This window comes from Saccharopolyspora sp. ASAGF58 (genome assembly GCF_012277335.1).
GTDB classification, from domain to species: Bacteria; Actinomycetota; Actinomycetes; order Mycobacteriales; family Pseudonocardiaceae; genus Saccharopolyspora; species Saccharopolyspora hattusasensis.
The window spans coordinates 7,970,023-8,027,693 of sequence record NZ_CP040605.1 but is presented as its reverse complement, the minus strand read 5'-3'; the positions used below and the strand labels follow the sequence as shown (position 1 = coordinate 8,027,693).

Sequence of the window (57,671 nt, the reverse complement as noted above, 5' to 3'; positions counted from 1 at the left end):
AAGAAACGGAAACAGAAGGAACAGAACGCGAAGCAGTACCAGGCGAGAAAGGCTGCTGCCGCCCGTGTTGCGGAGTTGGAGGCGTTGGCGAGGCCGCTGACTAAGGGGCAGGCGGCGGAGCTGGCGAAGCTCCAGCCGAAGGCGCAGCAGTGGCAGAAAAATAAGGAATCTGCCGCGAAGTATAAGCGGGTGGGAAAGGTAGCTGCCGATCGGGTTGCGGAGTTGGAGGGGTTGGCGAGGCCGCTGACTGAGGGCAGGCGGAGGAGCTGGCGGCGCTCCAGCAGAAGGCGCAGCGGTGGCAGAAACTGAAGGAATCTTCCGCGAAGTATCAGCGGGTGGTAAAGGCTGCTGCCGATCGGGTTGCGGAGTTGGAGGAGCGGGAGCAGCTGACTGACGAGCAGGAGAAGGAGCTGGCGGCGCTTCGGCCGAAGGCGCAGCAGTGGCAGAAACATAAGGAAAGGGACGCGAATCGGTACCGGGTGGGAAAGGCTGCTGCCGATCGTGTTGCGGAGTTGGAGGAGTTGGAGGAGTTGGAGGAGCGGGAGCAGCTGACTGAGGGGCAGGCGGCGGAGTTGACGGTGCTTCGGCCGAAGGCGCAGCAGTGGCAGAACATAAGGAATATACCGCGAAGTATAAGCGGGTGGGAAAGGTTGCTGCCGATCGTGTTGCGGAGTTGGAGGAGTTGGAGGAGCGGGAGCAGCTGACTGACGAGCAGGCGGCGGAGTTGGCGGTGCTTCGGCCGAAGGCGCAGCAGTGGCAGAAACATAAGGAATATACCGCGAAGTATAAGCGGGTGGGAAAGGTTGCTGCCGATCGTGTTGCGGAGTTGGAGGAGTTGGAGGAGCGGGAGCAGCTGACTGACGAGCAGGCGGCGGAGTTGGCGGTGCTTCGGCCGAAGGCGCAGCAGTGGCAGAAACGGAAGGAAGGGGACGCGGAACGGTACCGGGTGGTAAAGGCTGCTGCCGATCGTGTTGCGGAGTTGGAGGAGTTGGAGGAGCGGGAGCAGCTGACTGACGAGCAGGCGGCGGAGTTGGCGGTGCTTCGGCCGAAGGCGCAGCGGTGGCAGAAACGGAAGGAATGGTTCGCGAATCGGTACCGGGTGGTAAAGGCTGCTGCCGATCGTGTTGCGGAGTTGGAGGAGTTGGAGGAGCGGGAGCAGCTGACTGACGAGCAGGCGGGGGAGCTGGCGGAGCTTCGGTCGAAGGTGGCGGGGCGGGGCCGGAAGAAGGTCGGGGAGGTGACGGGGACCGGGGTGGGTAGTGGGGCCCCGGTGGTGGGGCAGGGTGTGGGGCCCGTGGGGGTATCGGGGTGGACTGGGGCTGAGCAGGACGGCCGGGACGGGTGGTCGGCTGAGGTTGATCTGGATGCGTGGCTTGCTGGGGCGGTGGCGGATGTGGATGGGGTGTGGCTGCCCCAGGGTGCGGTGGATGCTGGGGTGATGCTGGGTGAGGATGCGTATGAGGAGTTTGTCGCGACGGAGTTGCTTGCGTTCCTGAACCAGGATGCCGGGGACGATGCTGCGGCTGCCAGGATGCTGGGCCGGTTGCCGGCGACGATGATTTCGCTGCGTTCCTGGATGAGTACGGGGAGGATCCGCTCGGGTTGTTCGGGGTCGAGGGGGAGGAGGCGCTGGTTTTTGGTGGGCCGGTGGTGGAAGGGGAGGGGGAGGTGTTGCCGGGGCGTGTGGAGGGTGGGGGGTTGGTGGCGGGTGCTGGGGTGCGGGGGTGTGGGGTGGTGTGGTGGGGGGTGAGCGGGTGGGCTCTTGGTCCCGGTTCTTGCGGGGGGTGAACCAGGCCAATTATTTCTCCGGGGATAAGCGTTTCCGGGTGAATTGCTTGGAGGCTTGTGTGGCGTTCCACCAGTCTCGTGAGTTGGGTCGGCAGTTCGTGGCGGGCCGGCTGGTGATCGGGATCCGGCGTGGTTGGTGGAGGCGCTGGGTGGGAAGGCCCGGTGGGTGGCCGGTGTGGCCGGGGCTGCGCGGTACGTGCGGAGCGTGCGGGTGGGTGGGGATGTGCCGGTGATCTTCCAGCGGCGGGACGGTAGCGCGCATGCGGTCAATGCTGTGCATGTCAGGCAGGGCGTGGTCGCGGTGGCGGATGCACAGAAGGGGGAGGAAGACGCGTCGGCTGATGTGGTGGCAGCGACCGGGGTGTGGGTGGTGGAGCTGCCGGAGGCGGGACCGGCCGCTGGTTCCGGGCTACGGCGGGAGGGCCGGGGGTCCGGGCTGCCCACGGAGGTGACCGGTCCGAAGCGTCAGCCTCGCGGTGGGCCGGTGGCGGGAGAAGCCGGCACCAAGGGCACGAAGAGGACACGAGAGGAGGAGGCTGGCGAGAGTTCTTCTGCTGGGGCGGTCAAGCGGCGGAAGGTGCCAGAACCCGTTGCTGGGGCTGGTTCCGGGAGTCGAGGTGGCGAGGGCGATGGGTCCGCGCCAACGGGTCAGGCGGCACAGCAGGAGGACCCGCGGACTGCGGCGCAGAAAGCCGGCACGAAACACACGAAGCGCACGAAGAGCACGAAGAGTGCGACGGGCGCGAAGCGCACGAAGAGTGCGAAGGGCACGAAGAGGGCGCGGGGGGAGGCTGACCAGGGTTCGAGGGGGGAGGCTGGTGAGGGTTCCCGGGCACCCAAGCGGCGGAAGGTGGACGCAGCCGCTGCTGTTGGGGCTGTTTCCGGGAGTCTGGGGGATGGTGGGAGTGAGGTGCTCACGCCGACGGATCAGGCAGCACCGCAGGACGAGGACCCGAGTGCGGAGAAGAAACGGAAAAAGAAGGAACAGGACGCGAAGCAGTACCAGGCGAAAAAGGCTGCTGCCGCCCGTGTTGCGGAGTTGGAGGCGTTGGCGAGGCCGCTGACTGAGGGGCAGGCGGCGGAGCTGGAGAAGCTCCAGCCGAAGGTGGCGCAGCGGCAGAAACAGAAGGAACGGGACGCGAATCGGTACCAGGCGAGAAAGGCTGCTGCCGCCCGTGTTGCGGAGTTGGAGGCGTTGGCGAGGCCGCTGACTGAGGGGCAGGCGGCGGAGCTGGAGAAGCTCCAGCCGAAGGCGCAGCAGTGGCAGAAACAGAAGGAATATACCGCGAAGTATCACCGGGTGGTAAAGGCTGCTGCCGATCGGGTTGCGGAGTTGGAGGGGTTGGAGGGGCGGGAGCAGCTGACTGACGAGCAGGAGAAGGAGCTGGCGGAGCTCCAACAGAAGGCGCAGCGGTGGCAGAAAAAGAAGGAATCTTCCGCGAAGTATCGCAGGGTGGGAAAGGCTGCTGCCGATCGGGTTGCGGAGTTGGAGAAGTCGCCGAGGCCGCTGACTGCGGGGCAGGCGGAGGAGCTGGCGGCGCTCCAGCAGAAGGCGCAGTGGTGGCAGAAACATAAGGAATCTTCCGCGAAGTATCGCAGGGTGGTAAAGGCTGCTGCCGATCGGGTCGCGGAGTTGGAGGAGTTGGAGGAGCGGGAGCAGCTGACTGACGAGCAGGCGGCGGAGCTGGCGGCGCTGCGGTCGAAGGTGGCGGGGCGGGGCCGCAAGAAGGTCGGGGAGGTGACGGGGACCGGGGTGGGTAGTGGGGCCCCGGTGGTGGGGCAGGGTGTGGGGCCCGTGGGGGTATCGGGGTGGACTGGGGCTGAGCGGGACGGCCGGGACGGGTGGTCGGCTGAGGTCGATTTGGATGCGTGGCTTGCTGGGGCGGTGGCGGATGTGGATGGGGTGTGGGTGCCGCAGGGTGCGGTGGATGCTGGGGTGATGCTGGGTGAGGATGCGTATGAGGAGTTTGTCGCGACCGAGTTGCTTGCGTTCCTGAACCAGGATGCCGGGGACGAGGCTGCGGCTGCCCAGGATGCTGGGTCGGTTGCCGGGGACGATGATTTCGCTGCGTTCCTGGATGAGTACGGGGAGGATCCGCTCGGGTTGTTCGGGGTTGCCGGCGAGGAGGGGCTGGTTTTTGGTGGGCCGGTGGTGGAAGGGGAGGAGGAGGTGTTGCCGGGGCGTGTGGAGGGTGGGGGGTTGGTGGCGGGTGCTGGAGTGCGGGGGTGTGGGGTCGTGTGGTGGGGGGTGAGCGGGTGGGGTCTTGGTCCCGGTTCTTGCGGGGGGTGAACCAGGCCAATTATTTCTCCGGGGATAAGCGTTTCCGGGTGAATTGCCTGGAGGCCTGTGTGGCGTTCCACCAGTCTCGTGAGTTGGGTCGGCAGTTCGTGGCGGGGCCGGCTGGTGATCGGGATCCGGTTTGGTTGGTGGAGGCGTTGGGTGGGAAGGCCCGGTGGGTGGCCGGTGTGGCCGGGGCTGCGCGGTACGTGCGGAGCGTGCGGGTGGGTGGGGATGTGCCGGTGATCTTCCAGCGGCGGGATGGTAGCGCGCATGCGGTCAATGCTGTGCATGTCAGGCAGGGCGTGGTCGCGGTGGTGGATGCACAGAAGGGGGAGGAAGACGCGTCGGCTGATGTTGTGGCAGCGACCGGGGTGTGGGTGGTGGAGCTGCCGGAGGCGGGACCGGCCGCTGGTTCCGGGCTACGGCGCGAGGACCGGGGGGCCGGGCTGCCCACGGAGGTGACCGGTCCCCAGCGTCAGCCCCGCGGTGGGCCGGTGGCGGGGGGAGCCGCAGCGAAGGGCACGAAGAGGACACGAGAGGAGGCTGACCAGGGTTCCCGGGGGGAGGCTGGCGAGAGTTCTTCTGCTGGGGGGTTCAAGCGGCGGAAGGTGCCAGAACCCGTTGCTGGGGCTGTTTCCGGGAGTCTGGGGGATGGTGGGAGTGAGGTGCTCACGCCGAGGGATCAGGCAGCACCGCAGGACCAGGACCCGAGTGCGGAGAAGAAACGGAAAAAGAAGGAAAAGAACGCGAAGCAGTACCAAGCGAGAAAAGCTGCTGCCGCCCGTGTTGTGGAGTTGGAGGCGTTGAAGACGCAGAGGCCGCTGACGCCGGATGAGGAGAAGGAGCTGGCGAAGCTCCAGCCGAAGGTGGCGCAACAGAAGCAGAAACAGAAGGAAGTGGAGGCGAATCGGTACCGGGCGGTAAAGGCTGCTGCCGCCCGGGTTGCGGAGTTGGAGGCGTTGGAGGAGCGGGAGCAGCTGACTGACGAGCAGGAGAAGGAGCTGGCGGCGCTCCAACCGAAGGCGCAGCGGAAGCAGAAAAAGAAGGAATCTGCCGCGAAGTATCGCAGGGTGGTAAAGGCTGCTGCCGATCGGGTTGCGGTGTTGGAGGAGTTGGAGGAGCGGGAGCAGCTGACTGAGGAGCAGGCGGCGGAGCTGGCGGCGCTCCAGCCGAAGGCGCAGCGGAAGGCGCAGCGGAAGCAGAAAAAGAAGGAATATGACGCGAAGTATCGCAGGTTGGGAAAGGTTGCTGCCGATCGGGTTGCGGAGTTGGAGGCGTTGGCGAGGCCGCTGACTGAGGGGCAGGCGGCGGAGCTGGAGAAGCTCCAGCCGAAGGCGCAGCAGTGGCAGAAACATAAGGAATCTGCCGCGAAGTATCAGCGGGTGGGAAAGGCTGCTGCCGATCGGGTTGCGGTGTTGGAGGAGTTGGAGGAGCGGGAGCAGCTGACTGAGGAGCAGGCGGCGGAGCTGGAGAAGCTCCAGCCGAAGGCGCAGCAGTGGCAGAAACATAAGGAATCTGCCGCGAAGTATCAGCGGGCGGTAAAGGCTGCTGCCGATCGGGTTGCGGTGTTGGAGGAGTTGGAGGAGCGGGAGCAGCTGACTGAGGAGCAGGCGGCGGAGCTGGAGAAGCTCCAGCCGAAGGCGCAGCAGTGGCAGAAACATAAGGAATGGTTTGCGAATCGGTACCGGGTGGGAAAGGCTGCTGCCGATCGGGTTGCGGTGTTGCAGGAGCGGGAGCAGCTGACTGAGGAGCAGGCGGCGGAGCTGGCGGTGCTTCGGCCGAAGGCGCAGCAGTGGCAGAAACAGAAGGAATGGGTCGCGGTTTGGTACCGGGTGGGAAAGGCTGCTGCCGATCGTGTTGCGGTGTTGGAGGAGTTGGAGGAGCGGGATCAGCTGACTGACGAGCAGGAGAAGGAGCTGGCGGCGCTCCGGCCGAAGGTGGCGCAGCGGAAGCAGAAAAAGAAGGAATCTTCCGCGAAGTATCGCAGGTTGGTAAAGGCTGCTGCCGATCGGGTTGCGGAGTTGGAGGAGTTGGAGGAGCGGGAGCAGCTGACTGACGAGCAGGCGGGGGAGCTGGCGGTGCTTCGGTCGAAGGTGGCGGGGCGGGGCCGGAAGAAGGTCGGGGAGGTGACGGGGACCGGGGTGGGTAGTGGGGCCCCGGTGGTGGGGCAGGGTGTGGGGTCTGAGGGGGTAGCGGGGTGGACTGGGACTGAGCGGGACGGCCGGGACGGGTGGTCGGCTGAGGTTGATCTGGATGCGTGGCTTGCTGGGGCGGTGGCGGATGGGGAGGGGGTGTGGGTGCCGCAGGGTGCGGTGGATGCTGGGGTGATGCTGGGTGAGGATGCGTATGAGGAGTTTGTCGCGACGGAGTTGCTTGCGTTCCTGAACCAGGATGCCGGGGACGATGCTGCGGGTGCCCAGGATGCTGGGCCGGTTGCCGGCGACGATGATTTCGCTGCGTTTCTGGATGAGTACGGGGAGGATCCGCTCGGGTTGTTCGGGGTTGCCGGGGAGGAGGGGCTGGTTTTTGGTGGGCCGGTGGTGGAGGGGGAGGGGGAGGTGTTGCCGGGGCGTGTGGAGGGTGGGGGGTTGGTGGCGGGTGCTGGGGTGCGGGGGGTGTGGGGTGGTGTGGTGGGGGGTGAGCGGGTGGGGTTTTGGTCCCGGTTCTTGCGGGGGGTGAACCAGGCCAATTATTTCTCCGGGGATAAGCGTTTCCGGGTGAATTGCTTGGAGGCTTGTGTGGCGTTCCACCGGTCTCGCGAGTTGGGTCGGCAGTTCGTGGCGGGGCCGGCTGGTGATCGGGATCCGGCGTGGTTGGTGGAGGCGTTGGGTGGGAAGGCCCGGTGGGTGGCCGGTGTGGCCGGGGCTGCGCGGTACGTGCGGAGCGTGCGGGTGGGTGGGGATGTGCCGGTGATCTTCCAGCGGCGGGATGGTAGCGCGCATGCGGTCAATGCTGTGCATGTCGGGCAGGGCGTGGTCGCGGTGGTGGATGCACAGAAGGGGGAGGAAGACGCGTCGGCTGATGTGGTGGCAGCGACCGGGGTGTGGGTGGTGGAGCTGCCGGAGGCGGGACCGGCCGCTGGTTCCGGGCTACGGCGGGAGGGCCGGGGGTCCGGGCTGCCCACGGAGGTGACCGGTCCGAAGCGTCAGCCTCGCGGTGGGCCGGTGGCGGGGAGAGCCGGCACCAAGGGCACGAAGAGGACACGAGAGGAGGGGGCTGGTGAGCGGTCTTCTGCTGGGGCGTTCAAGCGGCGGAAGGTGCCAGAACCCGTGGCTGGGGCTGGTTCCGGGAGTCGAGGTGGCGAGGGCGATGGGTCCGCGCCAACGGGTCAGGCGGTACCGCAGGAGGTCCCGCGGATTGCGGCGCAGAAAGCCGGCACTAAGAGCACGAAGAGCACGAGGGGCGCGAAGGGAACGAAGCGGGAGCGGGGGGAGGCTTCCCAGGGTTCGCGGGGGGAGGCTGGTGAGGGTTCCCGGGCACCCAAGCGGCGGAAGGCGGACGCAGCCGCTGTTGTTGGGGCTGTTTCCGGGAGTCTGGGGGATGGTGGGAGTGAGGTGCTCACGCCGACGGATCAGGCAGCACCGCAGGACGAGGACCCGAGTGCGGAGAAGAAACGGAAAAGAAGGAACAGGACGCGAAGCAGTACCAGGCGAAAAAGGCTGCTGCCGCCCGTGTTGCGGAGTTGGAGGCGTTGAAGGAGAAGGGGCCGCTGACGCCGGATGAGGAGAAGGAGCTGGCGGCGCTTCGGCCGAAGGCGCAGCAGTGGCAGAAACATAAGGAAGGTAACGCGAATCGGTACCGGGCGGTAAAGGCTGCTGCCGCCCGTGTTGTGGAGTTGGAGGCGTTGAAGGAGAAGGGGCCGCTGACGCCGGATGAGGAGAAGGAGCTGGCGGCGCTTCGGCCGAAGGCGCAGCACTGGCAGAAACAGAAGGAAGGTAACGCGAATCGGTACCGGGCGGTAAAGGCTGCTGCCGCCCGGGTTACGGAGTTGGAGGAGCGGGAGCAGCTGACTGACGAGCAGGAGAAGGAGCTGGCGGAGCTCCAACAGAAGGCGCAGCAGTGGCAGAAACATAAGGAATCTTCCGCGAAGTATCGTAGGGTGGGAAAGGCTGCTGCCGCCCGGGTTGCGGAGTTGGAGGCGTTGGCGAGGCCGCTGACTGAGGGGCAGGCGGCGGAGCTGGCGGCGCTCCAGTCGAAGGCGCAGCGGAAGCAGAAAAAGAAGGAATCTTCCGCGAAGTATCAGCGGGCGGGAAAGGCTGCTGCCGATCGTGTTGCGGAGTTGGAGGAGTTGGAGGAGCGGGATCAGCTGACTGAGGAGCAGGCGGCGGAGCTGGCGGCGCTTTGGCCGAAGGCGCAGCGGTGGCAGAAACATAAGGAAAGGGTCGCGGTTTGGTACCGGGCGGTAAAGGCTGCTGCCGATCGGGTTGCGGAGTTGGAGGAGTTGGAGGAGCGGGATCAGCTGACTGAAGGGCAGGCGGCGGAGCTGGCGGTGCTTCGGCCGAAGGCGCAGCGGTGGCAGAAACATAAGGAAAGGGTCGCGGTTTGGTACCGGGCGGTAAAGGCTGCTGCCGATCGGGTTGCGGAGTTGGAGGAGCGGGAGCAGCTGACTGACGAGCAGGAGAAGGAGCTGGCGGTGCTTCGGCCGAAGGCGCAGCAGTGGCAGAAACATAAGGAAAGGGACGCGAATCGGTACCGGGTGGGAAAGGCTGCTGCCGATCGGGTTGCGGTGTTGGAGGCGTTGGAGGAGCGGGAGCAGCTGACTGAGGAGCAGGCGGCGGAGCTGGCGGCGCTCCGGCCGAAGGTGGCGCAGCGGAAGCAGAAAAAGAAGGAATCTTCCGCGAAGTATCGCAGGTTGGTAAAGGCTGCTGCTGATCGGGTTGCGGTGTTGGAGGAGTTGGAGGAGCGGGATCAGCTGACTGAGGGGCAGGCGGCGGAGTTGGCGGTGCTGCGGTTGAAGGTGGCGGGGCGGGGGCGGAAGAAGAAGGTCGGGGAGGTGTCGGGGACCGGGGTGGGTAGTGGGGTCCCGGTGGTGGGGCGGGGTGTGGGGCCTGAGGGGGTATGGGGGTGGACTGGGACTGAGCGGGACGGCCGGGAGGTGTGGTTGGCTGAGGTGGATTTGGATGCGTGGCTTGCTGGGGCGGTGGCGGATGTGGATGGGGTGTGGGTACCGCAGGGTGCGGTGGATGCTGGGGTGATGCTGGGTGAGGATGCGTATGAGGAGTTTGTCGCGACCGAGTTGCTCGCGTTCCTGAACCAGGATGCCGGGGACGATGCTGCGGGTGCTCAGGATGCTGGGCCGGTTGCCGGGGTCGATGATTTCGCTGCGTTTCTTGATGAGTACGGGGAGGATTCCGACGGGTTGTTCGGGGTTGAGGGGGAGGGGCTGGGTTTGGTGGGCTGGTTGTGGAGGAGTGAGCCACCGGCGGTTTCGTGGAGGTCGTCGACCCACGGCACTTCCGCTTCCACGGCAGGCGTACCCGGCTCCGCAAGATCAATGGCGTGCGGGTGGACTTCGACGAGGTCGGGCACAGGCTTCGCGACACTGTGCCGAGCAAGGACGTCGCCTGCGTCCTGGTCGACGACCCAGTACGCGGCGAGAACTTTACCGTCCTCGTCGTACCGGGCGGGCCAGGCGGCCCCGATGTCGTCAAGGCCGTCCGGATCGCCCTCAAGTCATGGAACCTCGTGTCGCACGAAGTTCTTGTCGTGCCGGCCATCGAACGCAGCGAGACAGGGAAACTACGCCGGTGATGCCAGCCATCGCCATTACCCGAATCATGCTCGACACCGGATTCGGGCGCGACCTCGAGCAGACCTGGAGTCGTGTGCAGGCAGGAGAAAGCGCCGTGCGCACGACTGGTGAATTCGACGGTGCCTACGTATCGAGAACAGGCAGCGCGGTTGATCTGGCCTCGCTCGCGGCGGCCATTTCGGAAGACGGTCTGCTAGCCGATACCGGCGTGGTCATGGGCGGGTCATGGGCACCAACGGTGCCCCCGAAGTGGCGTGGCGGACTGGCTAGCCCTATTCGGTGCTCGACGATGTCGCCGAGGTGATCGGGGCCACTGGCCCTCGCGCGGTGTTCGGGACCGGCGGCATCGCGGGCACGAACGCCATCTGCTGCGCGATCGATGTTCTGCGTGCCGGTCGGGCGCGGGCCATGCTCGTCATCGGGAGACGCTGACGGTGACGAGGATGGCGGCCTTCCGGAGCTGGAAGCCGCACCGTCTCGGCGGTACCAGGGCAGCAGCGGGATCAACCTGGGGGAAGGCATCGCGGTCCTGCTCCTCGAGGCCGATCCGCAAGACGGAGTGATCGCGTATGTGAACGTATGGCCTGAGTTCAGACGCATTCCACGTAACCTCGCCGCCGCCGAACGGAGAAGGCCTGGCACGGGCGATGACCATGGCGCTGGAGGACGCGGGGGTGTGTCCTGAGGACGTGGATTACGTCAACGGCCACGGTACGGGCACCCCCGCGAACGACACCGCCGAACTGGCCGTGATGGGCGCAGTGTTCGGAGCTTCCGCGCCGCCCTTTTCCAGTTCGAAGCCGCAATTGGGACATACGCTCGGCGCGGCGGGTGTGGTCGAGACGGCGATCATCGCGCTGACCGTCCGAGACCAGGTGGTGGGCAGGGGCACATCGTGCAGGCACTTTCCGGTCGGGGCCAGGCCCGCGGCATGGGGCTCGCCCGTGTCGACGTCCAGGTCGAGGAACACGCCATATGTGCTGGTCATACACCAGCTATTTCGCGTTGTGCGGAGTTGGTCACCGGTCGGGCATCGGAGGCTTTACGGACAGGCGTCTCTCACGTACACCATCGGAAAGACAGTAGTCCGGACGGGCAGGTTGTGCCTGACGTTCGGGTAAGGGGTTTGGAGGCTGGGTGTGGTGGACTCATACTGCGCTGGAGATAGTTTTGCGAGTGAGGGGTGGAGCGGCATGAACGAGGTCGCGGAGCGGGCGCGCACCTGGTTGCACGACACCTATGGGCAGCGTGTGGTGTTGAGGGATGAGGAGGCGATCCTCTCGACGGAGCGGGTGGCGTTCTTCGGTTGCCGCTATGTGGAGTCTGATGAGCCGATGTTGGCGGCGACGATCTGCGTTCCTCTGGATGGGGCGGATCCGTTTCCCGCGTCTAATGCCGGTCCGCTGGATGAGGCTCTCAATGTGTCACGGCGTGAGCCGGGGGCGTGGCGTTGGCGGGTCAACGCGCGTAACTGTGTGATCGCGACCGATGCTGCGGTGAATTGCTGGCCTGCCTCGGCGCTGCCGTGGGATCCGGCCGGTGAGACGCCGGGCTGGTGGGATCGGATGCTGGCGGCGTATTTCCCCGATGCCGAGGTGTTGATCTGCTCGACGTGGGCGGATGCGAGCAGGGCCATTGTGGACGGGGGTGTGGGGACTCGGGCCGTGGTGTGGTTGCGTCGTCAGCTCGGTGGGCGTGAACTGGCCGGTCACCTGCTGTATGCGGACTACGCGGATGACGCTGTGGTCTTTCTCGACGGTCTACGTGGGGCTGTCGCTGAGCAGAATGACGCCGAGGTGGCTGAGCTTGTGGTGGCGCGTTTCCGCCGTCGGCAAGATGAGTCGGTCGGCGGGCTGCTGCCGTGGGAAGTCGCGGCGGACGAATTCGCCGGGGCTGTTGAGAAGGCGGAGGCGTGGCTGGGATACCGCTATGACGGGGAGGTGGAGCTAGTCGGTCCTGATCCGGCCGATGAGACCGAGCGTGGCTGGTTGTTCGCCTGTACCACCCGGAGTTTCCAGGACAGTGGCGACTGGCGTGACCAGATGCTGGATGCGGCTGTGGTGGTCCCGAAATCGGCCGGTGAAGAGCCGTTCGGTTTGCCCAACCGTGATCCGTGGACGTGGCTGGATGACTGGAATGCCGGAAAGCCGGGGTTGATGCCGCCGCCGGAGCCCGCGCAGGCTGCGTGGTTTGGTCCTATGGTGGCTCAGCTTGGACCTGTGGTCGGTGTTAGCGTTCATGAGCATTGGTTCGGGGTTTTGGAGGAGATCGCTTCTTTACCCGCGCAGACCCAGGTGCTGGTGTGGTTGCGGAGGAGGGATACCCGGGGCCGGGAGAGCGTCGGGCACCTGTTGGTGGCTGTGAACGATACCGATGGTGTTCGGCTGTTTGACCCGATGGATGGGCGTGCGCAGCCGCTCATCGAAACCGCACCGTTCGAGTTCCGTGTCATGCGCTTTGACTCGTGAGTACGAATACGTGCTGCAGTTCCCCTTTCACTCGCGAGTATATCCGTCGAAAGCGACGCCTTCATGGATTCGAGTGGCGTCGTGAACCTTGCTGCTTGAAGGAGCCGTTGTTCTCGTTGTGAGAGGCGTGTTGTGGTTCGGGAGCCGGGCGGCTGAGGTCGCCCGGTTATCGGGTTTTTGCGCGTCACCGCGTCGGTGGATCCAAGGGCTGATTCCCGCATACATCGTTGCTGCCATGTGCTGTGGCGGCGTTGGGGTGGGGTGGGTGTGATGTTTTCTTCGATCATGGTGCCGGAGGGGGGAGGCGGCTTTTTCAGGTGGCGGGGTCAAACGTGACCGACGGGCCGAAGACGTTTATCGAGATCGCCGAGTATGCCCGAGTATGCCCGAGTATGCCGCGGACCTGCCGGCCTGGTTTCTCCGCCGGGCTCGGAGTGCGCTCGTGGTCGGGTACCCCGTCGGGCTGGGCCTTCGCGCGGGTGTTGGCCCTGCGGTGCGTGGCCCTGGTCGGCCATGGTGAGTTTGACCAGGCCTTATCCGGCTCGACGGAGAGAATCCGCAAGTTCCATTGAAATCGAATCTTCGATTTCAATGGAACTTGCGGAACGTCGGCGTGTCGCACCCCGACACGCCGACGCCTGTGGACAACCTCCGCAATTTCAATGGAAATCGTGGGCGCCCGCGGCCGCGGGCACGGGCGTGCCGAGACCCGCAGCCCGAAAGGTCCTTGCTCTGGACGAAAACCCGCGAACCGACCTGCTCGGGGCCTGGCAGGCCGTCCGGATACGGCGCTGGCGCCGCCCGAACGGTCCAGCTGTCCATCAGCCCGGAGAACTTCACCAGCCCGGAGAACTTCACCGCCGGTATCGAAACGGTCCACTACCTGACCAACTTGCCACCCACCTTCGCCAGCCCCGCCGGGCCGGCAGAACTGGTTCAAGGCCATTGGGGCACAACAAATCGCCTTCACCTGATGCGCGACGTCGCCTTCGACGAAGACCGCCACCGGGCCCGCACCGGCTACGCACCCCCGAACCTCGCGGTACTACGCAACACCGCGATCACTCTGCACCGCCAGGCCGGAGCCACCGGCATCCAAACCCCGCTCCGCGCCGGCAACCGCAGGCCCGAACGACTCCCCGGACCTACTGCCCGAAACGACCTAAACCGGACAGGTCGACCTTGCGCTCGCCACGAGCTCGCGGCGGCCGTGGATGTCGACACTTCGAAGCAGGGTGCGGGCGGGCAGCAAGAGATGGCCAAGCGGGCAACTATGCGGCGCTCGGTGTCGGCTTGACTCCAAAAATGGAGACCATCGGCACATACCACCGCAGAGCGTTTGCCAAATACGGCTGGGAAGACGCTACGGCCGACACATCAGTGATTGCTGACGGTGTCCGGCCTGGAAACCAATGTCATTCCACAGCGCAAGAACCTCAACGACGGGGAACGGAACTCTCCCCTGGCGACGAAGCACAACAACGAGACCATTTCACAGGTTCGATCGGCCGTCGAGCGATGCATCGCGCACGTGAAGAACTGGAGATGCTCGCTGCCGGATATCGAGGACGCCAGGCAGAGCCCCTCCAAGATCGCCATACACACCCACGACACGGTGCTGAGCGGCGCAAAGGGCTGGGCCGACTCGCGGCCTGGCCTCCCTGCGAGAGGTCGTCACAGGCGGGGCGAAAGCCGCGGCGTCGCTCGTCACGGACGTCGCGGCCGTGTTCGGCGCGGCTGCTGACGCCGTCTCAGCCTGCGTCATCCCCCGAACCGTCGCGACCACTCTGCGCCGCAGGTCCTCCTGCGCCTGATGCGACAACCTCGCGGTGCCGCACACCGGCGATCACGCCACACCAACGAGAACCACTCCTTGAGTTCTCGGTCAATAACATCCCAAAAGGCTCATGGCCCGATGGTTAAGCCGAAGGCAAGAACTCCGAAAAGCTACCTAGCGGCAGCGCAGCGGATTCGGAAGCGAAAGGCAGCAATGGGTAGAAATATCTGCCTGTTCGACCCGATCTTCCCGAAAGGCTCTTCGGTCGAGGACTTTTGTGTCGTGACGTGGCAACACTGCGAGGGCAGTATGGAAGAGCCCAACTTGGGTGAACCCTACGCACGTTGTGGTTCGTGCACAAGGTGACGGTGTTAGCGCGGAGGTGTGTTGCGGATGGCTGCGATCGTGGTTGAACGGGCTGGTGCGTCGGTGCTCGTTCGCGCCGGCGGGGCCCGGGACCCTCGCTTGGCGTTCGCGGACAAGGTGGCCGCCGAGGATCACCGCAAGGCAGTCGTCGTGGACCAGATGGGGTACGCGGCGCTGCACGCACACGATTCCGAGGTGCTGACCGACCTCAGCGGCGCGCTGTCGCGTGGCCGCGGCCGTCGCCGGGACAACGTGCGGCTGGTGGCGAGTGGTTCCGGTCGTGCCAACCCGGATGGAACGCCGCCGCTCGCGGCGAGACTGGCCCGGCAGTTGGGTGTCGAGGTGATCGCACCCGACGGTGAACTGGTCATCCTGCGCGGCGGCGAGCTTTTCTCGGCGGGGCCCGGCGCCGGGTGGGTGCGCTTCAGGCGCGGGCGAATGACCAAGCGCGACGGGCCCCGATTTCCCGCACCGCCGTGGGAATCCGAGTTGCCCGAGGACTTCGCGGCGCAGACCACCGACCGGACGAGTGTGGTGGCGATCCCGGCCGGCCTGTGGGTGCGGACCGCGAACACCCGCCCGGCCCCGCTGTTCGACAGCGGCTTCGGCGTGCCACCGGATGACCGGCTCCGCATCGTGGTTGGAGCACCGGGCGAAAAAGTACCGGACGTGGCGGACGTCGCGAGAATCGTAGAATCCTTGCCGGTTTCGGTCCGGCACAACTTCGTGCTCACCGTCTACGGACCCGAGCCGGTGGGACCGGTGCCGTTCGCGCAGCAGCTCGCCGCTTACCTGGGTGTCCCGGTGCGCGCGAGCCATGGCATGCCGTATTACGCCGAGGCCGGTGCTCGAGGCATGGTCGCGATTAACCGGGCCGGCTACCCGACGTGGCGGCCGTTCCTGCACGAAAGCATGTACCTGCCGCATGGTGCTCCGACACCGTGCAGCGGAGTGGCCCCGGCACCGGGACTGCACGGTGCCGGACCCGGTCGGTACTGGCTCACCGAGGGCTGGCTGGTTGACCTGATCCCATGCGGTTTTCTGGTGCGACCGGCCACTGCCACACCGGAAGCCGTCGCCACTCGGTTGCCGGTAGATCCCGATCACGTGAACCTGATAGTCACCGCGGTCACCAGGGCCTCCGATGAGGTGCCTGCCCGGGCCCTCGCTGCGATCGAGAAGTTCGCCCGCTCCCTGCCGGAAGACGCCCAGCAGCGGCTGCGTCTAGTGGCGTCGCATTGGGTCCACCCGGGTTCCCTCGTGGGGCTGGGTGGGGCACTGCGGGTCCCCATGCACGTGCTGACTCCGGCCGGTCCGAAACCTCATCGGGCCACGTCAGAGAAGGCTGGTGCACCGCAGAAAGCTGGTGCGCCGCAGAATGCTGCTGCGCCGGAGAAAGCTGCTGCGCCGCAGAATGCTGCTGCGCCGCCGGAGACTGGTGCGCCGCAGAATGCTGCTGCGCCGCCGGAGACTGGTGCGCCACAGAAAGCTGCTGCGCCGCCGGAGGCTGCTCTGCCGCAGAAAGCTGCTGTGCCGCCGGAGGCTGCTGTGCCGCCGGAGGCTGGTGCGCCGCCGGAGGCTGCTGCGCCGCAGAAAGCTGCTGTGCCGCCGGAGGCTGCTGCTGCAACGATTCGGCTCGACCAGCTCAGCCCGGCAAAGACCGACCGACCCGCCGATCATCAGGTGCCGAGTGGCCCGGAGCTGCCGGCCACCGCGGAGCCCGAAGCGCAACGGAGCACATCCCCGTTGCCGCAGGGCTCGCCTGCCGTTGGCCGGCCCAAAGCGGTGGGCGGCGGTCCCGATGCTGCGGTCCCGACTCGGGGCAGGCCTACAGCGGGCGGTGCCCGCGATGTTCGTTCCCCCCAGCCGCCTGCGCACCGCGATCCGGCACCGGTCACAGTCGACCATCGTGGTCGGATACGACCGGTCGGAACGAGCTGGCAGCGGCGGCGCCGATCCGGATCTGGCACGCCGGACCCCGTAACATCAGAATCACCGCTGCCGGCCGAAAGCTCGCGGTTCTCACCGGCCGACGACTCGCCTGTCCCGCCAGCCAGCCTGCCTCCCGCCCCGTCGGTGTCCGGGCTGGCGCTTTCAAGCTCCACTTTCGCGATCCCGCCCGTTGCGCGCCCCGATCATGACGCGCAGCAGGATTCGCAGGCACCGGTTTCCGCGAATGCAGCGGGCGGATCGCCGGCGGATACCGGTCGGACTGAGCCGCGTCTGGGACGGTACATAGCCCCTGAGATGCACGCTCTCAGGGACTTTGATGATGGGCCGACGTTGGTCCTGCCGATAGCGCCTTCGGTCCGTGCGGCATCGGCAGCCGGATCGGCAGCGGTCGAGCCGCCGCTGCCCACGACGGAAGCATGGGCGGCGCCCGTTGCGCCGCAGGAACCGATGCCGCCGGTCGCGCCGGAAAGTGCCGCTGCCGCCCCGACCAAGAGCGGTGCTGCTGCCCAAGCCGCCCAACCGGTTTCAGACCAGAAGAACGCAACACCCATACCAGACCTGTCATCTGTGCCGGAGGCGTCTCCCGTACCGGACCTTTCGTCGGCGTCGGACGTGCAGCCCGAGACGGACCTGTCGTCCCAGCCGGACCCGTCACCGGCACCCGCGCCGGGACCCGCGGAGCCGGAGGCCGCTGCGGTACCTGCGGAGCAAGACCCGTCACCGGAAACCGCGGAGCCGGAGGCCGCTGCGGAACCCGCGGAGCAGGCCCCGTCACCGGAGCCCGCGGAGCATGACCCGTCACCGGAACCCGTGGAGCAGGACGCCGCGCCGGAACCCGCGCCAGCGGCCACCCCGCTGCTGCTGGCCGACCACGTCAGCACCGACGAGGAGCGCAGGAAATTCCGGGCTTCACTCGGCTGGCGGTTCGACGCGGCGACGCAGATGGTGACACGGATGCTCGCCGAGCGTCCTGGCATGCGCGCGGGAGGCGGAACCACTGAAGCCCTGACGACGGAGTTGGCCGCCGCCCAGATTTTCGCCTCGTCCGAGCAGACCGAAGTGGTGGAGGCGATCCGATCCGGCGGCGGCCAGATCGAGCGGTCCTACCTGCACTGCCTGGCCGGCGGCCTGCGGAGGTTGCCGTCGCTGCAGGGAGTCGTGGTCCGAGGTGGCCCATCCGACGCCGCCGCGGTCGATGACTACGTGGTGGGAGCCGAACTGCTGGAGCCCGCCCCGATGGTGGCGAGGGCCGATCCGGCCGTGGCCGTGCCGGGCGCCGTGGAAGTGCTCATCTGGTCGATCACGTCCCGTCGCCTGGCGGGCCTGGTCGAAGGGGCGCGTCAAACCGACGTCGTGTTCCTGCCTGGCACGGTGTTTCAGGTGGTGGACGTCGACCGCACGGCCGCCAAGCCTCGGGTGTTGCTGGCCGAAGTGACTCCTGGCTGGGACCCCACCAGCGAAAGCGGCGAGCGTCGCGCCAGCCGCATCCGGAAGAAGCTCGAGGCCGCAGCCGCCGCGCGTGACGGCGTTCGAGAAGCTGAACCGGATGCCGAAGAAGAGGCCAGGTTCGCCGCGTTGCCGGGCATGCCCAGGACTCCCGTGGCAGTGGGCGCATGGAGCGCGTCGTGACCGACGCAACATCCGTGGTGGAGCGCAAGGATCTCTACGAACTCGTGTTGTGCTTCGCGGGCCGGGTGCCAGATGACGGCCTGGCCATCATGCGAACCTGTCTGGCCGACGGCGAGGAAGACCAGGTGGTCGCGCTTCTCGTCACCGCTGTCACGACAAGAGGGCTGGCGCTGGTCCAACACGAGATGGAGCTGATCCAAACCTTGGCCGCCCAGCACGGTGTGCGCACTGCGGAGCTGGAAAAAGCGGCCCTCCTGGCCGAGTTGCCACTGCCGGTCGCCGAGTTCAGCACACCTCCCAGCGACCAGGACGGGATGGATCAGCAGGACGCGATCGTCGTCGAGGCCGCGAGCCGGGTTGGCGGGCTGCTCGGGCTGTGGCGTGTCGTTCGGCGATCCGAAGACAGCGAAGTGCGGCTCTACCTGGGAGAAGTGGAGCCGAGCTCCGACGTGGTCGAGCTCGCCGCCGAAGCGCAGCACAGCCTGGTGGAATCGGGTGTCGAGCCCAGGATCGAGCTGTTCACCGAAGGCACGGAACTCACTCCCTACCACGAAGCCGCGCTGGAGAAGGCTGAGCTGGTGTGGACGGCGGTGCCTCCACCCCGCCTCCGTCTCGCGCGCACATTCGACGGCGCGGACCCGGCGCGGGGACCGTACTTCAAGCCCGACCACCCGCGGCTACCGGATGCTGACGCGGCACGGGCCCTCTCCTTCTTACGGGCCGGAGAGACCGTGCTGAGCAGCGAGGCACGGATGGACGACGTGATGGAACCCGGCCAAGCTGCCCCGGTGCCGGTCAGTTTCCGTTCCGACGGCACCTGGATCTGGAGCGACTCTGTGATCTACTACCTGGAGCGTTACCAGCTGTCCCCGGAGCCCGACCTGGTCGACCACGCGTTGACGTCGACGACCCCGCCTTCGGTGCTCAGCCATCTCACCTACCACCACGTCCTCGCCGAACTGTTCGCGCCCGCACCCCAGGAGTCGATGTGGCAGGCAAGCTGATCAACGGTGGCAGCACGAGATCGATGCTGACCGTCTCCGCCACCGGACCTGACTGCTACCGCACCATCGGTGACGCCGTGGCGGCAGCCCGGGCTGGCGACGTCATTTCCATCCAGCCCGGCACCTATCGGGAATCGGTGGTCCTGCACCGCGACGTGACGCTGTCGGCCGCCGGGCCCGCAGGAGCCGTCCGCATCGAGTCCAGTGTGGACCCGGCGGTCCAGATGACCGCCGAATCGGCCGCGCTCTCCGGCATCGTCGTCGTGCACAGCGGTACTGAAACGTCGGCGATCGACGTGCCGTCCGGTCGTCTCCGGTTGGACGAGTGCACTGTGGAGGCCGAGTCGGCCGCTGCGGTGTTTGTGCGGGGCCAGGCGGAGGTGCTCGCGCACGCCTGCACTTTCGTCAACCCCGGGGGTGCCGGGCTGATCGTCGTGGAAAGGGGCGGGGGCAGTTTCGACAAATGCGCGTGGCGTGAGATGAAGAACGCCGCTGTCGTGTTCCGCACTGCTGCCACCCCGCTACTCCTGGACTGCACGATCACCGACGTGAACGGAAGTGCTGTGCTGGCGGCCGAGCGGTCGCGCGGCACGGTGCGGGACTGCCGCATCGTGCGGGCCGGCAACCCCGCGGTCGTCATCGAAAGCGGCAGCACCCTGCAGGTCACTGGAACCTCCATCGTGGAGACCGACGGTGTCGGCGTGCTGGTGGCTTCCGGTGCCACGCCGCTGCTGGAGGACTGTTCGATCGACGACGCGGCGGCACAGGGCATCGTGCTCATGCAGCAGGCCGCGCCGGAGATGCGTCGCGTCCAGGTCAGGCGCCCGGTCGGATATGGCATCCACGTGCTGGACGGGTCGGCCGGTGCATTCACCGAGTGCGAGGTCAGCGGTTCCAATGACGTCGGCGTGTTCGTCGGCGAGTCGCACACGGAGTTCAACGAACTGCGTGTCGAAGGCAGTGGGGCGACGGGGATCCTGGTTAGCGATTCCGCTAAACCGTCCTTTTCGGACATTCAAATCGTGTCATCCGGTGGCTGCGGCATCGAGGTCCGCGGTGGTGCGTCAGCGCGGCTGTTCGGTGCGGTGATCGAGGCATCGGCCGCGGACGGAGTTCTGGCTACAGAGCGCGGTCGCCTGTCGGCCGAGGACCTGGCGGTCACGGGCTCCGAGGCAGTGGGTGTGCGGGCCTCCGATGGCGGGCATCTCGACTTGCGCGGCGTCACGGTGTCGGGCAGCACCGAGGTCAACATCCTGGTCGCCGACAGTGAGGCGACGCTGCATGGATGTGACCTGTCCGGGGCCGGCCAGCAGGGCATGCTGATTTCCAGCGGGTCGTCGGTGGAACTGACCCAGACCCGGGCCGCCGCGTCGGAAGGGTCCGGTATCGAATGGGCGGCCGGTACCACCGGCAGCATGTCGCAGTGCGAGGCGTCCGGCAACGGTGGCGACGGCGTCGTGGTCGCGTCCACCGAGCCGATCAACATTCGGGAATGTCTGTTCGAATCAAACGGTGGTGCCGGCCTGCGCATCTCGGTGCGTCGGGACAACCTGCAGCTCAACGGTATCGAGAGCAAGCGGAACAAAGACCCGCAAAGCGACACGACCGGTGGCGGCGACTCGCGGTTGTCCGAGCAGCTGAAGCAGTCCGGGAGCACCCGCTCGACCAAGACGCTGGGCAAAACCGCCGATCAGGAGGGAAAGCCGGAGTCCGCGTCTCGCAAGTTCGAAGGGCCGCTGGGCGGACTGCTCGACGAACTGAACTCGCTCGTGGGCCTGGCAGACGTCAAGCGGGAAGTGGAGATCCTGACCCGGCTGGAGCAGATGGCTGAACGGCGGGCCGCTGTCGGCCTCCCGATGCCTCCGATGAGCCGGCACCTCGTGTTCACCGGCGCGCCCGGTACCGGTAAGACCACGGTGGCACGGCTATATGGCAAGATCCTCGCAGAGTTGGGTGTGCTGCGGACCGGGCAGCTCGTCGAGGTGGGCCGCGCCGATCTGGTCGCCAGCATCGTCGGCGGAACGGCCCTGAAAACCACCGAGTGCTTCGAGAAAGCCTTGGGCGGCGTGCTGTTCATCGACGAGGCGTACGCGCTGTCGGCGGGCAGCGGGGGCGGCGCGGACTTCGGTCGCGAAGCGATCGACACGTTGGTCAAGCTGATGGAGGACCACCGCGACGACGTCGTGGTGATCGTGGCCGGATACACCGTGGAAATGCGGAAGTTCCTGGCGTCCAACCCGGGCCTCGGCTCTCGGTTCTCCCGCACGATCGAGTTCGCTGACTACTCCTCGGCGGACCTGGTCACGATCGTGGAAGGCCTGTGCCGGGCAAACGACTTCCGGCTGGAGTTCGAAACCCGCGAAGCGGCGCTGAACTACTTCGAGAAGCTGCCGCGCGACGAGGCTTTCGGCAACGGTCGCACCGCCCGGAAGGTGTTCGAGGAAATGATCGGGCGACAGGCCTACCGCCTGGCCGATGTCCCGGATGCCAACGCGGTCGAAATGACCCGCCTGCTGCCCGAGGACATCGGGCCGCTGCCCGGCAGCGGAATCGGTGCGGGCGCGGCGGCCGCCGACACCGAGAAGGTCGACGCACTGCTCAACAAGCTGCAGCAGATGGTCGGACTGGCCGAGGTGAAGTCCGAGGTCAGCAACATGGTCGATCTGCTGGCTTCGGCCCGGCAGCGGCAAGCCGCCGGACTCCCGGTGCCGTCGCTGAGCAGGCACCTGATCTTCGGCGGGCCGCCCGGTACCGGTAAGACGACCGTGGCCCGGCTCTACGGCGAGATTCTCGCCTCGCTCGGGGTTCTGCAGCGCGGCCAGGTGATCGAGGTTGGCCGGGCCAACCTGGTAGGCGAGTACGTCGGCCACACCGCGCAGCGCACGACGGACGCATTCGAGCGGGCCCGCGGTGGCGTGCTGTTCATCGACGAGGCGTACACGTTGTCGTCGCAGCGCGGCTCCGGGAACGACTTCGGTCGCGAGGCCATCGACACCCTGGTGAAGCTGATGGAGGACCACCGCGACGAAGTCGTGGTGGTGGCGGCCGGCTACGAGGAGCAGATGGAGGATTTCCTGGCCGCCAACCCGGGACTGTCCTCGCGGTTCTCCCATCGGGTCCGGTTCGCCGACTACACCAACGACGAACTGGTCACCATCGTCACTCAGCACGCGGCGTCGGCCGGCTACGAGTGCACCGGGCCGACGGTGGCGGCGCTGCGTGCACACTTCGTCGCTGTGCCACGGGGCACGTCGTTCGGCAATGGCCGCTATGCCCGCCAGGTCATGGACGAAGCGGTGACCCGCCACGCGAAACGCCTGCGTCTGACGGCGTCTCCGACGCTGGAGGATCTCTGCGTCCTGCTCCCGGAAGACATCCCAGGCCTGGCCGAGATCGTCGGCACCTGATGTTCCAGCCGCACTTGGTGATCTCTGCTGGGTAACTGTTGATCTTCTGGTCGGCGAGGACCTTGCGGTGTAGGTGGCCGGTGGCTCGGGCACTGGGAGCCGGGGGCCCGCCCGCTGGGTAACCGCCGACGCGGCCTACGGGCAGGACTAGAAGTTCCGCACCTGGCTGCAATCCCGGCGCACGGCTACGTCGTAGCCGTGCCCCGGAATCAGCCGGTGCCGGCCGGGACCGGACTACCCGGGTCAGCGCACTGGCAACGGAACTTCCTGCGCAGGCGTGGAAAAAATGTGCCGAAGGCCAGGGAAACCAACGGTGAACGTCTCTATAAGGCTGGGCTTCCGCGACTCTGCCCCCCAGCATCCGGATCACCCCAGCGACCTGCGACGGTGGGTGTTCATCCGCCGCAGTCGCACTGACGCCAGCGATCTGGCTGGCCTTCTACCTGCGTTTCGGCCCCACCGGGACCACTGACGGCGGACTCGTCCGGCTGGCCGGGGCTCGCTAGGCTACAGCAGTAGAGGAGATCCTTTCGCTGGCAACGAGACATTCAGGCAACCCCCGAAGGCACTTTCGGGTAGACCGAGAGATCCCCCCTTCTTCTCCTTGAGTCCGCCGCATAGCTTTTCACCGCAACCGCCCCGAGCGTGCCGGAAAATCATCTAGATCAACGGCGGAATCCACAGTGGAGATCGTTTTCTCCCAGGTCTCGGACACCGCGCCGCGGGCGGGAACGTGCAGATACGCGCCGGAGAAGAGGAGAACGACCGTGGCTGACGTAGTGGAATCAACCGCCTCGTTGGAAGACTTACGCCCGCTACCGCACCCTCGAATCAAGGTCCAGGGTCAGGTTGAACAATCTCCCGAGTTGACTCCGGCGTCGTTGATGCAGTTAACTACTGGGTTCTGGAGTTTCAAGAGCTTCGCCGCCGCCGTCGAGCTGGAGCTGTTCACCAAGCTCTCCAACCTCGGCTCGGCCACGGTCGAAGCAGCGTCCGAGGCCCTCGGAATGCCCGATCGGCCCACTGATCTGCTGCTGGCCGCGTGTGCGTCCCTGGGATTGTTGGAGAAGACCGGGAACGAATACCGCAACGCGCCGGTCGCGGAGGAGTTCCTCGTGGTGGGCCGTCCTTACTACTTCGGCGGCTTCGTCCGGTTCTGCGATCAGCGCGAGTACCCCGCCTGGCACCGGGTGGTTCAAGCGCTGCGCACGAACCGACCCGCCACTTGGGACCCGGAGACCCAGGATTCGCCGTTCGCGGCCGAAGATCCGGTGATGATGGCCCTGTTCTGGGAGGCCATGTATTCCATCTCCACGTTCACCGCCCGAGCACTGGGCGACTCCTACGACTTCGCCGCGCACAACAGGCTGCTGGACGTCGGGGGCGGGCAGGGAGCGTTTCCGATCGAGCTGTGCCGCCGCTACCCGCACCTATCGGCCACCGTATTCGATCTTTCACACGTGTGCGACCTCGCCGAGGACAAGATCGCGGAATCGGGCCTGGGCAACGTGCTCGACACGACCGCCGGCGACTTCCTCGACGACCAGCCGCTGCCCAGTGGCTACGACGTCATCCTGCTGAGCATGATCCTCCACGACTGGGACGAGGCGAGCAATCGTCAGCTCCTGGCCAAGTGCTACGCGGCGCTTCCGCCGGGCGGCGCAGTTGTCGTGTGCGAACTGGTGCTGAACCCTGAGCGCACCGGCCCTCCAGCCGCCGCCCTGATGGGGATGAACATGCTCATCGAGACCGAGGGGGGCAAAAATTACTCGGAGACCGAGTACACAACGTGGCTCCTCGAAGCCGGGTTCGAACAGCCCCGCATCGTCCCGCTGGCTGCGGCCGGCGCGAACGCCGCCATCGTGGCCGTGAAAGGGTAGCAGTGCCCATCGTCTCTCGCCCAGTCGTGGGGCTACCGCCCCATGTGCTGGACCAAAATGAAGTCCTGGACCATTTGACACGCCGCCTGCGGGGCAACCCGAAAATCGCCGCCATCCGACGAGTGCTGGAAAACACCACCGTGCGGTCCCGGCGCGCCGTCATCCCGCTGGACCAGATCGTCGCGCACACGGGCCTGAGCAAACGCAATCGTCTTCACCTCGAACACGCCGTCGGACTGGCCACAAACACCGCCCTCGACGCCCTGGAAGCAGCCAACTGCACCGCAAACGACATTGATGCGCTGGTGGTTGCCAACTGCACCGGTCACTCCCTACCTGGCGTGGACGCACATCTGGTCAACACACTCGGACTGCGCCCCACCGTACGCCGCACGCCCATCGCCCAGATGGGCTGTGCTGGCGGTGCCTACGCGCTCGCCCGGGCCGCTCAGGACCTCGCGGCTCACCCTGACGCAACCCACGTCCTGGTTGTTGCGGTGGAACTCCCTTCCCTGTCCTACCAAGCGGACGACCTCACCATTTCCAGCCTCGTCTCCGGCGCTTTGTTCGGGGATGCGTGCGCGGCCACTGTGGTCTCGGCCGACGACACCCGCAGCGGCCTACGCCTAGGTGCCGCCTGGGAGTACCTTCTACCGGCTTCCCTCGACGACATGGTCTACCGCGTCGACGAGGCGGGCTTTCACTTCGACACCCTGCCATCCGTCACTGACTGCATAATCAAAACCGTGCCGCATCTGGCGGCGTGGCTCCGAACGAACAGCCCCGAGCCGCAATGGGCCCCGCAGTTCCTCGTCTCCCACACCGGCGGCCCCAAGATTATGGACGCGCTCAGGGACGGACTCGGCTGTTCCGAGGAACTGTTCGCCCTTTCCCGTGCCAGTCTTCGCGAACTCGGCAATACCGCCAGTGTCGCCGTCCTGGACGTCCTCGCCCGAACTTGGCACCAAGCGAGCTCGCACCCAGGGGCAACTGGGCTGCTTGTCGGCTTCGGACCGGGCGTCACTACCGTCGCCATCCGCGCTTCGTGGAATTGAGAAGCCCCGCCACCACTCGGTACCTCCTGGTAGCGATCGAGAACAACGCGCAGTCGTTGCACAGGGCAGCGGCGGGGCAGCGGCCATCGAGGCACGTTTCCAGTTGAACCGGTTCTGGAGCACCGGCGTTTACCCGATGGGTGCCTGGCTGCGGCGCACGGTCGGTGTCAGCGACAGTCCGGACTCGTCGAAGAAGACGATCCACGCGTGGCAGTGCAACCGGCCGTTGGGCTGCGAGGGCTGTCGAGACCGGCGATCCACGCGTGGTGGCGCACCAGCGCCCGCACGCTCGCTGGCATCCGGACTACCGAGACATGGCTCGGCCCCACTCGGCATGCGGTAACGTGGCTGGCGATCAAGGAGTCGCTGCTAGCCGGGGAGGACATGTTCGGCAATGTCCTTAGCCGCCGACTCCGCGCCGCTGCATTGGATGAAGATCACCGACCCGGATGCGTCGATTCCGGATCATCCGCCGGGAGTCGACGTCCGGGTCATGCTGCCCGATCACGCCGAATTTGCAACACTTCAGGAAAAGTTGCTCGTCGATGGTATTCCGGTTCGGACAGCGCGGTACCTCGTAGAACAGGACACCATCAGCACCCTCGCGCACAACGGCCGGTTGGCTGTCACCAGCGGTGAATGCCACTTGATACGTGCTACACCGAGAACTTTCCCGAGCGCGTTCGGCCCGGCGGCGTCGGCGGCCCGCGATACCTACGATCTACTTTGGAACACCCACGCGCCGATCGATTCCGGGCCGGTCACGTCCAAGCCCGCGAGTGAAATTGTGCCATCGGACTGGCTTGGTTTCCTGCCCCACCGGATGCTCAACCCAGCGCAATCCGAGGCAGCGCCGCACATTCTGCACGGCGAGGAGAACGTGGTCGTCGTCGCGCCTACCGGCACCGGAAAGACAGTGATCGGGATGATGGCGGCCCTGCGCGCGATCAAGGAGCACGGGCGCAAAGCAGCATGGTTGGTGCCGCAACGATCCCTCACCGACGAGCTGAACCAGGAACTCGACGCGTGGCGCCAGGGCGGGCTACGGGTGGAGCGGCTCTCCGGTGAGTACAGCGTCGATATCCAACGCGTGCGCGATGCCGACATCTGGGTCGCCACCACTGAGAAGTTCGAAGCGATCTGCCGCGCCTCGTCGTTCCGGGAAGCGTTGGGGACGGTGGGCTGTCTTATCGTCGACGAGATCCACCTCCTCGGGGACCCAACCCGGGGCTCGGTCCTCGAAGCTCTGCTCGCCCGCGTCAGAGACGGCGATGCGCGGACGCGGATCGTGGGTTTGTCGGCGACCGTATCCAACGCGGGAGAAATCGCAGACTGGCTGCACGCCGAGCTGGTGCGCACGGCGTGGCGGCCAAGCCGGTTGACCTGGCAGCTTCCCACGATCTCGGCGCATTCGGACTGGAGTCAGAGCGAGGCCGCCCGCACCCGATTGGCCAGTTCCCTGACCGGTCTCATCACCTCGGACGGCGGGAGCGTGCTCGTGTTCTGCGGCAGCAAGCGAGGTGTCCGCCAAACCGCGCTGATCATCGCAGGCAGCCGCGGAGCGAACATCGATGGCGTTCACCCGGACGACCTCGACCGGCTCCACACCGCATGCCGGCAGGCGCGGGTCGGCTTGCATTACAAGGGTTGGGATCACCGACAAGACGACGAACGAGGCTTCCGGCAACGCGACCTCGACGTGCTCGTGGCGACCTCGACGGTCGCGGCCGGGGTGAACCTGCCGGCCCGCGCGGTGGTCGTGCGCGATACACAGGTCGGCTTGAACAACATCGATGTCGCCACCGTGCAGCAGATGTTCGGTCGAGCGGGACGCGTGGGCACCGGCGAAAACCAAGGCTGGGCTTTCCTGATCGTCAACGAAACCGAACGGCCGCACTGGCAGGCCCGGCTGAGCCGAGGCCACAAGGTGGACTCGCAGATCCAGTCGAACCTTCCCGACCACATCCTCGCCGAAGCGGTGCAACAACGCATCCACTCGCTCCGGGAAGCCGAGCAGTGGTGGGTGCAGACGCTCGCCCACCACCAGGGCAGCCACAGTCTCGCCCCACTCCGGCATGCCGTCGACTTCCTGGTGGAAGGCGGCTATCTGAGCGCCACCTGCACCCCCGACGACGACATCGCGCTCGCACCAACCGAACTCGGCACGGTGACCGCGCGCATCATGGTATCGACTACGGTCGGACACGAACTCCGCAAGGCGCTCGCGGGCGAGCCGGTGCCCGCCGACGCCGAAGTTGCCGAGCAAGTTCTCATCGGCGCGTTGTCCACAATTGTTCCGAAACTCGCCCAGGCCTCGATCAGCGAAGACCTGAAAACCACGGTCCTGCGACTGATCGAGTCGAACGGACGGCTCCACGACGACGTTCGCCCAGCCGGAACCGGGCAGGGACGTTACGCGCCCGGCGATCTGGCGAAAGCGACGCTGCTCACCGCCGCGAACACGCCTTCCGCGTTTCACACGCGCGCTCGGCAGATCGGTGGCATCCCATACCCGACCATGTACCCGGTGCTCGAAGAAGCACCGCGATACCTGCACTGGCTGGGCACCCAAGGGTATCTCCGCACCCTCCATCCGTGGTGTGCGATCGTCGCTGCCGATCTGAGCAGGCGCATCCGCTGGCGGCGCTGCCAACCGCCACGAGGAGCCGGCAGATTGCTGTGGATGTGCGAACAGATCGCAACACCGCTGCACGCCGAAGACGCGGTCCCGAAGCTGTGGGAAGCCGCCACCGCACGCGGAATCACAAGGCCGGACTGGGAATCCACCAGTCGACCGCAAGGCTGCCGCCTCGAACAGGACGACTACGTAGCGCTGCTGCGCGAGCGCGCTACCGGAGCCGTCCTCCGCTCGGAAAATGGCAGGGGCAGAGCGAACGGCCCAGTCGGATCGATCGCCATCACCTGGGCGGGGACGAAGCGCGCAACCGCGATTCTGCACACTGGCCAGGCAGTGCTACCCGCTTTGCCGGACCGTTCCGAGGAGCACGCTGAGATCGCCCTGTTCACACGGCGCGGTGACTACTGCGCCACGGGCTGGCTCGCCGCCTACTCGGGCATCAAGCACGGCTCTGATCAGTGACCTCATGCAGCTCCGAGCCAGGTGTTACCGCGCGGAATAGCCCGCCACCCGACACTGCAGCGATGGGGCCGCCCGATGCGTTTGCCGTTGGGGCTCCCGCGGGGGCCGGTTACGCTACCGTCGACCGGCCCCCGCGGGGTCTCCTCCTGCCGGGGGGAGGTGTGACAGGAGGAGACAGCCGGGCCACGATCTGACCGGAGCAATACTGGCCGAGCCGCAGCACTGGCAACAAGAGTTGTCCAGGCACCATCGTCGGCCATTTCGGGCAGCCACTTGACGGATTCGGTCAAGACCGTCAACGCGTGCGACGTCGGAGGAGTCCGCAAAGTCTTCAATCTGGGGTTGGTCTCGTGCGGTTTCCAGAGGTTCACATTGGTCGTCGGTTGCAATGGTCCAGAGTTGCCGAGACGCCGCACTCACAGGTTTGCATGCCGGGCGGTACTTTCGTGCAGCATAGCTGACCGAAAGTGCCTCTATATGGCGCGGTGAACGCGCCGATATGGATAAACTTCAGGCGCCGTGTGGAGTCGAGGGCCGGCCCCCGGAATGTATTTGGAGTGGCACAAATCCACCCTCCCCTCCGCCGCACGTCAAAAGCGTGAAAAAGCTCAAATGGCTCAGGTGCGAACCATCAATTCATTTAGCAACGGAGTTGGTCGGGATGGCAGTCAGCGCTGTTATCGCGGGATTGGCTGCGTGGTTGCCTCCCGCGGTTGTCACGAATAACGATTTGTGCTCGAGGCTGGACACGTCCGAGGAGTGGATCGAGCGCCGCACGGGCATCGAGCAGCGTAGGGCCGTCTCCAACGGTGTGGCGACGGTGGACTTGGCGGTGGAGGCCGGCGGTCGGGCGCTGAAAGCAGCCGGGGTGCCCGGGGTCGATGCGGTCGTTGTCGCGACGACCTCACCAGACCGGATCTGTCCGGCCGGAGCGCCGGAGGTGGCGTCGAGGCTCGGGCTGGGCCCTGTCGCGGCTTACGACCTGACCTCTGCGTGCAGTGGCTTCGTCTATGGCCTTGCCACGTGCGCCGGGCTCATTAGCGCCGGCGTCGCAGAAAGTGTCCTTTTCATTGGTGCCGAAGCGTTCTCGACGTTCATCGACCCGGGGGATCGCACCACCGCACCGATCTTCGGCGATGGAGCCGGGGCGGTGGTCCTGCGTCGCGGAAACCCAGATGAGCCGGGCGCGATCGGACCGTTCGACCTGGGAAGCGACGGCGCGCAAGCGGATCTGCTGGCCATCCAAGGTGGTGGCTCACGGCAGCGGTCCGCGACCGGGCTCGGTCACGGCGAGGTGCCGACCGAGGACTGGTATCTATCGATGGCCGGACGGGCGATCTATCAGCAGGCGATTGCCCGGATGACGGAATCGTCACTTGCCGTGCTCGATCGTGCCGGCTGGTCGTTGACGGAGGTGGATCGCTTCGTCGGACACCAGGCCAACATCCGCATCCTGACCTCCGTCGCCAACCGGTTGGGTATCGCGTCGGAGCGGGTTCTGATCAACATCGATCGAGTCGGAAACGCCCTATCGGCGTCCATCCCACTCGTCCTGGCCAGCGCCGCCGCTGGCGGCGAACTGCGCCCGGGGGACAGGGTGCTGATCACCGCATTCGGGGCGGGATTGTCCTGGGGTTCCACAGTCTTGGTGTGGCCGAACATTCCGGTAGACAGTCCACTGTGAATTTTTCGCCTTGAATCCAGAAGGAGACCGTGATGAGCGATTTGTACACCCGACTCGGCGAATTACTGACGAGCTGGTTCGATGTCGAAAACTCGGCCCTGAGGCCCGACGCCTCGCTCGACGACCTGGGCCTCGACTCATTGGCGCAGGTAGAACTAGGTCAATTGCTCGAGCAGAATTTCGGGGTTGAGGTCACCGATGCCGAGATGGAGAAAATGGCCACGTTGCCTGACATCCTCGAAGCGTTGGAGAAAAAGGGAGTGACCGTCTGATGTCCGGATTCACGGTGGCGGTCAACGGCCTCGGGCTCATCACGCCCGCGGGGATCGGCGTGGAAGAGAACTGGAAGCAGGTCGCCGAAGGTGGTCCGACGGCGGCCACCGACGCCTGAGCCGGCCGGGCTCCAGGTCGACTTTTCCGGCCGCGCAACGGGTTTCGATCCCGCCGCGAGTCTCAGTGCGCGTCGCGAAACCAAGCTCACCGAGGAGCACGAGCGGGTCGCCGGCGGGGTGGTCCGGGCGATGTCGATCGGTGTGGTCGACGAGGTGATCGACCCGAAGAGCACCCGCCGCCGGGTCGCCGAAGCACTGGCCGCTGCCCCCGCAGGCCGCGGTTGGCACGGCAACATCCCGCTGTGACCGGCTGTGGCTCGTGAGTGACAAATCCGGTTCTTGCCGGAATGAACACTCACGACCTCTGACCGGTAAGAAGGCCGCCCCGCACCGAGAGGCGGCCTTCCATCGTCCGCAGTGGACTCCCGGTAAGGTCCCAGTGGCGGCGGTCCGACGCGGGGCAGGGAACGGCGACGACGGTTTGCGCGCCACCAGCACACCGCTGGCGCCCGGGCGGTCGAGGGGGACGCACACCTTCCACCGTCAGGTTGGTTTCGCGGATCCAGGCTGAGTATTCCGCCGCGGTGAAGTTGCGTCCCCAGGTCTCCACGAGCATGTTCAGCGTGGTATACGGTCCAGCGATCCCGTCGCCCGAGTCCTGAGGCACTGGGGCGAAGCGGGCCTGGAAGAAGCGCAGGGTCGCGGGTTCGTGTGTGAAGGACAGGCCGGTGACGGCCCGGCTGTGCTGGGCGGTGCGGATGACGCTGTCCGCGACCACGTCGAGGTGGCTGCGGGTGTAGACCCGGCGCGGGATGGTCAGCCGCAGCAGTTCCAGCCTGGGATGCCTGTCCTGCTCACCGCACCGGCCCGGTCTGGGGGCAGCAGGGTGGCGAGCGGCGAGGATAAGCACGTTGAACAGAACGAACGTGCCGGCCTGAATCCAGAACATCGGTGGTTCTCCTTCGGTTGGGCGAGGGGTGTGTCAATTTCGCGAGAAATTGACGTTCACCCGGGTGACGGTCAATTTCTCGCGAAATTGCGCCGTCCTCGGGTGGTCGCAGGCCGTGGTGAGGGGCCTCGCGGGTCCAGTGCACTTCGGACCGATCGTGCAGCTCCGCCGCGCCCGCTTCTGCTCCGCAGAATGCCTTCACCCGCTCCTCGCGCGGAACTTTCGTTGCTGCAATTGGGAAAGCGTGGCGGCCCTCTCGTGACCGGGCGCCAGACGTAGGTCAAGTAGGCAGCCATCAGAGGCTCCCGTCAGAGTCGATTAGTGGCTCTCCGCAGTTGGCCGGAAACTGTAACTGCTCGCATACCCTCCGGATGCGACCAGATCACCGGTCTTGCCGGGAACTTGTGCCGGACAGCGCTCTGACGTGCGCAGACTGGGCCGAGACCCTTCGGGATCAGGCGATGGGGCGATCACTGGCTGTGTCGTCCCGACTACGACTTCCGGCAAGCTGCGAAGAGCCCGATTAGTCTGCGCACCCGCGCCTTCCGGGCCCAGACCAACGGCCAGGTCTAACGACCACGCCAACCTCGACGGCCTACCCGCTCGCCGTGCCCGCGGCCTCCCAGGTCAGTACACCAGGCGGAGATGCGGGCTGGGTCCGCGACCCAGGTCTCGTGATGTCTGTCGCTTGCTAGGGCATCGAGCCCAGCGCGAACCTCGACGGCACTGATGCCGCGCACGACCCGGTGTCCTTCATGCTATTTCATCAACTACTGAACGAGAGGAAATCCATTGAGCACCCAGCCCTGAACTTCCCCAGGCAGATGGATCAACACCTGGTCAAGGCTTGGATAGTGACGAAACCCCGGTACCCCCGTGGCGCCAGCCATGAAGACGGTCAACGACGCCACGACATAGACCACGGCTCCGGCGGCCATGAGTTTCACGCGAGACCTCGACGCGCGCGGCGATGACATCCGGGGTTTCGATGAACAACGCGCGCCACTATGGTGGACCGATGGCGTCGGTCAAGCAGGTCCAAGTCACCTTCGACTGTGCAGAACCTGAGCGCGTCGCTCGTTTCTGGTGCGAGGTGTTGGGGTACATCGTACCGCCGCCACCGGAGGGGTTTGCTACTTGGGACGATTTCGATCGCTCGCTGCCGCCTGAACGTCAGGGTTCAGCGTTCGCCTGCATTGATCCCTCAGGTGTGGGCCCGCGGCTGTTCTTCCAGCGCGTTCCCGAAGGCAAGGTCGTCAAGAATCGGCTGCATCTTGACGTGCGGGTCGGCACCGGGCTCGTGGGTGAAGAGCGCCTCACCGCACTTGAGGCCGAGTGCGCACGACTGATCGCCCTCGGCGCGGTACGCGTGCGACTACTGCCTGCCGATGGCTACGACGAGTCGTGCATCGTGATGCAGGACATCGAGGGCAACGAGTTCTGTCTCGACTGAGGGGCCGCGAACGTGTCCTCGTTCTGGCCGCATGGCCAGGACGAAGAACCGCCCCCGACCTGTCAGGCGCAGTCGAGGGTGAGGCGGCACCCCTTGTGATCAATCCTCGAAGATGGCGACCGCCCGGGTCCACCCTGCCGACGCGGCGTGGACCTTCACCGGGAAGCAGGAGACCAGGAAGCCGGTGGGCGGCAACGACTCGAGGTTGTGCAGCTTCTCCAGGTGGCAGTACCCGATCTCGCGCCCCACCCGATGTCCCTCCCAGATCACCGAAGGATCGCCTTCGGCCGCGTACCTGGCGGCTGTGTGCACGAACGGCACGTCCCAGCTCCACGCGTCGGTCCCGGTCAGTCGCACGCCTCGTTCCAGCAGGTACAATCTGGCCTCCCGGCCCATACCGCAGCCGGAGGACACGTAGTCGTCCGCGCCGTACTTCATCCCCGCGGAAGTGTTGACCACCACGATCTCCAGGGGTGCCAACTCAGGGCGTGTGCAAGGTTGATCTGAGGGTTGCGGCGGGTTTCTGTCCAGGTGGGACGCGAGACGAGGGCGCGGTTTCCGGTGGGAGATCATCGGGTTGTCCAAGCCGTGACGGTCTATCCAGGAGCCGCGCTCTTGTGTTCTTGGCTTCCCTGATTCGGGTTGTGCTTGACCGGCCCACCGTCACAGTCGAGTCCTTGCGGGGTCGTGTGGACGGTCTCTGGCGGGCTCTGGAGGCGGTGGGCGGGGAATCCTGTATGGGTTGCCGTTGCTGCCGGCCCTGGCGGTGCTGGCGGTGACCGCCGGTGCGAAGACGTTCATCGAGTCCGCCTCGGCGGAGAGAACCCGCAAGTTCCATTGAAATCGAACCTTCGATTTCAATGGAACTTGCGGACCGTCGGCGTGTCGCACCCCGACACGCCGATGCCTGTGGACAACCTCCGCAATTTCAATGGAAATCGTGGGCGGGCACGGACGTGCCAGGGCCCGCAGCCTGAAAGGTCCTTGTTCTGGACGGAAACCTGCGAACCGATCTGCTCGGGGCTCGGCAGGGCATCTGGATATGGCGCTGGCGCCGCCCGAACGGCAAAGCCGCCGGTATCGAAACGGTCCACCACCTGGCCAACCTGCCACCCACCTGGCCAACCTGCCACCCACCTCCCTATCCGAAACTACCTAAACCGGACAGGTCAACCTTGCACACGCCCTGGCCATCATGCCGAGCATGAAGATTCCAGTGATCGGGATCGGAGCCGGCCCAGACACCGACGGCCAGGTCTTGGTCTACCACGACCTGCTGGGCATCTTCGACGGCTTTAAGCCCAAGTTCGCCAAGCGCTGGGCAGACGTGCGGACGACGATGATCGACGCAGTCGGTGCGTACGCCGCCGGGGTACGCCGACAGGATTTCCCCGCGCCCGAGCACTGCTACGCCATCAAGCCGGCGGAGCTCCAGCAGTTCATCGAAGGGCAGGACCTAACTATCCCCGCGCAGGCCCCGTCTTTCGCGGAACAGCCGGTTGGGGTTGGTGGGCACACGGCGAACGCTCAGCCGTAAAGCGCCCAGGACGTCCTTGGGTTCCAGGGTTGTCGCAACGCCTGGACTTCGGGGAAGCGATGGGTTTAGAGATTCGTCGGGACCGTCCGCCGCGGGGGCGCAAAAAGCTGGTCTGGGAGCGGCCCGCTTATTTTGATCTTGCGTGAACGGTGTGAGCAGCTGGGAAGCGTGGCGGGTTGTGGGGATCAACTACGTCATCGGTAAGAGGTGGCGCAATGGTCGCAACCCCGCAATAGTCGCAATCCGCCGTGGGCATGACGTTGGGTCACCGCCGAGTACCAGGGCGGTGCCCCGGTCTTGTTCGTCCCGCTATCTGAACGAGGACGAACGCCTCGGTGCCACCCTCGTCGACGCCCTGACCGGCTGCGGCGCGAAACCGTTCGTGGTGCCCGCGATGGGCAGCCACGGCGGCGGCACCGCGGAAGGCCAGCGGCAGGTGCTGGCCGAGTACGGGATCACCGATGCTGGGCGTCCGTTGCCCCGCAGCTCCCCGCACTGGGCTGTCTGAGCCGTTACGTGCACGTAATCGGAGCATTGTCGGCTGCCTGGTCAGGCAGCCGTTACAGGATTTACGGGCAGAGTGGGCCACTTTCGGATCCCGGGCCGCTGACAATGGGCGGCGGTTGGGGCATCCTCCTTCGCGAGGAACCTCACAAAGGGAACCCTCGCAACCAGAAGGGACAGTGCCAATCTCTCGCACCTTCCCATCTCGCTGGGCAAGCAGCCAACGCTGCCTGTGCCTTGGTTTCTGAACTTTGGTCGACGCCCTCTAACTGGATGGCGGCGACGGATTTTAGTCGGCATCGGGCGATACGGAGACGAGCCTTGGCCATGAAGATAGTCCGAACGGTAGCCGAGATTCGCGACTACGCAAGGGAAATGCGCCTGCGCGGACGAAACATTGGTCTCGTCCCCACGAAGGGCGCGTTACACGGGGGTCATGAATCCTTAATGAAAGCGGCGCGACGAGAGTGTGACGTCGTGGTGGTGTCCGCTTTCGCCGACCCGGCTCAGTTCAGCGACGAAGGCGGCTTCGAGGACTATCCCCGCGACGAGCAGCGTGATGCGGAGATCGCGGCCCGACTGGGTGTGGACGTGTTGTTCGCTCCGGAAGCGGCGGAGATCTCCCCGGACAAGTTGGCCACGGCCGTTGGCCTGGGCGGGCCGCTGGTCGAGGTGATTCGGCGCACGGGGCTGACCAAGGACGGCCAGTTGCCGGGGAAGTGCACGATCGCCACGAAGCTGTTCGACATCGTTGAACCGGACGTCGTGTTCTTCGAGGAGAAGGACCTGCCGGACTGGGTTGCGGCGGAGCGCATGGTTCGAGACCTGAACCTTGCGGCGTCGGTCAAGGTGTTGCCGACAGCACGAGAGTCCGACGGTTTGGCGATGTCGAGCCGCAACCTGCGCCTGGGTGACCATCGGCCGCAGGCTGTTGCGCTGTACCGCGCGCTGCGTGCCGCTGCCGACTCGCTGAGCAACGGAGCAACCGATGCGGCCGTTCTGCGTGAGCGCGCGCTGGCAGCGATAGCGGTGGAAGTCCTGTCAGGTGACGTTGAACTCGACTACTTCGAGGCGCTCGACAGCGAAACCCTCGAGCCCGTCGAGACGGTGGCGAATCCGTTGCTGTTGGCCATAGGTGCACGAGTGGGAGCGGTCACCTTGTTCGATATTATCCGTCCAGACTTCGAGACCCAGACGCGCATCGACGCCGGCACCGAAATGCAACGATGCGAAGAGCGCCAGGCCGCCGACCACGCCCATCCGTCCGGAGAGTCGGCTGTGGACATCGTGATTTCGCGCCACAGCTCCGATGAGCGCATTGGTTTGATCAAGCAATTGCTCGACGGGACCGACGAATCCTACGATCCGTTGAGAAGTGACCTTGCGGAATCGGATGTTCGGGGCAACATCGAAAACTTCGTAGGTGCGGTTCCAATCCCACTTGGACTGTGCGGTCCCCTCGAAATCCGGGGTAGGGAAGCGCGAGGAACCTTCGCGGTCCCAATGGCCACCCTCGAGGGCACCCTGCTCGCATCGTATTCGCGCGGAGCTAAGGTGATGAACCGGTCGGGAGGTTGCGAGACCCTGGTGTATGACGACTATTTCTTGCGTGCCACCCAGCTCACCACGGATTCCCTCGATGCCTCGGCGCGGCTCATCGAGTGGTGCCGGGAACGCGAGGACGTTATTCGCGAGATAGCGGCCGGCAGTAGTCGTCATCTCGGGGTGGCGGAAATTTCCTATGATTGTGCGGGTACTTCCGTCATCTTGTCGCTGCGGTGCACCACGGGTGACGCGATGGGTAGCAACATGGTCAGCAAGGCCGTGAGCCTGGTGTCCAATTATGTCAAGAAAAACAGCGGCCTGGTGCGCGAGGAATTTGTGCCGTACCCGGAGGACAAGAAGAACATCCCTGCCCGCAAGAAGGGGAAGAAGGTCATTGCCCGCACCGTCCTGAAAGAGGAAGTGGTGCGGACGATGACCCGGGTTGGCCTGGATCAACTGGCCAGGTACATCCGGAACTACAAGAATGCACTGGCCCTGCACGGAAGTCCTTCCCTCAATATTCATGCGGTCAACGGCATGGCCGCGCTGTTCCAGGCCTTCGGGCAGGACATGGCTTACCTTGGTGAATGTTCACAAGGAGTGGTGGACTGCCAGTTCCTGCCGTCCGGTGATCTCGAGGTGTCCATAACCTTGCCGACCCTCATCGTGGGGACTGTTGGTGGCGGAACTGGGCTTCCCGCTTTCCGCTCAACGCTTTCCATAGTGGACTGCTATGGTGCGGGAAAGGCCAAGAAGCTCGCAGAGATCATGGCCGCCGTGATACTCGGCGGCGAAATCGGCTGCGCTGCGGCGCAATGCAGCAACGAGTTCGTCGCGGCACATGAGTCGCTGGGGAAGAACCGGCCAATCGAGGCCGTTCCTCAGTTGGTGCGACCACGGCTTCCGGTCGGCGAGTTCATCGATGACACGGTGATGAGTCCAGCATGACCACAACTGTTGAGAAAGTCGATGTCACCGTCTCAACGCCGGTGCCGTCGCCACAGGTCGACCCTGCCGCACTACTTCCTGAACGGGAGCCGTTCCAGGTCCTTGGAACGGCCAAGGCCGCTGACATCGACGACGAGCTCTTGCGGACCCTGTACCGGGATGTTGTGCGGGGTCGACGCTACAACCTGCAGGCAACGGCGTTGGCGAAGCAGGGAAGACTCGCCGTTTACCCATCAACCACCGGGCAAGAGGCGTGTGAGGTCGCGGCCGCCCGCGCCTTGTCACCGCAGGACTGGCTTTTCCCCACCTACCGCGACACGCTCGCCGCAATTGTCCGAGGCGTTGACCCCGTTGAGGCTTTGGCAGTGATGCGTGGGGACTGGCACCACGGATACGATCCCTACGCGCATCGGGTTGCCCCGCTGACCACACCGCTTGCTACCCAGCTTCCGCACGCTGTCGGGCTCGCGCGGGCCGCTCGGTTGAAAGGCGAGGACACCGTTGCCCTCGCGATGGTGGGGGACGGCGGCACAAGCGAAGGTGACTTCTACGAGGCGGTCAACTTCGCTGCGGTTATGCGGGCGCCGGTGGTCTTCCTGGTGCAGAACAACAGGTTCGCCATCTCCGTCCCGCTGGCCAAGCAGAGCGCCGCACTGGCGCTGGCCGACAAAGCGGTCGGATTCGGGCTGCCGGGACGTCTTGTCGACGGCAACGACGTGGTCGCCGTACACCAGGTTCTCGCCGAAGCCGTGGAACGCGCTCGGCACGGCGACGGACCTACCCTGGTGGAGGCGATGACCTACCGCATCGATCCGCACACCAACTCCGACGATGACAGCCGGTATCGCGACCCCTCGGAGGTCGACCGGTGGCGCGGGCACGACCCGGTCCTGGTGCTGGAACGATCCTTGCGCGACATGGGCGTTCTCGACGACGCCGACGTCGAGGCAGCGGCGCGCTCGGCCGACGACTTCGCAGCAGACCTGCGCGAGCGCCACGACCACCCGCCTAGCCCGGACCCGATGACATTGTTCTCGCACGTCTTCGCCAACAAGACTCCCCAGTTGAGCGAGCAGGAAGCAATGGTGCGGGCCGAACTGCAGGCGCAAGCAGAAGGGGACGGCCAACTGTGACTAAAGCTTCGGCCGTTGTTGCGGGATCAGTCCCCGAAGCAAGGACTCCGAACCAGCGCTCGATGACGATGGCGCAGGTACTCAACGCAGCCCTGCGGGACGCTTTGCGCGAGGATCCAGCCGTGCACATCATGGGCGAGGATGTGGGTACGCTGGGCGGAGTATTCCGGATCACCGACGGATTGGCCGCCGAATTCGGCAGCGACCGGTGCGCGGATACTCCCTTGGCGGAGGCGGGGATCTTGGGAACCGCCGTGGGAATGGCGATGAACGGGCTGCGCCCGGTCGTGGAGATGCAATTCGATTCCTTCGCATACCCGGCTTTCGAGCAACTGGTCAGCCACGTCGCCCGCATGCGCAACCGGACGCAGGGCCGCATCCAGCTACCGATCACCATCCGCATTCCCTACGGCGGCGGAATCGGTGCGGTCGAGCACCATAGCGACTCATCTGAGGGCTACTACATGCACACGCCGGGGCTGCACGTCGTCTGCCCGGCCACCCATGCCGACGCCTACGGCCTGCTGCGGGCATCGATCTCTTCCGATGACCCGGTGATCTTTCTGGAACCCAAGAGGCTGTACTGGTCCAAAGCTCAGTGGTCGCCGCAGTCCATTCCGGAAGTGGATCCTATCGGCACCGCGGCGGTCCGTCGTCACGGGACTTCGGCGACGCTGATCACGTATGGTCCAAGCCTGCCGGTGTGCATGGAGGCGGCGGACGAAGCCATCAAGGAAGGCTGGCAGCTCGAAGTCCTGGACCTACGCACATTGGTGCCGTTCGACGACGAAACGGTGTCCGCCGCGGTGCGGCGGACCGGACGCGCGGTCGTGGTGCATGAGTCTGCCGGTTTCGCGGGTCCGGGCGCGGAGATCGCGGCGCGCATCACCGAGCGGTGCTTCCACCACTTGGAAGCGCCGATTCTGCGGGTCGCGGGGCTGGACATTCCGTACCCGCCACCGATGCTGGAGAGCCACCACCTGCCTTCCGTGGACCGGATTCTCGATGCCGTGGCTCGCCTGCAATGGGAGTCGAGCCCATCCGATGGGGAGAGCTGCTGACATGTCGCCGATCCGTGAGTTCCGGCTGCCTGACATCGGTGAAGGCCTCGTCGATGCGGAAATCGTTCGATGGCTCGTGGAAATTGGCGATCACGTGCGGGTCGACCAGCCGGTGGTCGAGGTGGAGACCGCAAAGGCCACAGTCGAACTGCCTTGCCCGTACGAGGGAACAGTCACCAGTCGGGTGGGAGCGGTGGGAGAGGTCCGCGCTGTTGGCAGCACTCTGGTGACAGTCGAGGTCACGCCCGAGCGGTCGCAGGATGTGGGCAAGGTGCTTGTCGGCTCTGGCGTCCGTGCCGTTCCCCCTCGGAACCGCCGCCGTGTTCGCCCGGTGCCTGTTCAGCACACCGCGAACACCGTCGTGCGTCCCACATCCGTCCCACATACCACCCCGCCGGATCTGGCCGGCGCACCGGTCGCTGTGGTCTCACCACTGGTTCGCCGCCTCGCCAGGGTGAACGGGATTGACCTGCGGACTGTCGTGGGCACGGGCGCGGGTGGCCTTGTCCTGCGCGCGGACGTCGAAAGAGCGGTAGCCGCAGCCCGCCGAGCCGATGCGGTCGAGGGTACGGAAGCCGAGCGCATTCCCATTCGCTCGGTGCGCAAGAAAATCGCCGACAAGCTTTCCCGCAGCCGACGTGAGATACCAGACGTTACGTGTTGGGTCGATGCCGATGCGACCGACCTGCTCGCGGCCAGGGACGTACTCAGCTCCGGGACCGATCGGACTGGTCTGCTTGCGCTGCTGGCACGCATCTGCGTCGCCGCCGCGCTCCGGTACCCCGAATTGAATTCCACAGTAGATACTGGTGGCCAGGAGATCATCCGCTTCTCCAACGTCAATCTCGGCTTCGCGGCACAGACTGACAAGGGGCTGCTGGTTCCGGTGGTGCACAAAGCCAACCGGATGACCCTCTCGCAACTGTCCAGTGAAATCGGGCGGCTCGCCGAATCCGCTCGGGCCGGCACGCTGACTCCGTCCGAACTGACCGGTGCGACCATCACACTGAACAACTACGGCCGTTATGGAATCGACGGTGCCACACCGATCATCAATCACCCGGAGGCGGCGATGCTCGGCGTGGGCCGCATCGTGGCCAAGCCCTGGGTCCACGAAGGTGAGTTGGCTGTGCGCCAGGTCGTGCAACTCGGCTTGACATTCGACCACCGAGTCTGCGATGGAGACGTCGCGTCCGGTTTCCTCCGCTATGTCGCCGATCATATCGAGCAGCCGCTCAAACTCATCTCATCGCTGTAGCCAGGAGGTAGCCATGTCTCTCATGTCCATGCCGGACGAGTACGTCCACGGCAAGGTCGACGTGTCGGTGCTTGGCCGAAGGATTGATGATATCGACCAGCGCGGCATCGAATTGCTGCCTGCTCGCCGAGACCTGTCCCGGCAGGTTCAGCGCACCCGCACCGATGTGGGAGGACCGCGGATTGAGCCGGTTCGGGAAGCGGAGATCACCGAGACCTACCGGGTGAGTTTCGGCGATGGCGGCAGCGCCTTCGCTGCGGCGTTACTTCGGATTTACCGAGGATGATAAAAATGCGTCAAGTGAGAGAACCGAACTCGATCCTTTCCCCGTCAGCCGCACAACAGCCGATCTGGCCGGACCCGGAAGCTTTGCGGGCCGTGGTGGCGAGGCTGGCCGAACAGCCACAGCTCGTTTCGCCCCGGGAGTGCGACCTGTTGCTGGACCGGCTTGCCGCGGTCGCGCGAGGTGAAGCTTTCTTGCTCCAAGGAGGGGACTGCGCGGAGACCTTCGCAGCGACCTCCCCGGAAACCATCGGCCGCAAGGTGCGCTTGCTGCGCCAGATGGCCGAGATCCTGGCCGGTAGCGCGAACCTACCGGTGGTGACGGTGGGCCGCATCGCAGGGCAGTACGCGAAGCCCCGGTCGTCGCCCACTGAAACCCGCGCTGGAGCAACACTGCCGAGTTACCGCGGCGACGCTGTGAACGGGCAGGCGTTCACAGCCGAAGCACGGACTCCGGACCCGCGCAGGCTCCTCCAGGCGTATGGGACGGCGGCCGACACCTTGGCCGAGCTTCGCAAGTTGGATGAGCGCACACCGAGCGGTGAGCTGGGACTGCCATCTCCGCGAACAAGCAAGTCCGGCCTGAGCGGCAGCGAGATCTTCACCGGTCATGAGGCCTTGCTGCTTCCCTACGAAGAAGCGCTTTGCCGCACGGACCCGTTGACTGGGCGGCGCTACGGCACATCGGGCCACTTCCTGTGGATCGGCGAGAGAACAAGGAACCTCGATGGTGCGCATGTGCAGTTCGCCAGCGGTATCGGCAATCCGATCGGCGTCAAGCTGGGTCCAACGGCGAACTCCGACGACGTGCTGGCCTTGATCGACAGGTTGGATCCAGACCGTCAGCCGGGTCGGCTCGTACTGATCACTCGAATGGGCGCGAAGAAGATCCGTGACATGCTACCGCCACTTGTGGAGAAGGTGACCGCTGAGTGCGCACCCGTGACATGGGTGTGCGATCCCATGCACGGCAACACATTCGCCTCGCCCGGTGGTTACAAGACCCGGCTCCTCGACGATGTGCTCGACGAGGTGACGGGCTTCTTCGAGGTGCACCACGAGCTGGGTACACATCCGGGCGGCGTGCACCTGGAGCTCACCGGCGAGGCCGTCACCGAATGCGTCGGTGGAACGCCGCCGGTGCACGTAGACGATTTGGGGCGGCGGTACGAGACAGCCTGCGATCCGCGCTTGAACGCAGATCAAGCGCTCGAGCTCGCCGCCGCGGTGGGTAATCTCGCTCGGCCGCGATGATGCCGGTACCAACGGTGTTGGGCCACCTGCGGGTATCGGCGTCCAGGTCAACGGCACGCTGCGGGCCGGCATGACACTGGCACTTCAGATCTCCGACTTCGCTGGGCTGTCGCTCGCGCCGGAGGTCAGGCGGCGGGCCGTGACGAACAGGTAATTGTTCGGGGACCAACTGTCGATGATCTCGAACCCCATTTCACGGATCCGGCTCGTCAGCACGTCTCGATCGAAGGAGGACACGTTGAACGCCGTTTCGTGACGCCGTTGGAAATGTCTCTGCAGGGGCCGGGCCGCGGTCTGAAAGGTGAGCAGGGTCAGCGAACCGCCCGGCCGCAGGACACGGGCCATCTCACTGAGCGCGGCCCAGGGGTTCCCGAACAGTTGGAGCGCGTTCCAGCAGTTAACCGCACCCACCGACCCGCTGGCGATGGGCAGGCTGGTCACGCTCGCGCGACCAATCGGGATTCCGGGAAGCGCGGCGTGGAACTGATCGACCATCGCCCTGCTGACGTCCACACCGACGACCCGGCTGGCGCCCACGATGTCGGCCAATGGCCGGGTCCACCTGCCCGATCCGCACGCGACGTCAAGGACCGGGCCATCCACCGGGCGGACATGGTCCAGGAGGTACGCGTACTCGTCCTCGAAGGTGATCTCGCCCGCCCAGTCCGCAGCCATGAGCGCCACGAAACTGAGCCGGTGGGACTCATATCTGGCCACGTGCAGGGGATCCTTGAGGAACATCAGGCCTAGCCCCGCCTGGCTGAATTCCGTGCCGGGTAAGAAGTCGACGACCGTGTCGGCGATCTCGTACCGTTTGCCGCACCGCGGACATTCAGACTGGAGAGCCAGGTCCAGTGGGTTAAGACAGTCGGGGCAGCAGAAGACATCGCGTTGGTGGTGCGGCACTGCCGCACTCGTGGCGGTGCTCTGGGTGCCAGGTGCGGGTTCACGGACGTCGAGACGATCGCGGGTGTCCTGGAGTAGTTCCGCAGGTGTCCGTTCTGGGACCGGGAGATCTGCCGATTCGCGATCCGCCGCGTCCTCCGCCTGCGCGCCGAGGAGCGCCAGGATCGCCATCGTTTCCAGATCCCGGATCTCACGATGGTCCTCGTCGGGCAGGGCGAGGCTCGCCCGCCACTCCTGGTCGATCTGCTTCTCGTGGGTGTCCAGCACCCAGTGCGTCGGTGAGGGCCAGCACCGGCCGAGTGGGAAGCGGGATTCGGCAGCCGGGTCCTCGGTGCACCGGGCCACCCGTGCCGCATCCGGTGCGGACACGTGCGGAGACCGCGTCAACCCCTCGATCAGGTCGCCCTGGGCTGGGAAGTGGGCCAGTAGGTACAGCAGTGACGTCCTGGCCGCGTTCTCCGCCGACCCCAGCCGGCTGAGGAGCTCTCGGTAACCGTCATAACCCTTCGCGACCGCGGCGTACACCGCATCGGGTAGGGCCGGGTCCGGCGCGTGCCCTTCGGCGAACACTCCGAGCGCCAGAGCCAACCACGGGCGCCACGCCGGGGCGACGGCCGGCAACATGGTGCTCAAGTGCTCAGCGGCGTCGACGGTGGCCGGATACACCCTTCCCTCGAACCAGACATCCGAAAGAAGCTGATCGAACAACGCGGGGCGGTAGGAAAGCTGGCCCGATTCGGCGATCAGGCGTGCGGCCTGAAAGAAGTTGGTAGCGGGACCGAAGCGGCCCGCCGAAGGTGGAACTGAATCGATGTTTCGCACCAGGATCTCCTAACAAGCACGCCGGGTGCCCGGCGCGGTCGCGGGTGTGGTCCGTCCGGTCTCGCCCAAGCTGTGTCCGACTGATGAGTCAGCGGGCATACCCCCTACACCCCACGACAATTCGCCGGCAGCGGAGTCGTATAACAGTTTTACTGGTATAGCCCAACGTGAGATCAATATTGCCGTAAGCTGACAGCGAGCGGCGTGCCGTTGCCCTTTACGCGGCTTTCGCTGCCCGTTTGTACTGCCTTGGGCCGTCGATGACCGCCAGCACCGGTTTGGTGCCGTCCAGCCCCGCTCGCGTAGTCCGAAGGCTCGCCGCAGCACGGCGGTGACCATGGCCAAGCGTGTGGACTGCGAAATCGCCGCCAGTCCAGGAGTTTCCTGGCCGGTGGTGCGCGCCGCCTTCACCACCGCGGCAGCGGACTTGCGGCCTGCCCAACCCGCATCGGCGGAGGTCCTGCGAAACGGGCAGCGCGGCGTGTACAAACGTGCAGTCGTACGCTAACCCGACGCACCCTTATGCGACTATTTTCACATTGGTATATGCCCAATGCGGCGACCACATCGCACGCGTCGCAATACTGGACGCAGTACGTGGAGGTACATCTAATAGATCTCGTAAGCAAGACCTTGTCCCACGTGGTCAACTTCGTTGAGCGGGCACCCTATCGACGTCGCGATCGACGTCGCAGCCTCGTTGGAGCTGTTCCAAGATCTATCCTCGTTCAGGCAGACCTGATCTGGCTGGGGCGATGACCAGGAAAGGGAAATCTGGGCACCGTTGCGAAGCCATTCGGGCAGGCTTCTGTGTCGGTTCTCGAGTTGTGGACGTGTCTTTGGCAGGTTCTAGCGCAACGGTGTTTCGGGAGGTTGAGGTTTTCCGGTGTTGACTGGTCGCATTGTTCGGTTCGAGGAAGAGCGCGGGTTTGGGTTCATCGCTCAGGATGGCGGGTCTCAGGAAGACGTGTTCTTCCACATCGACTCGCTCGGGCGTGGCTGGAGTTCGCTCGCGATCGGTACCAGGGTGACGTTCGAGGTGATGGAGGGCCAACGGGGGCTCAAGGCGTATAACGTCCATGTCGTGGAAGGCAATGGTGGCAATGAGGCAAAGCCTGCCGCAAAGCCTGCCGTCCCGCCGACCGTGAAGCCTGCCGCCCCGCCGACCGTGAAGTCGACGGAGGCGGAGGAAATGTGCGACGTCCTAACCGAGGATGAGCTGCGGAGCGAGGTAACTGAACAGCTTCTCCAGCGACTTCCCGGTCTGACCGCTGAGCAGATTCAGCTAGTTCGCGAGGATTTCGTTGCACTGGCGGCGAAGCACGGCTGGATTGTCGAGTAGGTGGCTGCGTAACCGGATGAGCGGGGCAGAGGGCGCACGAGTTGGGTCCCGTGGGGCTCCACGCCAGGCATGCGCCCTGATGCTCCGCTTTCCGGGCCGGCTGGCCGCGTTATCCGGTTAGATGAGACCTGAGCGGATTGCGTAGGCGACGGCGTGAGCGCGGTTGTGGAGGTTGAACCGCTTCATGAACTGGTAGAGGATGTTCTTGACAGTGCGTTCTGAGTAGTGCAGTTTCTCGGCTATTTGTTGGAGATCGAATCCTTCGGAGACGAGGAGGAGCGCATCTATTTCGCGGTTGGTGAACCCGGAAGCGGTCAAGTCTTGCGGTGCGAGTACTTCGCGGTAGGTGTGCACGATTTGCTCGATGAGTGCGCCTTGTAGTGAGGTGGGGAAGTATCCGCCACCGCTGCCGACGGCACGAACGGCCTGGACGAACGACGTAGCGGAGAAATGTCGGCGCCACAGGACTCCGCGAACACCCTGTTCTACCGCAGCGGAGATGTCGGCGTGCCACCGGCCGCCCACGATGAGGAGCAGGGGAGTGGCAGCCTCGGGCCTGAGTAGCTGCAGCTCTTTCATCGTGGATATGTCGGCGTTTTCGATGACGATCACGGCCACATCGGCTTTGTCGTCCCCGGTCTCGACGATCTGCTTGTCTCCGTCCAGGCAGTTGGCCAGTCCCAAGTGCGTCAAGTGATCCGGCGAGTGAATGACCACGCGGATTTTTTCCATTGTTTTTTCCTGCATAGTGGTGCTCGTTCTGGAAATGCCAGGGCGCTTCGCTACCTAAGCTTGGTCAGTCTTTTCGGTAGGTAGGACAGCCGGGATCTTTCCAGGATTGTCGAGCACGGCGCGCAGCGCTTTCTTCAATCAGTTCGCTCGCAGTGCGGATCGTTGTGTCCGGTGCCTCGCCGTGGATACCGGGAGCGCAAGTCGCGGCAAGCGCCTGCGACCAAGGTCTGAAATCTGCTTGCTCGGTTGGATCTGCGCCGATGATATCCGCGATAACCGCCACCGGGCGCACGAACCGGCGATGCTCGGGATCGTCGGGTTCGTGGTGACTCGACGCGCCATGCCACGAATGCTCCGAGCCGAAAGTCTGATTTTCCCGCCCGCTCCCGGTTTCCCGCAGCTCGTTATACGGCGGTAACCGATCCGACTCTTTGTCCGTTAATCGATACAGCAAGGCGTGTGTGGCCATGCCTACCTCTCTGTGAGTCCCTGTTGGTGCGGGTAAGGCGACTGTAAGAGGGCGTGTGGGGCGTTGTTACGCCTAGAAACGCACGACAACGGCCCACACGCGCACGACTGCGCTGTCGGGGCCGGTTGGCGGTTTACTTGATCGGGAAAGGTCTCCAGCGCGGTTAGCCGGCGGCTGGCGGGCCGCCCGGATCCGTGAGTGTTTGTGGGTGCTATGGCACCTGCAAACACTCACGGGCGTTCTCCTGCCACTGAACGGTCTAGTGGCGCCAAGGCACACGGCCTAGACTTCCCGGTATCCGTCCCTGATACAGCCCGAGGCCGCGATGCCACCGACTTACCACGTGGATACCATCAGCGTGGATACCACCAGCGTGGACCGGCCACGCGCCGACCAGCTCGAATACTGGTGCGAGCGGATCAGCTCATTCCATTGCACCGCCAACTCCCGAGTCCTCCGGCCGGACGACTTCCAAGGCCGCGCAACCTGCCAACGCACCCGGTCCTACCAACTCGTGACCTGGGGCGTCTCAACCCCGCAATGGGTCCAGCGCACCAAGCGCCATATTCATACCGGCCCCGACGAGCGGTACAGATTCGTCGTCACCACCCGCGGCACGCTCGCGTTACGACACGCTGGCAACCAGCGTATGCTCACCGTCGGCACCGGCGCGCTGTTCACCACGAACACTCCGTTCGACCTCGGCGTCGGATCCCGTCATAAGGGCATGATCCTCACCATGCCCAGGCGCGAGATTGACCACCGTCTCGGTCGCGGCGCACTACTCAACACCGAAATGGACCTCACCCGCGGTCTCGGGCGACTAATCCACACCAGCCTCGTCACCCTCAAAACGGAACGCCACACCCTCACTGCAACCCAATTCGACCGAGCAAGCCAACACCTCACCGACCTGGTTTGCCTGCTCGCCCTCGGCGATACCCAGCCGCCGACAAGCCACGCGCGCGAGATCGAAATCCAAATACGCCAACACATTCGCGGCAACGCGCGAGACCCTAGACTCAACACGGAATCCATCGCACAAGCACTCGGCTGGTCGCAACGACAGATCCAAACCGTTCTGCGCCAAGCCGGAACCACCCCAAGCGAACTAATTCGCCAAGAACGCCTCCACTACGCACAACAACAACTCGAGAACCCCGCCAACGTTCACAAAACCATCACCCAAATCGCTTACGAATCCGGATTCAACTCGGCCCACACCTTCACTAAGGCATTCCGCCAGCATTTCGGCCACACTCCAAAAGACCATCGCGACCACTAATGTCCGGCTGTTTCGCTTCCGGGGTCTGTCGGCAGGGCGTGTGCAAGGTTGACCTGTCCGGTTTAGGTAGTTTCGGATAGGGAGGTGGGTGGCAGGTTGGCCAGGTGGTGGACCGTTTCGATACCGGCGGCTTTGCCGTTCAGGCGGCGCCAGCGCCATATCCGGACGCCCTGCCGGGCCCCGAGCCGGGCCCCGTGCAGATCGGTTCGCAGGTTTCCGTCCAGAACAAGGACCTTTCAGGCTGCGGGCCCTGGCACGTCCGTGCCCGCCCACGATTTCCATTGAAATTGCGGAGGTTGTCCACAGGCATCGGCGTGTCGGGGTGCGACACGCCGACGGTCCGCAAGTTCCATTGAAATCGAAGGTTCGATTTCAATGGAACTTGCGGGTTCTCGCCGCCGAGGCGGACTCGATGAACGTCTTCGCACCGGCGGTCACCGCCAGCACCGCCAGCACCGCCAGGGCCGGCAGCAACGGCAACCCATACAGGATTCCCCGCCCACCGCCTCCAGAGCCCGCCAGAGACAGTCCACACGACCCCGCAAGGACTCGACTGTGACGGTGGGCCGGTCAAGCACAACCCGAACCTGGGAAGCCAAGAACACAAGAGCGCGGCTCCTGGATAGGCCGTCACGGCTTGGACAACCCGATGATCTCCCACCGGAAACCGCGCCCTCGTCTCGCGTCCCACCTGGACAGAAACCCGCCGCAACCCTCAGATCAACCTTGCACACGCCCTGGGTCTGTCGGGGATCTGTCGGGGATCTGTAACGGGAACGGCGTTCCCGGCGTGTTCGGGGAGTAGTTTCAGCGGCCGGCCAGCGGTTACTGCCTTGCAGCCGTAGTGCCGGAGCGCCGCAACGATGTCCGGATGCCGCACCGGTGCCCCAGCCACCCGGTCGATCGTCACCGTCCTCAGTAGATACGTTGGCGCGCAACCGAATCGACGCAACGTAGTGTTCACACAAGACGCCGGAGTGCCCAGCGTCCACTGCGGCCTGAGGAAACCCACCGAGAGCCGCCCAAGATCATTGATGTACTTCAGCTATTACTGTGGCGGCGGGGACGTCTGATGTGACCCTGGTGCGGCTGCGATTCGGCGGTTTCCGAGCTCTCGGATCCGGGACTCGACGCGTCGAACGTTCCAGCACGCCCCCACATCGGTGAATGCCGAAAGGGCAGACATCAGTGCGGCCCGGGCTTCCTCGACAAGACCACGCTCGGTGAGCAGGGCTGCGGCGTCCTCGTCGGCGACGGCGCGTTCAATCCTGCGGCCAATGCACCGGTAGTGGTCTGCCGCCGCGACGACCTCCCCGGGAGCGCGGGTGACGAGTCCTCGGCAATGTGCGACTGCGGCCTCACGTGACGGTGACGGGGTTCGGATGCAATCGGACTCGCACACCCGCAGCGCGGCTCGTGCCTGATCAAATTTGCCCAGGTGCGTCGCCAACCGGACCACTCTGGGAAGCCATCGGTAACGATGCACCATCGGCGCGAAGTCCGATTCGATGACGGGGGTGAGCCAGGCCAGCGCCTCAGACAGCCGGCCCCGCTGCTCGGCGAGCAGCGACCGTGTCGCGAGCACGAAATCGACGCCGGGCTGGAACTCGTTTCGTGACCACTGTCCTGCGCAGTGCAGGTGTTCCAACGCCGTCTCCTGGTCGTCGCGGTGCGCGGCGACCAACGCTGCGACTCCGTGCACGATCGTGGACGCACCTGGCCGCGCCAGCAAGTACGACTCCGTCTCCGGTGCACATTCGGTCACCGCGGTGATCCTGGCGAGGGCGTCGTCCCACATCCCCAGCCAGTAGTAGTGCACTGCGCCGGCAAGCGCGACCTCGCCAGGCAGGGTGTGTGAGATCGCGAAATGCTCGGCAGCTCGCAAAGCCGCCAAGGGATCGTTGAGGTGGTCCAGACTCTGAAGCGCGAGTGTCGTGTCCTGCAGGGCGAGCAGCCACAGGTCGGCCAGTTCGGGCACCGCGCAGAAGGCATCCGGTCGGTCGAGCGAGCCGTGCGCCACGCGTTGCTTCGGCACCACGGCCGGGTCGGCGGAGTCCAAGCTGGCGAGCAGGGGCTGAACCCGCCTCTTCCAGCTATCGGCAACATGCTCGTCACGCATCGCCGGACGAAGCGTGCTGAGGGCGGCATCGTGCTGGTCTTTGCGGTAGTGGCTGTAAGCGAGGATCAGACGTGCCTCCGCGGCGAGCAAACTGTCGGTGGTCCTGGCCAACACGTACTGAGCTGTGTTCGCCGGCACTCGGCCCAGCGAGAACAGCAGTCGGGCGAAGGCCGCCGCCAGTTCCTCGCGCGCCGGACCGGAAATCGATACGCGGTTGAGCGCGGCGCGCAACAACGCCGTCGCGGTGCGCGGCGCGTTGCTGGCCAGGACGGCGACGTTGGCTAGCAGCCAGTCGACCACCCACGAATCCACCGGCTCCGGTGCTGCGATCAACTGGCCAGCGATCCGCTCGGCCGGCGCCCCGGCCTGAGCCAGGGCTGTTGCCAACTGCCGGTGCAACGCCAGCCGGACGGCCTTGGGAATCCGGCTGTAGAAGGCTTGGTGCACCACCGGATAACGAAAGGCGAGCATTTCACCGCATTCCTTCAGCTGCCCGGTGGCACACGCCTCGTCGATCACCTCGCTCAGTTCCGACGCCGGCTTGCCCAGCGCGGTCGCCACGTCGGCCGGCGAGAAGCGTTCGCCGAGCAGTGCGGCCCAACGCAGGAAATCCGCGGCCGGGCCGGACAAGAACGCCAGCTGGCTCCCGATCGCCGAGAGCACGACGTCCGGAACCACCCCTCGCAACGAGGGGTCGGTCTCGGCTTTGTCGTCGGTGAAGACGATCGAGCCCGTGCGCAGCAGACCGTTGACGATCTCCCGGACGTACAGCGGGTTTCCACCCGCGCTGTGGACCAGGTTCCGCACCTCGGCGTTGACCGGCAGTCCAACGATCTTCCTGACGAGATCGCCCACCTCGGAATCCGGTAACGGCGCGAGCACGAGAGCCTCGCTCTCGGCTTCTGCGTGGGCGCGCAGTCGCTGCAGTCCAGGCCGAGACGACATGGGTCTGCACGCCCCGATGAGCAGCAGCGGCTGCTGCCTGCTGACCTGACGCAAGCGCTGCCATACCAGCAGGCTCGTTTCGTCGGCCCACTGGAGGTCGTCGAGCACCAAGATCAGCGGAGCTTCCGCGCACAGCTCGCTGACCAGTCCGAGCAGGCGGTGCACGGCCTTCGGTAGGCAGTCTGCGGGAACCGATGCGCGGGGACCGCCGCCCAGAGCGCAAGCCAGTGCGGCACGCCGCGGATCCGCCGAATCCGCCTCGATACCGAGGCAGTCCAGCAGGGCGTGCAGCGTGAAAGGCTGGTCGAGTTCGTCGCACACCCCCCACGCGAGTTGGCAGCCCGACGCCGTCGCCTCGGCGAGTCCTTCGGCCAGCAACCAGGATTTCCCGATGCCGGCCACGCCTTCCAGCCACACCGACTGCCCATTCCCCGCAGCGACCTCGGACACCGCCGTGCGCAGGAAGGCCACCTCGTCCGCACGGCCGACGAAGTTGGCGGGACGGATGGGTTGCGGAGATCCGACCCACGCAACCTTGGGTGGCGCCGGTTTCGGCGGGACTGATACCTGAACGTCGGTGTGCGCCAGTCCGGGAGCATTGGCGAGTATTTGCTCGTGCAGGTCTCGCAGCCTCGGCCTCGGTTCGGTGCCCAACTCTTCGATCAGCGTTCGGCGGGTTTCGTGGAAGACCGCCAGCGCGTCAGCCTGTCGGCCGCATCTGTAGAGCGCGAGTATCAACAGCTCGCGCAACCCTTCTCGCAGTGGGTGCTCACGTGCCAGAATCGACAGCTCCGCGACGATCTCGGCATGTCCCCCCGCGGCGAGCATGAGCTCGGCGCGCCGTTCCAATGTCGCGAGGTGCAATTCGGCGAGGCGCGCTCGTTGGTTCGTGGCGAACGGCCCGGGAATGCCTGAGAGCGCCTCGCCCTTCCAAAGCCGCAGGGCGGAATCCAATGCCTCAATGGCCCCGGCCGCGTCCCGTGCGGCCCAGCAGCGCTGGGCGCGATCACGGTGCTCCTGGAAGCGGTGCGCATCGCACGCCTCGGCCGGAATCCGCAGGCAGTAGCCAGCGCTCACCGAGGTCAGGAGCTCCTCGGCATAGCGCCGTGGGCGCCCGGGCTCCAGGGCGTAGCGGATGCCGGAAACATATGTGTAGATGCTGCCTTCCGCGCTGGTCGGGGGAGTCTCGCCCCACACTGCGTCGATGAGTTCCTGCCGCGAGACGGCACGGTTGGCGTAGGTCGCCAGAATGGCCAGGACGGCCCGCCGGTGGGCGGAACCGAGCGCGAGCTCGTCGGTTCCGCGCCAGGCCCGCACCGGGCCGAGCAACTCGATGCGGAGTTCGGCTGTCATCGGGTCGCTCCAGTCCTCAGTACATTCCCCAGCGAGGCGCAAGGCGCATCAATCGGAGTCAGCCGCTCGAGTGCGCGCGGTGACAATACCCGAGCTCATGCCGCCAAGAGCCGCTCCTAATTACACACTTTCGGGTGCAAAGTCGATTCAGTGGGGTGGTTTGAGTAAAGCTCGGTCCAAGAGTTGATCAAAGATGATTTACAAAAGGCAGGCTCCTCCTGGTCACCTGCCGTATCGGCACACGCGAGGCACGCTGGCCGCTGCCCCCGTTTTCGGAGGCTTTGCTGAGGCTGCGGCGTTTGGGGACCGTCGTGCGGTCCCCACGTCGACCCGTGATAACGCGACCGGCTACCGGTAGCTCGACAGGTCATCATGGGTGGCAGCCCAGGACTGGATCGGCACGAAGCCCTCCAGCGAACCAAAATCCACGTTCACGATTTTGTGATCCTGGACGGAAAGGTTTCCTCTCCGCCGGCCGTGTCGGCGAGAACCACAAGTGCCAAGGGCGCCAAGATCGACCGGTGCTGGTATTCCGGCAAGACCCGACGGCAGGGCGGCAACGTCCAAGCCTTGACTCGGCCCGGCGGGATCCCGTCCCGGGGCTTGCGATCTCGAACCCGGAACTTCACCACCGGGCTCGCGAATCGGCACCATGGGCTCGTGAATCGGCACCATCGTCCGAGTCGCACTCGTCCTGGCCCACCACGGGCACGGCGCCCCACCCCTCGCCGGAATCACCTCGGTGCAGCGTCCTCTCGCGGGCCGCGGCGCTGTTGATGATCTTCGCCGCAGCCCAGCAGTCTGGGCAGCTGTCCCAGAACCAGTCGGTTTCCTTTGGTCGGACCAGTTTGATGGTCTTACCGCAAAGTGCGGCTAATTCGGTGCCGAGTTCGCGGTGAAGTTGCTCCTTGCGCATGGCATGTCTGGCGCCGTCGACCGGCCGCCACCGAACGGTGCTCACGTTGATCGCCTCCACATGTCGTTGTCGTGGCGGGACTTGCGCCGCCGGTTCTCGATGTCGCTGCATCAGCCGACTCGTAACGTCGATGTTACGAAAGCAAGCGGGTAATTCGCGATTGGTCGGCACCCACGTGCACCTTTGGTTGCCCGAGATGGCCTAAATCACAATTCGGTGCTTCGTCGGCAAATGCAGCGCTACGGGCGCTGTTCGTTCGCGCAGGATTTTCGGAGCAAAACAGGAATTGTTGCCTCAGTGGGACATGCGGGCTGCCCGGAAAACCCGTTCTTGTGTGGAGACCTTGACCATTCGGAAACTTGGCCCCAGCATTCCTCTCCAAGTGTCACGAGCACGGGTCTGGCGATCTCCCGTGGGTCGCATTGGCGTGTTGTTCAGGAGACGGCACCAGAAACGAGAGAACTCTGTGACTAAGCAAACATTGCAGGATCCTAGTCAGCCGGAACGGGAAAGACATGTTGACCCAGGCGACAGGGGATACCGCAAGTCCCTGAAACCCCGGCACATCAACATGATAGCGATTGGGGGTGCGATCGGTACCGGGCTTTTCCTCGGGGCGGGTGGGCGGTTGGCGCAGGCAGGTCCGGCGCTGGCGATCGCGTACGCCGTCTGCGGTGTGTTCGCGTTCCTTGTTGTGCGTGCGCTGGGCGAGCTGATTCTGCATCGGCCGTCGTCGGGTGCCTTCGTGTCCTATGCGCGGGAGTTCATGGGTGAGAAGGGTGCCTTCGTTGCCGGGTGGATGTATTTCCTGAACTGGGCGACCACGGGTATTGCCGACATCACTGCGATCTCGCTGTATGCGCACTACTGGAGCATGTTCACGCCCGTGCCGCAGTGGGTGCTGGCGCTGGCGGCGCTGGTGGTGGTGCTTTCGCTGAACCTCGTCTCTGTGCGGCTTTTCGGTGAGATGGAGTTCTGGTTCGCGATCGTCAAGGTCGGCGCACTGGTCGCCTTCATGGCCGTCGGTATCGTTCTGCTGGTTGTGGCGCAACCGATCGGTGGCACGGTGCCAGGGCCGCAGTTGATCGCGGACCACGGAGGTATCCTTCCCAACGGTCTGGTGCCGCTGGTCCTCGTGGTCCAGGGGATCGTGTTCGCCTATGCCGCCGTGGAGCTGGTCGGTGTCGCCGCGGGGGAGACGGAGAACCCCGCGAAGATCATGCCGAAGGCGATCAACTCGATCATGTGGCGGATCGGCATCTTCTACGTCGGCTCGGTGGTGTTGCTGTCGATGCTGCTGCCGTGGAACGCGTACCAGAAGGGCGAGAGCCCGTTCGTGACTGTCCTGTCGCAGGTCGGAGTTCCGGCCGTGGGTGACGTGATGAACCTCGTGGTGCTGACCGCGGCGATGTCCAGCCTCAACTCGGGGCTTTACTCCACCGGCCGCATCCTGCGCTCGATGGCGGCAGCCGGTTCGGCTCCGAAGTTCACCGGCTTGATGAACCGCAGCCAGGTTCCCTACGGCGGGATCATGCTCACCGGCGCGGTCTGCGTGCTCGGTGTGGGGCTGAACTACGTGGTGCCCGCTGATGCGTTCGAGATCGTCCTGAACTTCACCGCGATCGCGATCATCACCACCTGGGGCATGATCATGCTGTGTCACCTCCTGTTCGTGCGCAAGTCGCGGACCGGAGCAGTCACGCGGCCGACCTACCGCTTGCCAGGCTCGCCGGTCACCCAGATCGTCACGATCGCGTTCTTGCTGTCCGTCGCGATCCTGATGTGGTTCGACGTCCCGGCGGGACGGATGACCCTGCTGTGCGTGCCGGTGCTTGTAATCGCGCTGGTGATCGGCTGGTTCTGCGTCCGCAAGCGAGTGGCCGCGGCGAAGTCTCTGGAGGGAACCGGCGAGGATCATTAGCCGGGCTCCTCCAGAACGTCGGTGCGCCCTTTGTCCGCGCCTAGGGAACGCCGGCACGGGACGTGGTCACGGGCGATTCGGGGTAGCCCGTGACCGCGTTCTCGTATTTTCGTGCGCGGAGCGGAACCATTGTCCAGATCCGTTCTGTTTTCCGCGTCGCGGGCGCTAAACTATTCGCCAGTATTCCGACGCAGTCCCCGAACGCCGATTGTCCGTTCGTGCGGCGTCCGGTTGGCGTGACCGCAACTGGCTTGTGGGGGAGAGGCCGGTCGCATTTGCGCGTACGTTCGCCCAACGGCTGCTCCGTGCGGCGCGAACTCGCCTGGTTGTCCAGACATGACGGGGAGGAAACGTGTTGGGAACGGAAGGACGGCCCGAGGATGGCGGGCTTGTGTTGCGGCAATTGGAGACTGAGATGTCGGACGCCCGCCAGTACGTCCTGTGGTGCCGTGCGGCGGGTAACGAACAGGCCGCCCAACTGCATGTCGTCTGGATCGACCTCCTGCTCGACGAGTGGAGCCGGTGTAGCCTGACCGTGCAGCAGTTCTGATCAGGAAGAACAAACGTAGAGAAGATGTAGAGAAATTGTGAAGACGGTCTTCGCACACTGAGATCAAGACATCACAGAGCGTGTGGGAGGCCCCGATGAACCGAGTGCGCGTGGGTGTGCAGGCCGAGGATCCGATTACCCTGGCGGGCTTGACGAGTTTCCTCAAGACGCGGACCGAGCTCTTCGTGGTGGCCAACCCCGCTGAAGCCGATGTGATCGTGTTCGCCGCAGACCGCGTCAATGCCAAGATTCTGACCGATATGCGGCATTCCGCACAGCAGTGGTCGATGCCCAGAGTGCTGGTCACCAACGAACTCAACCCGGCTGATGTGCTCGGTGCGGTCGAATCCCGCGTCGTGGCCGTGCTGCCGCGCACCGCGGCTACCGGATCGAGGCTGATCAACAGCGTGATCGCCGCGGCCAAGGGTGGCGCCATGATGCCACCCAACCTGCTGGGCGAGTTACTCAAGCAGGTCGATTACCTGCAGCGGGAAGTGTTGACCCCGAAAGGCTTGAACGCATCCGGGTTGACCTCCCGGGAAGTAGACGTACTGCGGTTGATGGCTGACGGACTGGACACCGCGGAGATCGCACAACAGTTGTGCTACTCCGAGCGGACGGTCAAGAACGTCGTCTATGGGGTGACCAATCGACTCAACCTGCGCAACCGGCCACACGCGGTGGCCTATGCGATGAGAGTCGGAGCGATCTGATCAGAAGGAGACGGGCCACGTGGGTGTGCGACTGCGCGAAACCGGTGGCCCTCGGCTAACTTCCCGGCGCTGGCTACCGAATCCGGCGTATGCCGGAAGGTCGCGGCGCGAAGGAGGACCTCGATGCTCGCCACGGATGAGATCCCCGCGAATACAGCGGGATGCGTGCTTCCATGCTCCGACGAACAGGGCAGCGATCGCGAACTGACGCTTGTGTTCGCTGGACGGAGGATGGTTCTGACCACTCCAGATGGTCTTGATGTGGTGCTCACGCCGTTGCAGGTCGAACGGTTGCGCGCGGCGTTGCGAGATCTGTTGCTGGATGTCGACCCAGGCGATTACCTGTGAACCTCGGCCAGCGCGTGGTCTGGGACGTGTCTGCGAACTTCGTCGACGACGGCGAATCGAGAGTGCACGTTCAGCTTGCCCAGGATGCTGGTTACATGACTTTGCACAATTCGTCGTGGTACGGCCAGCTCGGCCGCGATGTCCGGGTTGGAACGCCCTTCCGAGACCAGGATTGCGATCCTGACCTCTTCCAAGGACAGGGCAGCCCAGCCGTCGGCGGGGCGCGTGACCAGGGTGTGCGGACTCGGGAGAATCCCATGTGCGCGTAGCCTGGACTCGGCTCGGCGGATGTCCCAGCGGGCAGACAGCAGGCCGAATTGCTGGACTGCCTCGTCGAGTGTGCGCTGGGCGTCGTCCCGCAGATCCCGTTGGGCCAGGAGCAGCGCGACATCTTCTAGAGCCGCGGCGAGTTCGATCCCGCGCCCCACCTCTCGGTAGTGCTGCACCGCAGCCATGATCGGTTCGGGGTCGCCGGAGATGAGCCCTTCGCAGCGGGCAGCCGCGGTGAACGCCCGAGCCGGCTGGCTTTCCTCGACCGCTTCCTCTCGGCACACGTCCAACGCCTGGTGTGCCCGGTTGAGATCGCCGAGCTCAACCGCCAGCCGGACGAGGTCCGGCAGCCATTGGTGCCGCAGCATCAGGGGCGCGAACCCCGGACTTAGGATCGGATCCATGATGGACAGGGCCTTTTCCGGTTCCCCGCGTTGCTCGGCCGCCAGTGCCTGCGCGACCAGCAAGAAGTCGACGTTTTCCCGCTCCGCGCCGCTCGACGGCGAGTACTCCTCGGCCGCGTCGAGATGACGCGCGGTCGTCTTGGCGTCTTCCCGCCGCACGGCGATCAACGCGCCGA

General features: G+C 65.3%; 40 protein-coding genes and 1 pseudogene (2 of these 41 only partly in view). 33 read left to right on the top strand and 8 right to left on the bottom strand.

The window, feature by feature from the left end:
• The 18 genes from FDZ84_RS39850 to FDZ84_RS41450 form a co-directional block, all read left to right on the top strand.
• Positions 1 to 309, top strand: partial view of a hypothetical protein gene (locus tag FDZ84_RS39850; protein WP_246868696.1) — the 3' portion only. 48 nt of this gene lie to the left of the window's left edge; only the last 309 of its 357 coding nucleotides appear in the window; the start codon falls outside the window, past its left edge; it ends in the stop codon at positions 307 to 309.
• Between the two features lie 26 nt (positions 310 to 335).
• Positions 336 to 704: a hypothetical protein gene (locus FDZ84_RS37480; RefSeq protein WP_168584151.1), complete on the top strand. Its 369-nt coding sequence runs from the start codon at positions 336 to 338 to the stop codon at positions 702 to 704.
• Positions 641 to 1,750 (top strand): hypothetical protein, encoded by a 1,110-nt coding sequence (locus tag FDZ84_RS39845; protein WP_246868695.1) that lies wholly within the window; start codon positions 641 to 643, stop codon positions 1,748 to 1,750. The genes FDZ84_RS37480 and FDZ84_RS39845 overlap by 64 nt, the downstream gene beginning before the upstream one ends.
• 171 nt (positions 1,751 to 1,921) lie before the next feature.
• Complete coding sequence (locus tag FDZ84_RS40420; protein WP_305852026.1) at positions 1,922 to 4,078, top strand: hypothetical protein; 2,157 nt, start codon at positions 1,922 to 1,924, stop codon at positions 4,076 to 4,078.
• Positions 4,045 to 7,764, top strand: coding sequence for a hypothetical protein (locus tag FDZ84_RS39835; protein WP_246869297.1), 3,720 nt, complete (start codon positions 4,045 to 4,047; stop codon positions 7,762 to 7,764). Before FDZ84_RS40420 ends, FDZ84_RS39835 begins: the two co-directional genes overlap by 34 nt.
• Positions 7,761 to 9,932, top strand: coding sequence for a hypothetical protein (locus FDZ84_RS39830; protein WP_246868694.1), 2,172 nt, complete (start codon positions 7,761 to 7,763; stop codon positions 9,930 to 9,932). The genes FDZ84_RS39835 and FDZ84_RS39830 overlap by 4 nt, the downstream gene beginning before the upstream one ends.
• A gap of 473 nt (positions 9,933 to 10,405) precedes the next feature.
• Entirely contained in the window at positions 10,406 to 10,942 is a 537-nt protein-coding gene (locus tag FDZ84_RS41455; protein ID WP_168590641.1) for a hypothetical protein, read from the top strand.
• A gap of 72 nt (positions 10,943 to 11,014) precedes the next feature.
• Positions 11,015 to 12,289, top strand: coding sequence for a YrhB domain-containing protein (locus FDZ84_RS37405; protein ID WP_168589688.1), 1,275 nt, complete (start codon positions 11,015 to 11,017; stop codon positions 12,287 to 12,289).
• 727 nt (positions 12,290 to 13,016) lie between these two features.
• Entirely contained in the window at positions 13,017 to 13,586 is a 570-nt protein-coding gene (locus FDZ84_RS37400) for a hypothetical protein (protein ID WP_168589687.1), read from the top strand.
• A gap of 873 nt (positions 13,587 to 14,459) precedes the next feature.
• Complete coding sequence (locus FDZ84_RS37395; protein ID WP_168589686.1) at positions 14,460 to 18,014, top strand: hypothetical protein; 3,555 nt, start codon at positions 14,460 to 14,462, stop codon at positions 18,012 to 18,014.
• Entirely contained in the window at positions 18,011 to 19,018 is a 1,008-nt protein-coding gene (locus tag FDZ84_RS37390) for a hypothetical protein (protein ID WP_168589685.1), read from the top strand. The genes FDZ84_RS37395 and FDZ84_RS37390 overlap by 4 nt, the downstream gene beginning before the upstream one ends.
• On the top strand, positions 19,003 to 22,425 hold the full coding sequence (locus tag FDZ84_RS37385; protein ID WP_168589684.1) for a right-handed parallel beta-helix repeat-containing protein: 3,423 nt from the start codon (positions 19,003 to 19,005) through the stop codon (positions 22,423 to 22,425). The genes FDZ84_RS37390 and FDZ84_RS37385 overlap by 16 nt, the downstream gene beginning before the upstream one ends.
• A gap of 884 nt (positions 22,426 to 23,309) precedes the next feature.
• Positions 23,310 to 24,305 (top strand): methyltransferase, encoded by a 996-nt coding sequence (locus FDZ84_RS37380; protein ID WP_168589683.1) that lies wholly within the window; start codon positions 23,310 to 23,312, stop codon positions 24,303 to 24,305.
• Between the two features lie 2 nt (positions 24,306 to 24,307).
• Positions 24,308 to 25,360: a type III polyketide synthase gene (locus tag FDZ84_RS37375; protein WP_168589682.1), complete on the top strand. Its 1,053-nt coding sequence runs from the start codon at positions 24,308 to 24,310 to the stop codon at positions 25,358 to 25,360.
• Positions 25,361 to 25,754: 394 nt separating this feature from the next.
• Complete coding sequence (locus tag FDZ84_RS37370) at positions 25,755 to 28,460, top strand: DEAD/DEAH box helicase (protein ID WP_168589681.1); 2,706 nt, start codon at positions 25,755 to 25,757, stop codon at positions 28,458 to 28,460.
• Between the two features lie 661 nt (positions 28,461 to 29,121).
• Positions 29,122 to 30,144: a beta-ketoacyl-ACP synthase III gene (locus FDZ84_RS37365; RefSeq protein ID WP_168589680.1), complete on the top strand. Its 1,023-nt coding sequence runs from the start codon at positions 29,122 to 29,124 to the stop codon at positions 30,142 to 30,144.
• A 32-nt stretch (positions 30,145 to 30,176) separates the two neighbouring features.
• On the top strand, positions 30,177 to 30,416 hold the full coding sequence (locus FDZ84_RS37360; RefSeq protein WP_168589679.1) for an acyl carrier protein: 240 nt from the start codon (positions 30,177 to 30,179) through the stop codon (positions 30,414 to 30,416).
• 90 nt (positions 30,417 to 30,506) lie between these two features.
• The gene (locus FDZ84_RS41450; RefSeq protein ID WP_246868692.1) at positions 30,507 to 30,782 is read left to right on the top strand and encodes a hypothetical protein; all 276 of its coding nucleotides are present in this window, start codon (positions 30,507 to 30,509) and stop codon (positions 30,780 to 30,782) included.
• A gap of 49 nt (positions 30,783 to 30,831) precedes the next feature.
• On the opposite strand, the gene FDZ84_RS38380 is transcribed toward FDZ84_RS41450, so the two are convergent.
• On the bottom strand, positions 30,832 to 31,425 hold the full coding sequence (locus tag FDZ84_RS38380; RefSeq protein ID WP_210435368.1) for a hypothetical protein: 594 nt from the start codon (positions 31,423 to 31,425) through the stop codon (positions 30,832 to 30,834).
• Between the two features lie 1,018 nt (positions 31,426 to 32,443).
• Between FDZ84_RS38380 and FDZ84_RS37340 the strand changes: the two genes are divergently transcribed.
• The gene (locus tag FDZ84_RS37340; RefSeq protein ID WP_168589678.1) at positions 32,444 to 32,878 is read left to right on the top strand and encodes a VOC family protein; all 435 of its coding nucleotides are present in this window, start codon (positions 32,444 to 32,446) and stop codon (positions 32,876 to 32,878) included.
• Between the two features lie 99 nt (positions 32,879 to 32,977).
• Here FDZ84_RS37340 and FDZ84_RS37335 read toward each other — a convergent pair.
• Positions 32,978 to 33,361 (bottom strand): annotated as a pseudogene (locus FDZ84_RS37335) (cyclase family protein); the annotation flags it as partial.
• Between the two features lie 712 nt (positions 33,362 to 34,073).
• On the opposite strand from FDZ84_RS37335, the gene FDZ84_RS37325 reads away from it, so the two are divergent.
• The 8 genes from FDZ84_RS37325 (at position 34,074) to FDZ84_RS37290 (ending at position 42,400) form a co-directional block, all read left to right on the top strand.
• Positions 34,074 to 34,415: a 3-methyl-2-oxobutanoate hydroxymethyltransferase gene (locus FDZ84_RS37325; RefSeq protein ID WP_371812745.1), complete on the top strand. Its 342-nt coding sequence runs from the start codon at positions 34,074 to 34,076 to the stop codon at positions 34,413 to 34,415.
• Between the two features lie 286 nt (positions 34,416 to 34,701).
• Complete coding sequence (locus FDZ84_RS37320; protein WP_168584150.1) at positions 34,702 to 34,923, top strand: hypothetical protein; 222 nt, start codon at positions 34,702 to 34,704, stop codon at positions 34,921 to 34,923.
• A gap of 323 nt (positions 34,924 to 35,246) precedes the next feature.
• Positions 35,247 to 37,412: a pantoate--beta-alanine ligase gene (gene panC / locus FDZ84_RS37315; RefSeq protein WP_168590640.1), complete on the top strand. Its 2,166-nt coding sequence runs from the start codon at positions 35,247 to 35,249 to the stop codon at positions 37,410 to 37,412.
• Positions 37,409 to 38,545 carry a thiamine pyrophosphate-dependent dehydrogenase E1 component subunit alpha gene (locus tag FDZ84_RS37310; protein ID WP_168589676.1) on the top strand — a complete coding sequence of 379 codons (1,137 nt, stop codon included), beginning with the start codon at positions 37,409 to 37,411 and terminating at the stop codon, positions 38,543 to 38,545. Before panC ends, FDZ84_RS37310 begins: the two co-directional genes overlap by 4 nt.
• Positions 38,546 to 38,613: 68 nt before the next feature.
• Positions 38,614 to 39,606, top strand: a complete 993-nt coding sequence (locus tag FDZ84_RS37305) for an alpha-ketoacid dehydrogenase subunit beta (RefSeq protein WP_210435822.1) — start codon at positions 38,614 to 38,616, stop codon at positions 39,604 to 39,606.
• Between the two features lies 1 nt (position 39,607).
• Entirely contained in the window at positions 39,608 to 40,864 is a 1,257-nt protein-coding gene (locus FDZ84_RS37300; RefSeq protein WP_168589674.1) for a dihydrolipoamide acetyltransferase family protein, read from the top strand.
• A gap of 13 nt (positions 40,865 to 40,877) precedes the next feature.
• Positions 40,878 to 41,150: a chorismate mutase gene (locus FDZ84_RS37295; RefSeq protein WP_210435367.1), complete on the top strand. Its 273-nt coding sequence runs from the start codon at positions 40,878 to 40,880 to the stop codon at positions 41,148 to 41,150.
• 5 nt (positions 41,151 to 41,155) lie between these two features.
• Entirely contained in the window at positions 41,156 to 42,400 is a 1,245-nt protein-coding gene (locus FDZ84_RS37290; RefSeq protein ID WP_210435366.1) for a 3-deoxy-7-phosphoheptulonate synthase class II, read from the top strand.
• A gap of 84 nt (positions 42,401 to 42,484) precedes the next feature.
• Here FDZ84_RS37290 and FDZ84_RS37285 read toward each other — a convergent pair whose 3' ends face one another.
• Positions 42,485 to 44,128 (bottom strand): class I SAM-dependent methyltransferase, encoded by a 1,644-nt coding sequence (locus tag FDZ84_RS37285; RefSeq protein ID WP_168589671.1) that lies wholly within the window; start codon positions 44,126 to 44,128, stop codon positions 42,485 to 42,487.
• Between the two features lie 886 nt (positions 44,129 to 45,014).
• Between FDZ84_RS37285 and FDZ84_RS37280 the strand changes: the two genes are divergently transcribed.
• Entirely contained in the window at positions 45,015 to 45,470 is a 456-nt protein-coding gene (locus tag FDZ84_RS37280) for a cold-shock protein (protein WP_168589670.1), read from the top strand.
• 117 nt (positions 45,471 to 45,587) lie between these two features.
• Here FDZ84_RS37280 and FDZ84_RS37275 read toward each other — a convergent pair whose 3' ends face one another.
• On the bottom strand, positions 45,588 to 46,217 hold the full coding sequence (locus FDZ84_RS37275; RefSeq protein WP_246868691.1) for a response regulator transcription factor: 630 nt from the start codon (positions 46,215 to 46,217) through the stop codon (positions 45,588 to 45,590).
• A 49-nt stretch (positions 46,218 to 46,266) separates the two neighbouring features.
• Positions 46,267 to 46,671: a hypothetical protein gene (locus tag FDZ84_RS37270; RefSeq protein ID WP_168589669.1), complete on the bottom strand. Its 405-nt coding sequence runs from the start codon at positions 46,669 to 46,671 to the stop codon at positions 46,267 to 46,269.
• Positions 46,672 to 47,029: 358 nt separating this feature from the next.
• Between FDZ84_RS37270 and FDZ84_RS37265 the strand changes: the two genes are divergently transcribed.
• Positions 47,030 to 47,956: an AraC family transcriptional regulator gene (locus tag FDZ84_RS37265; RefSeq protein ID WP_168589668.1), complete on the top strand. Its 927-nt coding sequence runs from the start codon at positions 47,030 to 47,032 to the stop codon at positions 47,954 to 47,956.
• Between the two features lie 1,048 nt (positions 47,957 to 49,004).
• Here FDZ84_RS37265 and FDZ84_RS37255 read toward each other — a convergent pair.
• Together FDZ84_RS37255 and FDZ84_RS37250 are read right to left on the bottom strand one after the other, a co-directional pair.
• Entirely contained in the window at positions 49,005 to 52,373 is a 3,369-nt protein-coding gene (locus FDZ84_RS37255) for a BTAD domain-containing putative transcriptional regulator (protein WP_168589666.1), read from the bottom strand.
• A 625-nt stretch (positions 52,374 to 52,998) separates the two neighbouring features.
• Positions 52,999 to 53,334, bottom strand: coding sequence for a zinc finger protein (locus FDZ84_RS37250; protein ID WP_168589665.1), 336 nt, complete (start codon positions 53,332 to 53,334; stop codon positions 52,999 to 53,001).
• Between the two features lie 421 nt (positions 53,335 to 53,755).
• Here FDZ84_RS37250 and FDZ84_RS37245 point away from each other — a divergent pair, with 421 nt between their 5' ends.
• The 4 genes from FDZ84_RS37245 (at position 53,756) to FDZ84_RS37230 (ending at position 56,821) form a co-directional block, all read left to right on the top strand.
• Positions 53,756 to 55,210: an amino acid permease gene (locus tag FDZ84_RS37245; protein ID WP_168589664.1), complete on the top strand. Its 1,455-nt coding sequence runs from the start codon at positions 53,756 to 53,758 to the stop codon at positions 55,208 to 55,210.
• Between the two features lie 352 nt (positions 55,211 to 55,562).
• Complete coding sequence (locus FDZ84_RS37240; RefSeq protein WP_168589663.1) at positions 55,563 to 55,760, top strand: hypothetical protein; 198 nt, start codon at positions 55,563 to 55,565, stop codon at positions 55,758 to 55,760.
• A 95-nt stretch (positions 55,761 to 55,855) separates the two neighbouring features.
• Entirely contained in the window at positions 55,856 to 56,473 is a 618-nt protein-coding gene (locus tag FDZ84_RS37235) for a response regulator transcription factor (RefSeq protein ID WP_168589662.1), read from the top strand.
• Between the two features lie 123 nt (positions 56,474 to 56,596).
• On the top strand, positions 56,597 to 56,821 hold the full coding sequence (locus tag FDZ84_RS37230) for a hypothetical protein (RefSeq protein WP_168589661.1): 225 nt from the start codon (positions 56,597 to 56,599) through the stop codon (positions 56,819 to 56,821).
• On the opposite strand, the gene FDZ84_RS37225 is transcribed toward FDZ84_RS37230, so the two are convergent.
• Positions 56,812 to 57,671: the 3' end of a BTAD domain-containing putative transcriptional regulator gene (locus tag FDZ84_RS37225; protein ID WP_168589660.1), read on the bottom strand. Its footprint extends 2,860 nt past the window's final position; only the last 860 of its 3,720 coding nucleotides appear in the window; its start codon lies beyond the right edge, outside the window; the stop codon is at positions 56,812 to 56,814. The two genes, FDZ84_RS37230 and FDZ84_RS37225, sit on opposite strands and share 10 nt — an antisense overlap.

Excerpts from the sequence above, each read along its gene's own strand:
- FDZ84_RS37405 (WP_168589688.1), top strand. The coding sequence starts at position 11,015 with ATGAACGAGGTCGCGGAGCGGGCGCGCACCTGGTTGCACGACACCTAT.
- FDZ84_RS37395 (WP_168589686.1), top strand. The coding sequence starts at position 14,460 with ATGGCTGCGATCGTGGTTGAACGGGCTGGTGCGTCGGTGCTCGTTCGC.
- FDZ84_RS37380 (WP_168589683.1), top strand. The coding sequence starts at position 23,310 with ATGCAGTTAACTACTGGGTTCTGGAGTTTCAAGAGCTTCGCCGCCGCC.
- FDZ84_RS37370 (WP_168589681.1), top strand. The coding sequence starts at position 25,755 with ATGTCCTTAGCCGCCGACTCCGCGCCGCTGCATTGGATGAAGATCACC.
- FDZ84_RS37365 (WP_168589680.1), top strand. The coding sequence starts at position 29,122 with ATGGCAGTCAGCGCTGTTATCGCGGGATTGGCTGCGTGGTTGCCTCCC.
- FDZ84_RS37360 (WP_168589679.1), top strand. The coding sequence starts at position 30,177 with ATGAGCGATTTGTACACCCGACTCGGCGAATTACTGACGAGCTGGTTC.
- FDZ84_RS38380 (WP_210435368.1), bottom strand. The coding sequence starts at position 31,425 with ATGTTCTGGATTCAGGCCGGCACGTTCGTTCTGTTCAACGTGCTTATC.
- FDZ84_RS37340 (WP_168589678.1), top strand. The coding sequence starts at position 32,444 with ATGGCGTCGGTCAAGCAGGTCCAAGTCACCTTCGACTGTGCAGAACCT.
- FDZ84_RS37325 (WP_371812745.1), top strand. The coding sequence starts at position 34,074 with ATGCCGAGCATGAAGATTCCAGTGATCGGGATCGGAGCCGGCCCAGAC.
- panC (WP_168590640.1), top strand. The coding sequence starts at position 35,247 with ATGAAGATAGTCCGAACGGTAGCCGAGATTCGCGACTACGCAAGGGAA.
- FDZ84_RS37310 (WP_168589676.1), top strand. The coding sequence starts at position 37,409 with ATGACCACAACTGTTGAGAAAGTCGATGTCACCGTCTCAACGCCGGTG.
- FDZ84_RS37305 (WP_210435822.1), top strand. The coding sequence starts at position 38,614 with ATGGCGCAGGTACTCAACGCAGCCCTGCGGGACGCTTTGCGCGAGGAT.
- FDZ84_RS37300 (WP_168589674.1), top strand. The coding sequence starts at position 39,608 with ATGTCGCCGATCCGTGAGTTCCGGCTGCCTGACATCGGTGAAGGCCTC.
- FDZ84_RS37295 (WP_210435367.1), top strand. The coding sequence starts at position 40,878 with ATGTCTCTCATGTCCATGCCGGACGAGTACGTCCACGGCAAGGTCGAC.
- FDZ84_RS37290 (WP_210435366.1), top strand. The coding sequence starts at position 41,156 with ATGCGTCAAGTGAGAGAACCGAACTCGATCCTTTCCCCGTCAGCCGCA.
- FDZ84_RS37275 (WP_246868691.1), bottom strand. The coding sequence starts at position 46,217 with ATGCAGGAAAAAACAATGGAAAAAATCCGCGTGGTCATTCACTCGCCG.
- FDZ84_RS37270 (WP_168589669.1), bottom strand. The coding sequence starts at position 46,671 with ATGGCCACACACGCCTTGCTGTATCGATTAACGGACAAAGAGTCGGAT.
- FDZ84_RS37255 (WP_168589666.1), bottom strand. The coding sequence starts at position 52,373 with ATGACAGCCGAACTCCGCATCGAGTTGCTCGGCCCGGTGCGGGCCTGG.
- FDZ84_RS37235 (WP_168589662.1), top strand. The coding sequence starts at position 55,856 with ATGAACCGAGTGCGCGTGGGTGTGCAGGCCGAGGATCCGATTACCCTG.
- FDZ84_RS37230 (WP_168589661.1), top strand. The coding sequence starts at position 56,597 with ATGCTCGCCACGGATGAGATCCCCGCGAATACAGCGGGATGCGTGCTT.